The sequence below is a fragment of the Acidithiobacillus sp. YTS05 genome (assembly GCF_024396695.1).
Lineage (GTDB): Bacteria > Pseudomonadota > Gammaproteobacteria > Acidithiobacillales > Acidithiobacillaceae > Igneacidithiobacillus > Igneacidithiobacillus copahuensis.
The window spans coordinates 286082-343752 of sequence record NZ_CP094359.1 but is presented as its reverse complement, the minus strand read 5'-3'; the positions used below and the strand labels follow the sequence as shown (position 1 = coordinate 343752).

Sequence of the window (57671 nt, the reverse complement as noted above, 5' to 3'; positions counted from 1 at the left end):
GGCGATCTCTACGGTGTCTTGCAGTGCCGGAATCATGTTGCGGCGCAGTTGCTGACGCAGCTCTTCGCCGAAACAATCCCAGGCCGCACTGAGCCCCCCGCCCACGCGAATCTGACGAGAGTCCAGCACCTTGACGACATGCGCCAAGGCTTGGCCGAGATGTTCCGCCAAGGTTTGAAACGCCCGCAATGCTCCAGGATTCTGATCCTGTGCAAGCTGGGCGATGATCTTGGGATCGGCTGCCATGCCGGTGTATTCCAGATAACTGGACACCAACCCCTGCGCCGAGGCGTATTGTTCCAGGCAGCCCTGGTTGCCGCAGCCGCAACGTCGTCCACCGGGCACGACGATGAGATGGCCAATCTCCATCGCCGCACCATCTTCGCCGCGCCACGGGCGCCCGGACTGGATCCAGCCCCCCCCTACTCCCGTACCCAGCCCGACATAGATCAAGGACTGCATTTCGGGATGGTCCTGGCGCAAGGCCCAAAATTCGCCAAAGGCTGCCGCATTGGCATCGTTTTCGAGCAATACCGGCACCTGCAACTGCTCGCTGAGCCGTGCTTCCAAAGCAAAACTTTCGAGATGTGGGATATTGGGTGACTGCCGCAAGAGCCCGTCGGCGGTCACGAAACCCGGAAAGGCAACCCCCACTCCGTCGATCTGCGGGCATTGCTCACGCAAGCGGTGATAGCCACTGGCAAGGGCCTCCAATACCAGCTGCTGCGCCGTACCTACCTCTCCGGCCTGGGCGCAACGTTCCCGCAGGTTCATTTCCGTGCGGTAGCTGGCGACACACTGCGCACCGTCAAAAACGCCAAAGCGTACATTGGTACCGCCCACATCTATCCCGAGATACAAAGCACTCATCTGCGTTCCACCTGAATTTGCAAGGAGGCAGAAAACTCCTCGCCAACGACAGGCCAGGTCAGCTCCAGCACCCAAGCCTGCATGATCTTCTCAAAGCCGGCCTCGGACTGCGAGACCGTCCGGTGCGGCCAAGCCTGCCAGGCTGTCTGCTCAGAAAGCTGAATCTCGACACTGCCCCCCAGCACCGCGTCATCGAGACGAAATTCCCGTGCGCTACCGGAGAGCGTCGCGGCGAAGCCCCCGACCACGGCGGCATCCACAGACAGGCAGCCTGCCGGTCCATCACAACTCGGCATGGCCAGATAGATACGCGTAGTGAACGTCGTTGCGGCAGCCTGTATCCCTTTGCCCGCGTAGCGAACGGATAGACAACCGTTTCGCAGATCAAAGGATTTTTCGAGTTCCCAGGCTTCCTGCTGGGCCAGGAAGCGCGGCGTCTTCGCCCCGGCGATGGCTTGATATTGCAGCGCTTCACCACCCAAGCGATCGACGAAGCTTTGACAGGGGAGATCATCGAAAAGCAGATCGTCCGCGTGAATAGCCGTTTTGAAACTGACCCGGTCATGGGCCGAGGCAATGCCGCCAGCATTCTCCGCTTCTGCCGCGCTTTCCCCCTGACGGATCTTGTCGTAGTAGGCCTCGTCGTGGCGTGCCAGGGTATCGGCAAAATCATGCTCGCTCGGGTAGTGATTCCATTCTTGGATGCTGGCGTAGGGCAGATGCAGCACAATCTGCATCTGCGCATCATGATAGAAGCACTCTTCGCGGCCATCGAGGTCGACATCTTCCCAGATCATCGCCGGCCGTTTGCGCACTTGGTCGAGCCCTGCTTCGAGACGCGTCAGGTGATGGTGCACGGCACGCCGCAAATGCGGAAGATAAATACCGCCAAAGAGCCCGTGCCAATACGCATCGTTGGCCTGCGCCGCGTGCAGATCAGCACGCAGGGCCTCGGTCTGGCGTCGCTTGGGCAGGGCATGAAAACGAGCAGACAACTGCAACATGCGCTTGTGCATCCAGTTGGATTCGGGATAGCGATGCAGGAAGCCCTTCCAGATTCCCCCGCGGATGAGGGCCTTGCGCGCATCCAGACGCCCCGCATCACGCTCCTGCTGCAAGAAGTGTTCGTATTCCCGCGCCACATTAGGGCTCAGGGTCCATTCGTTCATTTCGCTGTAGGACACCGTCGGCAGGTAGATCATGCCGCGCGGACGCCGGGCCTTCCGGTAGGCAGCAAAATGCTGCGTTTCGATGCTCTCCGAGGCCAGCACGCCCTCGATGAACTGTGCAAGCCAGCCGCGTTCGTAGACCCAGTTGTAGGTTTCCGGCCAGAGTCCGAATTTTTCGATGTCATCGAAATAGATGGCCGCAGTACCCGGCTGTTGCGCGCCTTGCTCGTGCAGAAAGGCAATGGCATCCGCCACCTCGGAAAAGGGCAACCGGTAGCGTAGCGCCTCGGAGATAGGAAAGACATCGATAACTTGGCCATTCTCCTCGGTACGATAGAAACTGCCGAGATCCTCTCTTTCCAGCCCCGCGCAAAGAAAATGATAGTCATCGACCACCACATAGCGAATGGCGGAGTCGACCAGCGCCGGCACCACCGAGGGATCCCAGACGCGTTCCGTCAGCCAGGCGCCTTCCGGGCGCTGGCCAAATTCTGCCTGCAGCCGGTTACTCATGGATTGCAGCTGTTCGATACGGTCAAGGTAGGGAAGGGCGGCGAGCACCGGCTCGGTGTCGCCGGCTCCTACCAGCTCCACCTGCCCACGCGCCACCATGCTGCGCAGGAGTTCCATGGTCTGGGGATGGCGTTCGGCCAGATAACCCAACAGCCAACCACTGCTGTGAAAGGCAAAGACAAAGTCGGGATAGCGATCGAGCACCTGCAAAAACGGATGATAACAACGTGCTACCGCGTCGTCGACGACCTCGGGAAAATTACCAATGGGTTGGTGGGCATGGACTCCAAACAGCAGGGGCAGGGCATCGGGCATCGTTTGCTTTCCTCAGGTGTGGCCACGGCGCATGGTACCACCAGCCTCGGCGCTGCCGCCGCCCTGACTGATGGCCTGATCGAGTTCCGCTGGCGCTGACTGCTCCAGCAAGTCGTAGAGTTGCCGCAGGTGATCGCGGTACAGGCCATCAAAGTCCCGTACGGCATCACCAGGGTTATAGTCGCCAAACCACCAGAACCAGTCCGATCCCTCACAGCGGGAGAGCTGTTGGCGAATCGCTTCCTGGCGCTCGGCGGAAAAATTGCCGATCTTCTGGTCCACTACCAGCTTGACATGGCAGAGCAGATCCCAGGCACGATTCTTTCCCGGGTCACCAATCCAGGTACTGAAATTTCCATAGACCCAGCTACCCGCGGCGAGCTTGGGCAGGTCTTGGGCGGCATCGCCATGATCGCGCACATAATCACCAAAGGTACAGAGCTGAATATGCGGGTGGTTACTCAAGAGCCGGTAGAGCTCGCTGAGAAAATAATACCCATTGTACGGGTAGTATTCCCAGGCATTCTCGCCATCGAGAATGACGCTAACCACTGGCGCCGGCTGATCTTCGGTATCGCGCCAGATCGCCTCCAGACGTTGTACAAAGTCCGTCGCCGCATCATGTCCGGACCAGGTCTTGTAGTCGAAGCCGATGCGATCCGAGAGCGAATCATCCCGGAAGAATAAATGCGGTCCCTGACCGGCGGAACGATAGGCACGGTACAGGTACTTCGCCCGTCCCCGCGCGGGCGCACGGTCCGTAAAGGACTGATGCAGGCTGCGCCCGAGCACACCTTCCCCCGAAGCCGTCCACTGCACCCCCTCTTCGCCCAGCAACTCCACGAACTCTGCGGAAATCCCGCCTTCGGCCGGCCAGATTCCGCGGGGAGGCTCGGAAAAATGCTGGCGATGACTTGCCAGCGCTCGTCGCAATTGCCGTTGTACTCGCTCTTTGCCACCCGGGTATTCCGTACTCTCCGGCAAAGCGGCATCCGGCAAGCCGTCGCGCGCCGTCTGAAAATCCAGCAGCAGGGGCGCGATCGGATGCTGGTACGGCGTCGTGGAAATCTCGATCCGGCCCGCCTCGGCCAGGGCCTGATAGCGCGGCAACAGGCCAGTAATAGTCTCACCCAGACAGGCGAGCAGCGCTGTGCGGTCGGCGGCCGTGAAGCCGCTGCCCTTGGCCATCAAATCCTGAATCGTTGCACTTTTTCGGCGCAGGGTCTCGCCTGTCCAGGCCAAGTGATACCAAACCAGGAGATCTGCCAGGTATTGCACTGAAAGGTAATCGCCCATCTCCGCGGCGTCTTGCCGGATGAATTGCCAGAGATCGTAGAGACGCCGGTAGGCGGGAAAGGGATTGAGCATGTGCTCGGGGTCCAGGCGAAAGCACTGGTCGAGTATGATGTGCCGGTCTGCCACGCCAAGGGTCTTGAGGTCGGGGGAAGCCAAAGCCCGCAGCAGCGGATCACGAAACTGGCGCGTGCGAAACTGCTCGGCATAGTCGTCGAGTTGCTCGAGGAGCACCGGCACGAAGTTGAATACCACCCGCGCCAGGGGATTCTCCTCCAGGTGCGCGACCATGTCGACGTAGTCCTTACAGGCGTGCAGATAGGTCCAGGGGAAACGATATGTCCCCTGGGCGTCGCGGTAATCCGGCTGATGCATATGCCAGCAGAAGACGACATGCAGGGAGCGCGCTGGCGTCATGCCGTCACCTCACAAAGTGTAGCTGCTGTCCGAGAGATTCGGGGGTGATCAGGGTCACGCCGTTGGGCGTGCGATGAAAGCGCCGCGCATCCTCTTCCGGGTCTTCTCCAACGACAAGGCCAGCCGGAATGACCGTACCCTTGTCCACCACCACCCGGCGCAGCCGCGCGCCCTCACCCAGCCGCACATTGGGGAGAATGACCGAATCCTCGATCAGGGTGTGACCATCATTGACTCGCACGTTGGAGAACAGTAGCGAACGCCGCACCGTCGCACCACTGATGATGCAACCGCCAGAAACGATGCTGTCGAGCGCCACACCGCGACGACCATCATCGTCGAAGACAAACTTGGCCGGCGGCAGCTGTTCCTGGTAGGTCCAGATCGGCCAGCGGCTATCGTAGAGATCGAGATCCGGGGTCACATGCACGAGATCGATATTGGCGGCCCAGTAGGCATCGATGGTACCGACATCGCGCCAGTAGCAGCGATGACTGTCGGAGCCGCCCAAACCGGTGGTCACGCAACTGTGGCGGAAGCGATGCGCCATCACCCGGTAACGGGAAATCATGTAGGGGATCAGATCATTGCCAAAATCGTGGCTGGAGTGTGGGTCGTCGGCATCGCGAATGAGCTGCTCATAGAGGAAGTCGGTGTTGAAGACATAGATACCCATACTGGCCAACGCCTTTTCGGGGTGGCCGGGCAGCGGGGTCGGGTTTTCCGGCTTTTCCGTAAAACCGACGATGCGGTCTTCATGGTTTACCGACATGACGCCGAAGGAGCGGGCCTCCTGCAGCGGCACCTCGATACAGGCCACGCTCATATCCGCCTGACTTTGCACGTGTTCAGCCAGCATCTGACCATAATCCATACGGTAGATGTGGTCACCGGCGAGGACCATCACATAGCGGGGGCGATGCGCCCGCAAGATATCGATATTCTGAAAGATGGCATCGGCGGTGCCCTTGTACCAGCCGGTGTTCATGCGCTGCTGCGCCGGAAGAATCTCGATGAACTCGCTGAATTCGCCGCGCAGGAAGCCCCAGCCGAGCTGCAGATGGCGAATCAGACTGTGGGCCTTGTATTGGGTCAACACCCCTACTCGGCGAATGCCGGAGTTGATGCAGTTGGAGAGGCAGAAATCGATGATGCGAAACTTCCCACCAAACGGTACGGCAGGTTTGGCACGCCAATCCGTCAGCGGTCCCAGGCGGCTGCCACGCCCCCCCGCCAATACCAAGGCCAGGGTATTCTTGGTGAGATTGCTGACGAAACGCGGTGAATTGCTGAGGGCTTCGGACATATTGGCGACTCCGGAGGCAGGTGGCCCAAAAGACTTTCGTTGAAATAAGTATAGTTACTCTGCCGCGCTTCCCTTCTTCCTGCTAGGCTTGTAAGAGAAAATACCGCATACCCAGGCGCCGGAGCAAGGCACCCACCCTCGACAGGAAACGCTATTGGCATGAACACACAGCAGAAAAATACCGGATTCTGGCACTTCACCCGCGAATTTTTTCGTGATCCCCGCGGTATCGGTGCGCTGTTTCCCAGCTCACCTTTTCTCGCCAGACGTATGGCTGGGCTGGTACCGAGCGGCGAGGGAGCAGTAGTCGAGCTTGGACCGGGACTCGGCCCAGTGACCCACGCTCTACTGGAGGGCGGCATCGCCAAAACCGATCTCATACTGATTGAACGCTCCGCCAATATGGTCCAACACCTGCGGCAGGAATTCCCTGGGGTAGAGGTCATTCATGGGGATGCTGCCGAACTGGCCACCCTGATTGGCGATCGTCTGCCGGTACGCGCCATCGTTTCCAGTCTGCCCCTACGCACCATCCCACCGAAGATCGTCGGCCGCATTCTGGGGGAATTTCCCAAGTGCGCCCGGCGTGGTACCGCCTTCATCCAGTTTACCTATCACCCCCTGCACTCCTGTACGGGTCTGAGCGGCAAATTTACCCATCAGCGAGCCAGCTATGTATGGCGAAACCTGCCGCCGGCACGAGTCGATTGCTTTCACTTCGGCGATTGACCACCTTCGGCAAAGGCCGGATCATGGCGGCCCATGATCCCTTCGCGTCGCCACCGTCGTCATGCCGCCTGGGCACTCTGGCCTTGGTTATGCCTTCCCGCCTCTCTCACCGCGGCCTTGCGTCGTGCCTATGGGGCAGCAGATTGGCCGCGCGCGCGCGTGCTCGAGTGTGGTCGTGCCCGCCCCCATCCCGAGGAACGTCGCGCCCTGGGCCTGAATCGAACGGCTTGGGTCTACTGGCGAGAGGTGGAGCTGCATGGCCCCGACCCGCAAAAGCCTGCCATCTGGGCCCGCTCCAGTTTTCCCTTGCGCGCTATTAGCCAGGGGCTGCAACCCCTTACCCGCCATGGTAGCCGTCCCATTGGCAATACCTTGTTCCGCCATCGGCGCTTACGGCGCAGCCCCATCCAGATTGATGCCTATCCGGTCTATGGTCCACGCCGGCGTTGGCGACGCAGCTCGATATTGCAGCGTGGGGCGCGACGGGTTTGGGTGGAAGAGCACCTGCTACCGGACCTGCCGCGCTGGCGTGGACGGGGCCGATGAACGGCCGTTGGCGGAGCCGTTTAGCGGCATACGGGGCGTTGATGCGCATCGATCGCCCCATCGGCACCCTGCTCTTGCTCTGGCCGACCTATTGGGGGCTCTGGCTGGCGACCGGCGGCACGCCCCCCCTGGAATTGTTTCTCATCTTTACCCTGGGAACCTGGCTGATGCGCTCAGCAGGCTGCGTCATCAACGATTATTTCGACCGCGACTTCGATCGCCAGGTCGCCCGTACCTGTAGCCGCCCCCTGGCCAGTGGCAAGATTCGCGCCCGGGAAGCGTTGCTGCTATTTGTTGTGTTGTGCCTCTTGGCGGCTGCGCTTTTGCCGTTGCTGAATCTCCTGGTGTTCTATCTGGCCATCGTTGCCGTTGCCATCAGCGCCGCCTACCCCTTGTTCAAACGCTTCACCCATCTACCCCAAGCCTTTTTGGGCCTGGCTTTTTCCTTTGGTATCCCCATGGCCTTTGCGGCAGTGCAAAACCATATACCAGCCATGGCGTGGTGGCTCATGCTCGCCAACGCCTGTTGGGTAATCGCGTACGATACCGCCTATGCCATGGCCGACCGGCCCGATGACCTGCGCGCCGGGATTCGTTCAACCGCCGTTTTGTTTGGGCGCTTCGACTGGCTTGCCATTGCGGCTTTCGAGCTGGCCATGCTTGCCATTCTGTTGGTCATCGGTCTGGAGCTGCAGCTCCACTGGCCGTACTGGTTCAGCTTGACCGGCGCAGCAGTGCTGTTTCTCTACCAGCAGAGCCTTCTCGACGGCGATCGCGACAAAGCCTTTCGTGCTTTTCTCCACAACAACTGGGTAGGATTATGGATTTTCTGGGGACTGGTGGCCTCTCTCGGCCATTACTGAAGGAAGAATCAAGGATCACTTATACACAGTCTAGCCATGTACTGACGCTGGCAGGAGAAAATCAAGCAGTTAGCACGAAATATGAAAAATAGTTTAGTAAACAATAAGTTATGAATGCCTATTTTTTAGGCATCGGCAAAAAAGGTAGCTGGCTCAAACGCTTTACGCAGTTGGACCCATTTCCTGCACAGACTTATCCACAGAAATTGTGGGAAACTCATGAATCGTGAAACACCCTGTATCGAAGTTGTTATTCTCGGTCCCCTGACGCAAAGCTTCAGCTATCGTTCCGCCCTTCCCTTGCCCGCACCTGGCTGCCGTCTACGCGTGCCCTTTGGGCGTGGGGAACGCATTGCTATCGCGATCGGCCCATGTCCTTGTCCGCAGGACATTCTCGTCAAGGATGTCACCAGCGTCCTGGACTGCGAGCCCCTGCTCCCCCGCTCCCTGCAAGCCTTGCTGGCGTTCGGCAGCCACTATTATCACCACCCGCTTGGGGCGGTATGGGAAACCGCTCTGCCGGCGCGGCTCTGCCAGGGGCACCCCGTCCCCGCGCTGACTCCCACGGTCTGGCGCCTGCGGTCTGATACCAGCCCATCAGAAAAGGGTCTGGGGGCACGGCAAATCGATCTTCTCCAGCGCTTACGCGAAGGCAGGGTAGCCAGCGCAGGACTCGACAGTAGCGATCGTCAGCGCCTGCGTCAGTTTCTCGCGGACGGATGGATAGAAGAGGCCCCGCCCACTTTTCAGACTCGAGAGTCGCCGCTTCACCTCCACTCCGAGCAGGCCGGCGCGGTCGCCGCGATCCGTGCGGCCTCCGCATTTCAACCTTTTTTACTCGACGGGGTCACCGGCAGCGGCAAGACCGAGGTCTATCTGCAGGCCATGGAGCCACTGGTGCTGGCGGGAAAACAGGTGCTGTTTCTGGTACCGGAGATTGGACTCATCACCCAGACCGAGGCGCGCTGCGCTGCCCGCTTCGGGGCGGATCGCGTCGCCGTCTATCATTCGGGCCAGAGCGACGGGGAACGCCTGCGGGTCTGGGCGCAGGCACGCCAGGGTAGCGTTTCCGTCCTCATCGGCACGCGTTCCGCCGTTTTTGTGCCGCTGTTACAACCTGCTCTGTTGATCGTCGACGAAGAACACGATCCCTCCTACAAACAGCACAGCGGTTGGCTCTATTCTGCCCGCGATCTGGCCCTGCGCCGCGCGCAACTCGAAGAACTTCCCATCGTTCTCGGTTCCGCCACACCATCCCTGGAGAGCCTGCACAATCGCCAACGGGGCCGCTATCGCGACCTGCGTTTGCGCGAACGCGCCAGCGCCAAGCAACTTCCGCAAATCGAGATTTTACCCCTGCGCAAAAAGCGCCTGTTGGCGGGGCTGGACCCCATCCTTCTGGGCGCCTGCGCAGAGACCCTCGCCAGCGGTCAGCAGGCGTTGTTTTTTCTCAATCGACGTGGCTTTGCCCCGGCCCTGCTCTGCCGTGCCTGCGGCCATGTACCCCACTGTCGCCGCTGCTCGGCACCCTTGACCTGGCATCGCCGCCAGGCACGTCTACGCTGTCATCATTGCGGGCTGGAGGCCCCCGTACCTAGCCAATGCCCCGATTGCGGTGCCAGCGAAATCACCGGTATTGGCATGGGCACAGAGGGCCTCGAAGATTTTCTGCGCGAGCGCTTTCCCGACGTGCCCCTGCTGCGTATCGACCGCGACGAGGTACATAGCGCCAAACAACTGGCAGAGCGCCTGCAAGAGGTCCTGCACACTCGGCCGGCCATCCTGCTTGGCACGCAACTGCTCAGCAAAGGTCACCATTTCCCCGACGTCAGCCTGGTGGGCATCGTGGATGTAGACCAGGGACTGTACAGCGCCGATTTTCGCGCTCCGGAACGCTTGGCCCAGACGGTGATACAGGTGGCCGGTCGTGCCGGCCGCGGCGACACTCGGGGACGGGTCATCCTGCAAACGCACCTTCCGGAACATCCCTTGCTGCTTGCCCTGCAGGGTGGTGCGTACGCGCCCGCAGCAAGCCAACTCCTCCGTGAACGCCAGCAGGCAGGCCTGCCCCCCTTTCGCGCCCTCGCCCTGCTGCAGGCCGAGGCGCAGCGTGCAGAACCCGTCTATGCCTTTTTACGCGCAGCACACGCCTGCATTGGCCCAGAATTGGAGTGCAGCGGCCCCATTCCAGCTCTGCTCGAACGCCGCGCTGGCTATCACCGTGCCTACCTGTGGCTCGAGGGCAAAAGCCGCTCCGCACTCCATCGTGCCTTGGCTCGGGCCGTAGATCCCCTTGGCAAATTGCCCCAATCGCGGCGGGTACGCTGGAGCCTGGACGTAGACCCGCAGAATTTTTAGGGTCTGTGGAAGGCTCTCTACAGAAAGTTGTATCCGGTGCAAGCTCGGGCTAATCTTGGAAAAACACTCGAACGGGGAATGGCATGGCAGCAGAAGACACAGATGTAGTGCAATCAAGCATTCTTCGTCGAGTCGCTCTGTACCTCGGTCCTGAAGACGTTATTGCGCCGGCACGAGAACTGCTCAGCATCCAGGAATGGACCGTCCTGCCGTTTCGCCATATCGACGAAGTGTCAGCGGCGCTGCGCAAACAGCAACCCTCGGTTGGTATTTTGGTGCTGCAGGATGTCGATGCGGCAAAATGGCAAAAGCATCTACTGCGACTGATTGCGCAAAATGAAAACATCCGCTGGCTGGCCCTGGTAGAGAAAGAGCTACTCAGCCAGTTGTCCATACGGCAACTCATTGGCAGCGCCTTCTATGATTACCACACCACTCCCATCGACCCGCAACGTTTCCTCGTCATGCTAGGACACGCCGCGGGCATGGCAGAGATCTCCCGCGAAGCCCTGTTCACTTCCGACGCCGACCCCACCACCCCGGAAGACCAAATGGTTGGCGCCAGCAAACAGATGCAGAAAATCTATCAAGACATTCGCAAGGTGGCAGCGACTGACGCGCCGGTTCTCATCACCGGGGAGAGCGGCACCGGAAAGGAACTGACGGCAAAGGCCATTCACGAACGTTCTTTTCGTAAGAGCGGACCTTTCATCGCGGTAAACTGTGGAGCACTCCCCGCCAACCTAATCCAGTCGGAACTGTTCGGGCATGAGAAAGGCGCATTTACTGGCGCGACAGAAAGGAAAATTGGTCGCATTGAAGCCGCCAATGGCGGCACCCTGTTTCTTGATGAGATTGGCGATCTGCCCCTTGATCTGCAGGTCAATCTTCTTCGCTTTCTACAGGAGCAGACCATTCACCGGGTAGGCGGCAGGGACGAAATCCGCGTCGATGTCCGTGTGCTTGCGGCCACCCACGTCAACCTGGAGGAAGCAATCAAAGGCGGCGCGTTTCGACAGGACTTGTATTATCGTCTCAATGTCTTGCAGATTCACATGCCGCCACTGCGTGCCCGCGAGGGAGATATCCCCCTCCTGGCCAATTACGTATTTCATCGCTTCGCTGACGAGCGCGGTCAACGGGTCAAGGGTTTCAGCGAAGATGCCCTGCAAATCATGAATGGCTACAGCTGGCCAGGGAACATTCGTGAGCTGATCAACCGCGTACGCCGCGCCATGGTGATGTGTGACAAGATCCTCATCAACGCGGAGGATCTCGGCCTCGAGCGCCGACAGAATCAGCGTGCGCGAATCAGCCTTGCGGAAGCCCGAGACGTTGCCGAGCGCAATGTCATCAAGGCAGCCATCGCCCAAAGCCTCGGCAGCATCACCCGTGCCGCAGAATTGTTACAAATTTCCCGCGTCTCCCTCTATCGATTGATGGAGAAACATGGCATCACCCCGCCTGGGCAGAAGGATCGATGACCCTCGGCAAATACTCCGTTACGCGAACGTACGCTTGAGAATCAATGTAGTACGAAAAAGCTCTAAAGCACTGTTACGAACCCGTAACAAACTCCCCTTCCATCCACTTTCATCCACACAATCAAACAGCTATCAACTTTTTTGACGCCACGGCAGGGCGTAACATCCCCCCACCCTGTAAAGACTGCCATACAAACAGAAGAAAGGTCATTTCCTTCCATAAAACACATCTAATTGTTTTATAAAGACTTTTATTCTGGCACACCAATTGCTTTGAGATCAGCAACGCAGGTTTGAGGAATTGACCATGATCCGGAAAGCACTTGGCGCGAAAGCTCGTAAAACGCAGTCCATGCTCCTGCTGAGTGTGGCGGCCGCCCTCTTAAGTGGCCCAGCCTTTGCCAATCAAGCGCCAGAACTCGGTCGACCGATACAGACCGAGATGCTCGCCAAAGTCTGCGGGAAGGGTGAACCTGTGAATCTTCCCAAGCTGACTTCGGGCAATGCCGGTGTCGTTCTCTGGGATGAGCTCCCTGCCAAGGACGGTAAAGGAAGCAACATTCAGATTGGCAACCTCAATCTGCAGAGCAGCACAATGACGAGCATCCGCTGAGGAACGAGACCATGTCACGCAATCACCTCTTGTGCAGTGGATTTTTCGGGATCAGCGCCCTGCTGACGCTCGGAACTGCCGTAGCATTGCCTCTACCCAATACCGCGCAAAGTATCATTTCCGACAACGCCCTGGGTAACGTGCATGGAGTAATGCAAAGCAATATGGCGGCCGGCAGCAATAATTTACAGGCCAATATCGCCAACATCATCATGAGCCCCAGTGGCCAAGGGGCGGCTACCTCAGCTGGAGTAGAGCAGCAGGCTGGCTCTGCTAACCCATCCAGTTTTACGCAGCAGCAGACGAAAATTCTGGGCAGAGCCTTTCAAGGTGCGAACGGCCTGATGTCCATCAACCAGGCGGCAGGCACCAGTAACGCCGAAGCGAATCGAATCCAGGTCGTCATGGGTGCGGCTCAACCGGTATCCAATCAAATCCTCGCCCAGAGTTTGTCTGGAATCAGCAGTAACTCTAAAAACAAAAGTACCGAAGGAGGACCCAGTAGTCAGGTAGTGGTAGCAGCCACTGCCTTCCACAACGCCGGCGGCATTGCCCAGGTCAATCAGACTTCTGGCTCGGGCAATGCCGCAGCAAACAGTTTCGCTCTCGGGGTGGCTCCCGGAGTGATGCAGTGATTTGTAACAAGCCGTGAAGTAGTCAACTCGTTCGTTTTTCTTCACCATAGGAGAGTACCATGAACACGATCCGTAAAGTAAGCCCCATCGCCATCGCTATCGCTGCCCTGGTGGCCGCCCCTCTGGCTTTCGCCGGTGCCGCTGTCAATAATGATCAATCGTCCGTCATGAATCTGCAGGGCGCCAACTGGAACAGCACGAACAGCGCGGTTCTGACGGACAGTGCCGGCCAGGGTGCCCAGGGCAACATCGGCTTTAATATCGCCTCGGGCTCGCAGAACCAGCAGTCCAACGCTGGCGCTCTCGCGTCCAACACCAACATCGACGTAGGCGACGGATTCGCCTCCAGCGCTACTACCATTGCCAAGCAGGTGGCGGTAATGGACTGGGCCTTCCAGGTGGCCACCGGCGGCAACTTAGTGAGCTTCACTGGTAACGCTTTGCAAGGCGCCGTAGGCAACATTGGCGTCAACATGGCCAGCGGATATTTCAACCAGCAGGGCAACAATCTGTCCGCTTCCAGCGCGCAGAATTCTGACTATGCCCGTGCCAAGTCCAACACCACTCAGGCGTCCGGCTATCTGCTCAACCTGAGCACCGGCAATTACAACAGTGCGATCAGCGCCTCCAACAACACCGGTCTCTATGGCAACGTACTGAGCGGCGCCTCGGGCAACATTGGCGTGAACGAAGCAGCGGGCATCAGCAACCAGCAGAGCAACAGCCTGAGTGTGGCCACTGCCAGCAACAATGACCACGAGGGCTATCCCATTGGCGCGACAGCCACCACCAACACCGATCAGGTCGCAGGCATGCGCGGTGCCCTGCAGGGAACGCCAATGTTTTGGCAGAATGGTGCGACAAATGTTGCTGGAGTCGCCGCCAATGCGTTGCAGAACGCCTCGGGCAACATCAGTGTCAACTTGGCTTCCGGCGTAGACAACCAGCAGAGCAACTCCACGGCTCTCAGCGCCACCAGCAACACGTACAACAAGCAGAGAAGTGTAGATTACGCCGCTGCCAAGGCTGCGACGAATCAGACCTCCGTTCTGAACGGCTCTGTGGACACCAACGTGATCGATTCCACCACGGTGGGAGGCAATGCCGGCCAGGGGGCCTCCGGCAACATTGGAATCAATGTTGCGTCCGGTGCGCAGAATCAACAGCAGAATGGTCTGGCCATGGCCGCCATTGCTTCCAGCAAGGCTTTGGGAACGGCCAGCGCCCCGGTGCTACAGAATGCCGCATTTAACGGCAGCATGAGCATGTGTTCCGACTATAGCGCCACCGTATCCGGCAACGCTCTGCAGAACGCTACTGGCAACATCGGCCTCAACATTGCCTCCGGCAACAACAATCAGCAGTCCAACACCCTGGCCATTGCCAGCGTAACCAAGTAAGTTCCTTGGTCTCTGCCACCCCTGCGGGGGTGGCGGTTTTCTCCCCTGATCGTCCGGAGTCTGTCATGGTATACCGGTCTACCGTTTATAAGCGCCTGTTCCTTCCTGTCTTGTTGGCAACGGCTCTGGCCTTACAGAACTCCCCCCTATTCGCGGCACCCTTCGGCAATGTCATTCCCGGAGCGGGCGTCATACAGGTACCCATACGCAGCATGGTCGGCATGCACTTCATCCATGTGGTGCGGCAGCACACGGATTTTTCCTGTGGTGCGGCCTCGCTTGCCACCATCCTCAAATACGGCTTTGATCAAGATGTGACCGAAGAATCGGTCATGAAAGGATTGTTTACTGTCAGCAATCCGAAGGAAGTCCAAAAAGTCGGTTTTTCCATGCTCGACCTGAAAAATTATGCGGACAAGATCGGCCTGCATGCCCAAGGCTATGTAGTTACGCCAGAGCAACTCGAAAAGATCCATATTCCGGTCATCGTCCTTCTGGATCTGGGCGGATACAAACATTTTGTTGTTCTGGAAAAGACTACCGCGGACAATGTGTACCTAGCGGATCCTGCATTAGGCAATCGCATCATGCCAAAAAAAGTATTCTTGCAGGACTGGAACAAGATTGTTTTTGCAGTATTTGGCGATGGCTTCAATCCACATTCTGTATTGTTGTCCCCCCCAGAAGCACCCAGTGCTCTGCGAATATTACACGGCATATTGCCCAAGGTACCCCTCGATCCGGCACATTTTGGGTACGATACAGTTAACTATTTTTGACGGAGAATGGCCATGAAGACCCATACGCTTCGCTTGACGATGATTGCGACACTAGTAGGTTGCGCCACAATTTCTGGCTTCACAGAAGCCGCGCCATTTCAACTTTCCGCACCCGTAGTATCAGACTCTGTCCTCGCCAAGATGATTGGCAAAGGGGTAATCGGAGGTCGCATCGTCTATTTTGGGGTTCAGATGCAGACCAACTGGACAGCGCCAGGAGACCAGGGGACGCTGCAAGGCAATTTGAATGTCGCGTTAAATAGCAACAACAATATGTTCGTCCCCACGATTACCTATTCTATCCGCAATGGCCGACTTCCTCAAAACAGTGGCAATCCTGGTTCGATGGTTGATGGTGCGGGCCTTTCCAACATCAAGGGCGTCTCTCAAGGCATCCAGATCGCTGGCCAAGGGAATGGTGTACAAAACGGCATGACTCTAAATATCGTCAAAGGTACGCCCGCCTCCCCTAACGTCGGCAACTCCTGGGCGCCAGGCGCCACTACGCAGCAGCAGGGCGATGTCACCATGGCCGTCCAACCCGGACAGCTCTCCATGCTCATCAGTAATGGCGCCAATACCGTTCAGCAGGGCATCGGCGCCGCGGGCGCCTACCAACTTGCCCAGATTGCAAGCAACGGAAACATCGTGAGCAATGAGATGCACATGACCCTCGGCATGGACACGGCGGCGACACGCAACATCTCTCAGCAGCAGCTTCAGTCTATTTTACAGAGCGCCATGCCAACGCCCCTGCAGTAAGCGGGGGTTCTCAAGCCTTAACGTTAACCCTGCCATATCCGCTACAGCCAATCCGAAGCGGATCTCGCTTAAGCTTGCAGCACGAAAGCAGGATTGACGCAATTCATCCCATTCCGCAGTTATTCACTGCCATGGATTGAAACAATTGGCATCCCAAGCCACCATCCATTTACGTACGGGCAGGAGGCAGTAAGCCTGTTGCCAAGGGCGCCTCCCAGGCAAACAGTGGATTCCCCGAAAGCCGGCGATTGCAGAGCTGGGTAGCAATGGCAAATCTGACCACGCAATGTTTTTACCACTATTTTACCGTATTACCCAGGCGCTTTGGATTTTCTTTCACTTGCGTTTCATCATCTTGCAGCATAATGCTTCTCCTGGGATGTCCCCAGGACTTCCGCCATGCCAGCAGACTCCCAACTGCACGTTCGAAATCAACAACCTGCCGGTAGCCAAGAAACTCCAAGGCACTCGTCAGCGCTATTTCCAGGATATCCCGAAGGTTTTCGTACCTACGAACAATCAGACTATCAAAAATGACCGCCGTCATATTTAGCACCCCACCCCATACTATCGCCAGCACGAGAAAGAGCAGAAAAAATGGCATGCTCACCATGCCAAGGATAAAAAATATCACCATACTGACATAACCCGTCAATTCGACGAATGGTGCAATCATTTCGATTACCACAAAATAGGGAAAGGCAATCAACCCGACGGATCCATAGCGAGGATTCAGCATCATTCCACGGCTGTGCCATAGCGCGCTAATCAATCCCCTCTGCCACCGGTTACGTTGCGTCAGCAGCGATCGAAAATCGCTGGGGGCCTGTGTCCAGCATACGGGTTCTGGATCAAAAGCAACGTGGTATCGCATTTTATTCCGCACGCAGTACCGGTGCAGCCTGATCACCAGATCCATGTCCTCGCCGACAGTCTGGCGATATCCCCCTATCGCATGGAGCAGATCTTTCCGAAAAATCCCAAATGCGCCAGAGATAATCAACAGGCTCTTCATTCTGTTCCATACGACGCGCCCAGCGAGAAACCCGCGTAAGTACTCCGCAATCTGTATGGATTCAATCAGTCTGTAGGGCGCCTTGATGCGCACAACTTCACCATCCTTCACCGTGCATCCATTGAGAATCCGAACCGAGCCCCCCGAGGCAACGATCTCACGATCGAAGAGGAAGCGATTCGCCATTCGCATCAACGCTGTAGGCTCCAATAATGAATCCGCGTCTATGGAACAAAATAATGGATAACTCGAGACATCCAGCCCCGCGTTCAGGGCATCGGCCTTGCCGCCGTTTTCTTTATCAACCACAATAACGTTCTGATGGGATCGCGATGCATATATTGCATTAATTTTTTTATATGTAAGTCTCCTCTGCACAGGCCGAGTAATTTGCACCAAGTCCAACAGTGCCGCCAGAATCTCCATGGTATTGTCTGTCGACCCATCATTCACGATGACCACTTCGAATTCTGGATAGATCACCTTCGACGTTGAAAGGATAGTCTGCGTAATAGTCAGTGCCTCATTAAATGCAGGTATGACAATCGATACCGGTCGAGCGTTAACGGTATTCAAGAGATTTTCCAGATCTGCTGCCGCCAACCTGGCATTTTTTTGCTTTACCAGCTCGCGAAAGGCATATAGTAGGGTAACCGCATATACCACCGCCAGTGCAAGGAAATACGCCAAAATCACATACTGATAATCAATAAGAAATTGAACGACGGACAGAGTCATTGGGTGTCATCCTATTCAATACATACAAACACACCGATGTGCGATACGAGTCGGAAGGTGTATCTCCCGCTGCACCGGGGTAGGCGTACGTCTCCAACACTTGAGACGCGCCCAATGTCGAAAGCGCCCGCGCTGCATTCAAGCGCACATAATATGCCTCGTCCGAGAGCGCCTTTTCCAATAGGTGAACAGATCCGCGCAGCGCAAGCGTGGCTGCTGTTGTACAGGCGGTTGCACGCACCCGCCAATCAGCGTGCAGAATATCGCCTTGTATGACTTCGTCTAGTCCGGGCCCTTGCGCGCGCATGGCAGCCAGACTTCGCAGGCAACTTATTTTGAGTATATTGTCATTTTTCTCTTGCACATCCAGCTCAGCAATTGGGCCCGCCAGTCGAGTTAGCGCCAGACGGCCCGCAGTGGCAATGACTGCGTACTGCAGGGCTTTTGCTGTAGCCAGTGACGGTAACAACGATAGACAAACACTCTCCGTCGCCTCTCTACCGATATGCTTTGTAACGGTGTCGATAGCTCGGTACGTCAGCCCTTCAACGAATCCCGCGGCAAACAACTCCCCCTCTGCCAATCGCTCCATAAAGTGATGGAGGTCCGTTGCGGTTGTACACAATTGCGACGCCACCAGCAGACCCACTGCTTTAGCGACATTCGCACCCTCCTGAGATGATTCCCGCGCGAGTTCCCGATCAATCGCCGCCGCCAGTTGTGGTTTGAGCGTGACAACGGGTAAACGACTGAGATGGAGATAACCGTGCGCGCGCTGGTACGGACGTGATGATGCGTCGGATATCTGTTTCAAATAGTGAGACACAATTCCAGAACCAGTGATTACAGGCTGCAATCTCTCTATATTGCCCGCGCCTTCTAAACAGACTACGTGTATCGCTTCCGTGAGGGCATCATAAGAAATGCTATCAAGATTCTGAAACATACTGATCGAGGAATTACTCAAAGAATCCCGAAGTACCTGAATGAAAGTATCCCTTTCTAATAAATAATTTGAGCTTATCTTTTCAGCACGATTTTTGGAGTAAACAAGAATAATGACATCCATAACAAACAGCAAAACGACGCTAAGTACGGCAATTTCCAGTACTTCGATACTGACCCCACCATTCGCCAGGAGGTCCATATTCACCACCAATACCTAACATAACCAAGACCACCAGCTCGATTATACAGTGCTTTTCGATATTCCATGAATATACCGGCGCCAATGCTGACATGTTGAGTAATGCGCCAGGTATCCCCAATTTCGACTGAAGCGCTAGGCGTATTTATGATGCCAAGCCTGGTACCCAAATTTTCGCCAGCCATTCCCCAGGCAAGGTTGGCATAGATTTCATCGTTGTCTGTCGGATTCCAACGGGGAGAAAGCATGAGCGAATACCCGTCGGTCTGGGGTACATAATACCCAGTGAGAGCCAACGATGCTGGATAGGTGAAGTAATAACGTGCCCCTACAGACAACATCGTAGCCGCCAGTCCTGGGTACTGAATTTGCCGTACTTCTCCGAAAATTTCCGTACGATCAATGGTGCGGGACAATCCAGCAAGAAATGAATAATGCGCCAGGAAGTTATTTTGCGGGCTGTATGTCGCGCCGATTTGCCCGGCATACCCATCCCTCAGTCTAAAATAGTAGATCGCACTGATATTTGTAGCCACCTCGTTGAATCGGTTCCAGCGGCTGAATGACAGAAAGAGGTTGCTGTTTCGGAAAGACTTGTTAATCGCCACACCAACGTGGTTATCTACAGGGTAATTACGCGTGCTCTCCGCGCCTCCCCCATACAGCATGATGTAGTTTGTATAGTAAGGCGCCAAGCTACCTCCAACACCGTGCAGTACAACGGGTTGCTGACCCAATGGCAGAGAGCGATAAAAGGCTAGCGCCTCGTCATCGTGATAGGCGTTGAGCAAGCTCGACATTTGTAGTGCGGAATAAGAGGAGTTATCCGGATCTTCTTCATGCAGGGCATTGAAGACCGCGAGAGCATGACCAAATTCGTGCATTTTGAGGTAAATCGTACCCATCAGCGCCCGAGCATTACGCGCGACCTCAGATCCTCCGGCAGCATAGGGCCGCAGCACAGTCAAAGCCGCTGTGAACTGCTTCCTTTCCACCATCCGGTGGGCCTCGGTCAGTGCCGCAATTGCCCGGACATGGGCCAGTTGCTCCGCAATATCTGCGTCATGCGGATATCGCTTCGCCAGGATTTCATACGTAGTTATGGACTTGCCTACTTCTCCCAGGTAAAACTCTGAGCGAGCCTGAATCAAACCACTACGATACGGATATACCCCCTCGCGAAAGAGCCTCTCACCCACAGTAGCCGAGCGGTGATACTGATGCTCTTTGAACAACTGCTCCAATTCCTCTATGCGTTGAATTTTCATGTAGTTAGCAAGTAGAGCATTCACTTCAGAGTTACCCGGATAGCGCACCGCCAGCGTTCGTAGCGTGCTTACTGCGGCCTCATAGTGTCCAGCTGCCAACTGAACTCTCGCCAAGAGTATGCCGGAGGGATATCGGCCAAAGTCTTGCCGATAGAGTCGCTCTGCGAGGGGTAGAGCTTGATCCAGATGGTGTTCGGCAAGAAGATGTTCTATCGCCGCAGGCGTCGTCAGACTTCCGCCATCTACCTTGGCGGTACCCGCACAGGCTGTAGAGCAGGACAAAACGCACAAGATGGAGCCTCCAGTCGCTGCCAGCCAAGGTGAAAGCCGGACCATTTTTCGGCCAGACCGGAATAGGGGCATAACGAGCATGGATCCGACCTGCTGAATAATAGGGCGCATGTTTACCCACCTACCTGATCAAAGAACTCAGCCTACAGAAACCACGCAACTGGATCCCAATCACCACTTTGTTAGGGTGATTGCACATCGACCACGTCGTTCCTCCTAACTTATTGGCGCATTTTCCGAATCGGACCAAAACAGCTTACAGTTTAAGCAATCTCTATGCCATACATATAAGCGAGCAATTCTTAAAGGAAACACCAAAAACATTTACGTTAGCAGCCAAACGAGCCTGATAAGGATTTGTTACAGCCCCCGAGACACCCCCTCCACAGAACAAACACTATCTGAAGAAACAAGCACATAAACTATGCCGGACTGTTTGTAACCTCTATGATACAGCTATGCCATTCGCTCTATGGCTCCTCCATCATCGCCCCCTTACCGGCGATTTCAGGCGACGGCCTCGGATATCGTCGCGATTACCCAGGTGGCGAGAAGATCGCTGTCCCGAGCGGATGGAGGGGGATCGCGCACATATAAACCACCATCCCGGCATCAGTTACAGGTTATATGGAACGGTCGCCGTCAGCTGGAAGTTCGGTGCGCTGGACGTCAGGCCGATCCCCAGATTCATGATCAAGGAACTGGTCGGAGTAAACGCATAGGTCAACCCAAGGTTCGCTACACCAACATTGGCACCGCTACCGACGATGGGTGTCCAGGCACTGCCAAGACTGCGCACGCTGGTTTGTTGCTGCAAGCGGTCAGCAAAGGAGGTGCTGACACTCAGGCGGTCGTTGAGGGCATAAGCGACGCCCAGACTGAACTGGAAGGCGTTACCCAGGCGCACCTGGCCGGGCTGAACCACATCTGCAGTCGTGCTGATATCCGAAAAACTGCGCTGCAAATTGTAGTAATAATTGGCACTACCGAAGAAGATGGCAGGATCCGAGGTGGACACAAAAGAGATGCCCGGCGTAATGGTCCAGACGCCGTTACCGGTCGGCAGCTTGGTCGGCACTTGCAGATTGGTATTGTTGGCATCTGGCTGATATACCTTGATACCGTAAGGATTGATGCCCGTGGGCGCGGTAAGCAGAAGGCTGGCCGTCAGAGTCGGCCAGCTCTTGGATTCCTGCACCAATTGGTAGTAAGCACCAAAGCTGATATCTCCCAGCCGCGGCCCACCGGAGGTCACCGTCGCTTCACTGTACTGATTGCTGGCATAACCTGCGCCGCCAATCTCATAGGTGCTTTGCCGATAGACCATCGGGACATTCAGAACCAACTGTAAACGCCGCCCGAGTGGAACATAAGCAGATTCTGTAAAGGTATAGATGCTCGACTTGACCTTGCTCACGTTGATATTACCGAGAAAGATTGCGCCCAGTGCCAGGAAGCCATTCAAATTGATGGTATTCTGGTCGGAGTACGCGTAGGACATACTCGATTGCAGGGTGATATGGTCGTAAAAGAAATCCGTGTTTTGCTGCAAGATTGCCTTTTTACTCGCCGACTCCGGGGGAGCCTTGAGATTGCTTTGCTGGGCGCCATCTTGTGCAAAGGCCTCACTTGAGGTCGCGAGCACAGAAAAAATCATCATGAATAATGCAGCCGACTTTACGCGTCGTTTCATCCGTAGTACTCCGAGCATGGTCTTTCCTGCGCAGAGCGTAGCACAAGTGCGGCGCCAGCTACTAACGTTCCTTTGCTTTTGCCATGGAATGGCCTATACTGCCTTTGGCCAGTTCGGCTGTTTTTATTTATTTGGGGTGTAACATGGCGGTTGGTACGGTAAAGTGGTTCAACGACAGCAAGGGGTTTGGTTTCATCACGCCGGAAGATGGCAAGGAAGATGTGTTCGTGCATCACTCCGCCATTGAAGGCTCTGGCTTCAAGACCTTGGCGGAAGGTGAGCGCGTCAACTTTGAAGTGACTCGCGGCCCGAAGGGTCTGCAGGCCGAGAAGGTCCGTCGGGCCTAATTAGCCCGCGCAGGGCAGTGTCAACTGCCCTCCCCCTTGCGGGGAAAACACTTACCGGCCCGGGTTACTGAGCCGGTATTTTTACGTCCGCCGCTCGCGCTTACGGGTGCTCGGCCGGGCCACGCGACGCTCTTTTTCAGCAGGTTCAGTGGTCGTTTTCCGCCGCACTGCCGGACGCCGGGGATAGCTCTCCCGCCCGGCGTCGCCAGACGATAGTGGGCGGATCTGCAGGGGCCGGCCGCAGACCCGGGTCTTCTTCAAGTGCTCCATCACAGAGTCGTGGAGATCGGCGGGCAACTCCACCATGCTGTGGTCATGGGCAATCTGTACCTTGCGAATCAGACGGCTTGGCAAGCCCGATTCATTGGCAATGGCGCCCACGATATTTTTTACCTGCGCTCCGTGCTCCTCACCCACGTCCAGGCGATACATGCGCATATTGGGCTCCCCCTCAGCGGCAGAGGATTCGCGGCGCGCCTGCGGCCTCTGCCGCTTGCCCTCGCCATCGCTGTCACGCCGTTCGCGACGTGGACGTGCAGACGGCACCGCCGTGTCCAGCGCTGCGGAGGGTCGGGTCTCCGGCGCCGGCAAGAGCGGCTTGTCTTTTTGCACTAAAAAAGCCAAAGCCGCGGCAATCTCTCCCAAGCCAATATCGTGCTCCTCCTGATATTGGGCGATCAAGGATTCGAAGGGCGCCAGATCCTCCCCCTCGATCACCGCGAGGAGCTGCTCCTTGAACTGCGCCACCCGACGATCGGCAACATCGGCGAGACTGGGCAAGTGCATAGCCTCGATACTCTGCCCGGTGGCCCGCTCGATGGCCTTGAGCAGATAACGCTCGCGCGGGGCAACAAAAAGAATGGCCTCCCCTTTGCGTCCGGCCCGCCCGGTGCGACCGATCCGATGCACATAAGCCTCGGTATCGTTGGGAATATCATAGTTGATGACGTGGGTGATGCGCTCGACATCCAGCCCGCGGGCGGCAACGTCCGTAGCAATGACGATATCGAGTGTCCCCGATTTGAGACGTTCTACGGTCTGCTCGCGCAACGCCTGACTCATATCGCCATTGAGGGCACCGCAGGCGTAACCACGTGCCTCCAGGCGCTCCGCCAGTTCGACGGTAGCCGTCTTGGTGCGCACGAAGATGATCCAGGCATTGCTGTCTTCCACTTCCAGAATACGGGTCAGGGCATCAAGCTTGTGGGTACCACTCACCTGCCAGTAGCGCTGGCGGATGGCAGACACGGTTTTCGTGGCACTTTTGATCTTGATTTCCACAGGCTCGCGCAGGTACGTGCGCGCAATCCGGTGAATGGCCTCGGGCATGGTCGCGGAAAACAGCGCCACCTGGCGCTCCTCCGGGGTGTGCTGGAGAATATCTTCGACAGCATCGATGAAACCCATGCGCAGCATCTCATCGGCCTCATCCAGTACCACCGCCTGCAGTCGGTCGAGCTGCAAGGTACGACGACGCAGATGGTCCTGAATGCGCCCCGGCGTGCCCACCACCACCTGCACTCCACGCGCCAGCTGTTTCAACTGCAGGCCCATGGACTGACCACCGTAGATCGGGAGGACGTGAAATCCGGGCAAGTATTTGGCGTAGCTCTGCATCGCCTCGGCTACCTGGATAGCCAGCTCGCGCGTCGGCGCCAGCACCAGGATCTGCGGGAAACGCTGCGAACAGTCAACGCGGCTGAGCAACGGCAAGGCAAAGGCCGCAGTCTTGCCGGTGCCGGTCTGCGCCAGACCGATGACATCCTTGCCGGCAAGCAGCGGGGGAATGCTCTGGGCCTGAATGGGCGATGGCTGCTCATAGCCAATCTCGGCTACGGCGCGCTGGAGCGGTTCGGCAAGCGCGAAATCGCCGAAACGCTGTGTGTTTTCCTGTCCCATTCCTACCCCCTACGCAATCGATTGCGCACTATACGCCAAATCTGGCGCCGGTGCATGACTCAGTCGGCAGCCAGCAATTCCTGCAATGCCGCCGCGATGCCCGCGTCGGCCCCGGGGCCATACGGCGTTTGTCCGGGCGTGAAGCGATCGCAAAAGGCGTAGTCGAAGCTTACGTCCTGCAAGCCCAGACTGCCAAAGAGGCGGTTTTCCCAAGACTGATCATCGGAGTGGGAGACCAGCGTCGGCCAGGCGGACGCCGCAGCAGGTTCGAGAATGGGTCCAAAAAAGATTGCGCCGGGCTTGTTGCGCAAGCGCAGGGCACAGGAGCCAGCGGTGCGACCCGACATCGGCAGGAAGTCGATGGTACGGGTGAGGCGCAGCTTGCTGTCCAGAGCAACATCGAGCGCAACGCCCATGGCCCTTCCCTCTATGGGTTGCGCCACCAAACGCAGACCTTTGTCCTGCCAGCTGGAGAGATCCTGGGCACCAAAACGACTCGGCAGAAACAGTACGGTTGGCGGCGCCAGCCTCTCCAGCTCTTGCCAGAGCGCGGCGTCATAGCGTGGGGCATTGACCAGAATGCCACCGGCATCCTTGTCGGCGATGTAATACACCGCCGGGGTGTCCTCTCCACCCTCCACATGATGTATACTGCGGTCAAAGAAACGACAGAGTTCCTGCATAACACCTCTCCAGTCTGGAGGGATTTACCTTGGCGCAAAAAATCTTTGCGCGCAAGGACTGGGCGCCGCAAAACGCAACGCTTATTCTGCCACTTTATCCTCCACCGAGATCTTGACCCATGGATATCGCCCAGCTTCTTCTCGCCCTCGTTCTCATTCTCCTCGCCGCCGAGCTGTTCACCAACTCCCTGGAGCATCTGGGCGACCGACTCGGACTTTCGGAGGGAGTCACCGGCTCCATCTTTGCCGCCATTGGTACTGCGCTGCCGGAGACCATGGTACCACTGGTGGCGGTCTTTGCGTCGAGCAGTCTGGCCACACCGAAACTTGGCGAGGAGGTTGGCGTCGGTGCCATTCTTGGCGCACCGATGATGTTGTCCACCCTCACCCTGTTTCTAATGGCGCTTTTCGCTGCCGGACAGCGCGGCTGGCGCGGCGAGCTCCTGCCCGAGCGCAGCGGTCTGCGTCGCGATCTATCTTGGTTTCTGGCCGCTTTCGCCCTGGCGACGATTGCGCTGTTCATTCCCCACCACGTCGCCATCGTGCGTAGTGCCATCGCCACCATCCTCGTCTTGTTCTATTTCTTTTATATTTTGCTGACGATTCGTGCCTCGGCAGCCCTGGTCGCCGATGGTCACGCCACCGAGGCAGGAGCACCACTCTATCTTTCTCGGCTAGGGCTTCCCAATGCCTTGCCGGTCATCTTCCTGCAACTGGCGCTGGGATTGGCCGGCATCATCTTTGGGGCCGAGCTTTTTGTGCATGGAGTGGAGCATCTCTCCATCTGGCTGGGGGTTTCTGCGCTCATCCTCTCCTTGCTGATCGTGCCCGTAGCCACCGAACTGCCGGAAAAAATCAACAGCATTCTGTGGATACGACGCAAGAAGGACACCCTCGCTTTTGGTAACATCACCGGTGCACTGGTCTTTCAGGGGTCGTTGTTGCCCGCCATTGGCGTCTCTCTGACCCCCTGGTCACCTACCCCACCGGTACTGCTCGGGGCCGTGCTGACTTTGTGTGCAGCGTGTTACACTTTTTTGCTTGTCTGGCGTGGCGTGCGCCTACGGCCCCTACATTTCCTCTTCAATGGGGTCCTCTATTTGGCGTATTTTGCGGTGTTGAGCTAGGCGCAGAGCGCCCCAAGCTGCTACCATTGGCGACACGCCCCAGTAGCTCAGTGGATAGAGCAACCGCCTCCTAAGCGGTAGGTCGACCGTTCGATTCGGTTCTGGGGCGCCAATCCCCATCTGATATTCCTACGCTTCGGCGCGTAGCATCCAGCGCAGGGTTTCGCGTAGCGGAATTTGCGGTGCGAGTCCGGTGCGATCGCGCAGCAAGTCATTCGATCCCCGCAGGAGGGTAATTTCATTGGCGCGCATCAGGTCGGGGTTGACCCGTAGTTCCATAGAGAATTCGCTGATATTGCTGACTATTTGCAGGATTTCGCGCAAAGAATAGGCTCGCCCGGAGCAGACATTATAGGTCTCTCCTTCGCCACCTACCACATCCAGGAGCAATGCGGCGTAGATGCCCGCTACGTCACGCACATCCGAAAAATCCCGACTCACGTCCAGATTGCCCAGCTCGATGAAGGGAGCACGTCGGCGAAAATGACTGACGATTTTCGGAATGAGAAACTTTTCGTCTTGTCCCACACCGGTGTAATTGAACGGTCGCACCATTACGATGGGCAAGCGGTCGAACCAGGTATGCACCATGTGCTCCATGGCAAGCTTGCTGCAGGCGTAGTGGTTGACCGGTGCGGGGCAGACCGACTCATCGATGACCTCGACAGACGGCGAACCATAAATGTTGGCCGAGCTGGTAATCAGGATCTTGCGTGGTGGCTTGGGTAAGGCCGCCAGGGCTTCGAGCAGGTTCAAGGTACCGAACAGGTTGACGTCGTAAAATGCACGCGGATTGCCATGCCCAACAAAGGAGATCGCCACCAGATGCGCGACATGCGTGGGCCGCAGTTCGGCGATGACGTTTCGGACTGCGACGGCATCGGTGAGATCACAGGCAATCTCACCCTCTCCCTGCCCGCTATTCGACAGCCCGACAACGCGCGCGCCCCGCGCGCGCAATCTCTCAGCCAGATGGCGTCCGGTAAAGCCGCTCAGGCCGGTGACAAGTATCATGGAGTCATCTTGATCCCTTGTGTTAAGGATCAAAAAGATACTCCATTCAGATTGCGCTGCAAATCCGTGTGCACCATCATCGCACAAAGCTCTTCCAGCGTGGTCTTCGCCTCCCAGCCCAGTTTGACCTTGGCCTTGGCCGGGTTGCCGATCAGCAAATCTACTTCGGCGGGGCGATAGAACTTGGGGTTGACGCGCACGATGGTCTTTCCCGAAGCCGCATCAATGCCAATTTCTTCCTCACCCTTGCCGCGCCACTCGATCTCCATATCCGCCGCCTTCGCGGCCATGGTCACGAAATCGCGTACGGTTTCGGTGCGGTTGGTGGCGAGCACGAAGGTATCGGGCTCATCGGCCTGTAGCATGCGCCACATGCCCTCCACATACTCCTTGGCGTAGCCCCAGTCGCGTTTGGCATTCAGATTGCCCAGCTCCAGCATCTCCAGCTTGCCGAGCTTGATTTTGGCGATGCCATCAGTGATTTTGCGGGTGACAAACTCCAGACCCCGCAACGGGCTTTCATGATTGAACAGAATGCCGCTGGCACCAAAAATGCCGTAGCTCTCGCGGTAGTTGACGGTCATCCAGTGTGCATACAACTTGGCCATCCCGTAGGGGCTGCGCGGATGGAAAAAAGTTTCTTCATCCTGGGGGATGGCATGGACCTTGCCAAACATCTCTGAGGTGCTCGCCTGGTAGAAGCGAGTCCTGGGATTCACGACCCGAACAGCTTCAAGTAAATTCAGAGCGCCGATGGCAGTAATCTGCCCCGTTGTTTGTGGCTGGTCAAAGCTCACCCCGACAAAACTCTGTGCGGCAAGGTTATAGACCTCTGTGGCCTGGCTATTTTCGAGCAAGCGGATGGCCGAACCCATATCAGTCAGGTCGAATTCCACCAGATGCAGATTGGGATGTTCTTCCAATCCCAGGTCCGCGAGACGCCAGAAATTGACCGAACTCGTACGGCGATAGGTTGCGTGTACCGTGTAGCCCTTTTCGAGCAGGAGATGCGCGAGATAGGCACCATCTTGACCGGTGATGCCGGTGATCAGTGCAATTTTATCGTTTCTGCCAGGTAAAGAGGAAGAACTCACGATCGACAGCACCCTGACCGACACGCAATGAGTCCCTGTAACCATTCCTTTTCAGTCGAAAACATTGCTCAAACCTCGCCTGGTCGCCCAACACCGAGGGCGGCGAAAGGGCGGCTTGCCTCACTGTTCTTGAGGCAGTCCGCCTTATCCATCTTGCTAACAGGTAGACGACAGGCCCCACCGAACTCAGATTTGGCTAGCGTGATGCACTGTCTTGTGGATACCTGCACTCCATACCCCCCGGGACACTCCCTGCGATTCAAGTTGGCTAACATACCATCGATAGGTCTCAACTACGCCCTCACGCAGGGAAATCCTGGCTCGCCAACCGACGGAATGGAGGCGGGTCACATCTAGCAATTTGCGTGGGGTGCCATCAGGCTTACTGGTATCGAAGACTATCTCGCCATCGAAGCCAACCACGTCGGCCACCAGCCTGGCGAGGTCGCCAATGCTAATATCCTCGCCAACACCGACATTGATGATATCCTCGTCATCATAGTGCTGCAAGAGAAATACCGCCGCGTCTGCTAGGTCATCGACATGCAAAAACTCCCGCCGCGGCGTTCCCGTACCCCAGACCACCACGTGATTCGCTCCCGAGACCTTGGCTTCATGAAATTTTCGGATCATAGCTGGCAACACGTGGGAATTTTTCAGGTCGAAATTATCATTGGGTCCGTAGAGATTGGTCGGCATCAAGCTGATGGCATTGAAACCATACTGCCGGCGATATGCTTGGCACATCTTGATCCCAGCAATCTTGGCCACCGCGTACCATTCATTAGTGGGCTCCAGCGGCCCACTGAGCAGATACTCTTCCTTGATGGGCTGGGGGGCCAATCTAGGATAAATGCAAGAAGATCCCAAAAACGCCAGCTTCCGTACCTCGTGCTGCTGAGAAACTTCGATCACGTTGTTTTGAATTACCAAATTACCGTGAATAAATTCTGCCGGGAAGGTGTCATTGGCAAAAATACCGCCCACCTTCGCCGCCGCCAGAAAGACGTAGCTCGGCCGATGCGCCTTGAAATAGCTGTCCACTGCGGCTTTATCCGCCAAATCCAGCTCACTGCGTTCCGGGACGAGCAGATTCTGAAATCCATCCGCCCGTAGGCGCCGCACTATCGCCGAACCTACCAGTCCGCGGGCACCAGCCACCAAAATTGGCTCACTGGCTTTTAGTGCGCGGCTCATGACTTTTCAGGCCGAACGGCCTGCCTCACGCTTTGCGACACCCACGCGGAACGAACGCAGTTCATCGCGCATTTTTGGAAACCCAGATCCAGACCCAACTGGGGAGACGGAAGGTTACGGCTGAGCCTCCCAACGTGGCGAGCCCAACTGCCACCGTGAGGGCGAGTATGCGGCGTATGTAACATGTCTCTATCTCCCTTAGCGAGTACTCATCATCCGGTTACCCTGCAAATTCACACCGTTCATTTGCAGGTTTTCATTCTGGTCGGTCTTCGGCGGTAACTCATCCCACAACACCACGCCTGGGTGCTGATTTTGAAGGGATGGCAAGTTCAGCTGCTCACCTTTTCCCACCACTCGCGCCAGCACTTCGGTCTGAACGCGGACCCCGGGAATCGGTGGCGCCACTGCAGCCAAGGCCGATGCGCTGAAAGAGACGGAAATCATGAACATCGCCAAACAAAAAATGTTCGGGATTTGTTTTCTGAAGGAACCTCTGGCTTGCTTCATCGCACCGACTCCAGTGAACTGTGTCAGGCAGGATAAAGCAACAGCCATGCCAATGGATTTACTTATTGAAAAATAAACAGAAAATGTCTTACTCAGGTCTTTCTGAGGGCAGCCATTGTTACAACGATGGTACTCCGCCGACGCCCTACTCCATCAGAAGACGCAAGAAGCATCTCAACTTACTGATAAATAATCGTATTAGAAACGGACATTGTATTTGTACAAGAATTGAAACAAATTGATATAAGTTCTTGATTTCCTCTAAAAAGGGATCCGACACCTTGCAATAACCCTTTGAATGAAAATATATTTATTGGATACGCGGAGTCTTCATGATGGGCGGTTTTGGTGCGGCAGCCAATCGTCCCCTCAGCGGTGGCAGAGCCAAGTTCTCTGCTGGTCTCAGCCGATCCGGGAAAACTTGGTGTTCAGGCTGCGGATTCAAGCACCTCCGCACAACAAATGCAGTTGGCTCGTAAATCTCGTCAAAATACGATGTTGATCCAACGACTGTTCGGCATAGGCCCGCGCATTATCCCCGCAGATCTTCCGTAGCTCTGGATCCGAGGCCAGGGTTCGGATGGCACCGGCGAGCGCCGCGGGGTCTTCGGGGGTCGTGGCCAAGCCTGTGTGAGCACCGGTGACCACGTCATACAGAGCGGTACCCGGATCTACGGTCGCCACGCAAGGCCTCCCGGCGGCCAGGATATTGGTCAGTTTGGACGGCATCACCAAATCCGCCGCATCCCGCCGTTGTACCACCAGATGGATATCTCCGGCGGCGAGCATCTCGGGAAGTCGTTGCACCGGCTGCACCGGCAAAAAGCGCAGATTCTGCAATCCCATGGCGGCCGCCTGCCGTTCCAGCCGAGACTGGGCTCCGCCAGCGCCGACCATCAGAAATTGTAATCGTGGTTCGTCGGCGCACAAGCGCGCCGCCTCCAGCACCACTTCCAGCCCCTGCTTTTCTCCCATATTTCCTGCATAGAGGACCAGCACGCTTTCCGGTCCCGCGCCGAGTTCTCGACGAAAGTCGTTGTCCCGTGGGCCCGGCTGCAACGCCTCGATATTCGCCCAGTTTGGAAACAGCCAAGCGCGCTCTGGCGGCACGCCCTTTTCCATCACCCGCTGACGCATGGCCTCGGTAATGGTGGACACCCGAGTGGCCCCGCGGAGCAGAAACGCTTCTACACGATACAATACCTTCCCAAACCCGCCGCCAGGCAACATTCCCAGACGCAAGGCGGCATCGAGCTGTAAGTCTTGAACGTGCAGCACCCACGGTACCCTTCTGACCCAGCCATAGAGAAGGGGCCACACCCCGATTTGCATGGGCGGCATCACCGCGATCAGCACATCGGGCTTTTGCCGAAGAAAAAAACGCGGTAGCCAGAAGCGCATCGCATTCAGGGTGAAGGTCGTTTCCAACTGGATGCGCGTTCGCGCCCCCAGCCGATTCGCCGCTGGCACGAAATGCCGCACCCGATGTACCTGTACGCCAGCCATCGCTTCAGTTCGGTAGCGGAAACCTGCATACCCCTCCGCCACCTGCCACTGCGGGTAATGCGGCAGTCCGCAGATTACCTCCACCGCATGTCCGTGCGCCGCCAGCCACTCCGCCATCTCCCCGGTGTACTTGCCAATCCCGGTGGGCTCGGGTGCGTAGTTCAGTCCGTAAATGAGGATCTTCACGGCTACCTCCCAGACGTATCGCCGTCGTCATTGCTGAGCATCCGCCTCTTTACCGCCTTCGCCGGGGTACCCAGTGCCATCATGCAATCGGGGATGTCTTCGAATACCGAACTGCGGGCGCCGACTACTGCGCCCCGCCCGATGCGAACCCCAGGCGCCACGAAAACATCGGTCGCCAACCAGGCCTCAGCACCTATCGCAATCGGCTTGGCATAGATGTCAAACGTTGGCCGGGTATAGTCATGGCTGCCCGTACAGAGATAAGAACGCTGCGAAATCACCGCATTCGCCCCGATCTCGATTTCCCCCAGGGTATACAACACCACATCGTCACCGACCCAGGAAAAATCGCCTATGGAAAGTTTCCAGGGGTAAGTGATGCGCGCCGAGGGTCGGATGATCACACCTTTGCCAACTTTCGCACCAAAGAGTCGCAGCAGAAACCGGCGCCAGCCATACAAAACCTGTGGCGACCCGGCAAACAGACTGGACTGCACCAGCCACCAGAGCTGAACATACCAGCCGGGCTTGCCGCGAAAGCCAGGCGGCATCGTAAAACGATCCAGTCGCTGCCACTCACCAGGTTTCACGATGCCCTCCGCCGCGAATGGCGAGCGATTATCTGCTCATACTCCGCCGAAAGGTCCTGTGCCACCACGTCCCAGGTCCACTTGCGCTGCACCAGATCACGCCCTGCGCGGCCCATGGCCTGGCGCCGGGGGGCATCGGGCAACAGGGTACAAAGGGCGTCGGCCACTTCCGCAACGTCGCAACGCGTCACCAGCCCCGCACCCGCTTTGCTCACCTCCCGATGGATATTCACTTGGTCCGAGATCACCACCGGCGTACCACAAGCCAGCGATTCGGCCACCACCATGCCAAAGTTCTCGGTGTAGGATGGCAAAGCGAACACATCGGCGTCCACATACGCCTGCAGAACCGCCTCGCCATCCAGGTGGTCAACAAACTGTGCGGAATCCTGCAGCGCATGTTCTGCCACCCAGCTCCGCACTTGGGAGCCATAACCTTCGTTGTCCGGCCCCACCATCGCCAGCACAGCATCCGGAAACCGTGCGCGCACCTGGGAGAAGGCTGGCACCAACAAATCGAGGCCCTTTTTGAAATTGATACGACTAAGAAACAGCACCAGGGGCGCATCTCCGATGCCGAGCCGGGCACGGAACTCCCCGCGCGCGGGGAGTTGCGCAAAACGCGGCCAGTCCAGACCATTGGGAACTACGAACGATGGCGCGCGCAGCTTCAAAAATCCCGCCCGATCCCGCTCCTCTTCGGTTGTGTAGTGAATGGCCGATGCACCGTTGAGATTGGGCACATCGAACCAGCGCTCCCAAAGGCGTTTGAGCAAAACACTCTGGCGACTTTGCCGATACAGAAAGGGATCGAGATTACCGTGCGGCATGGCGATGTACGGAAATTTGCGCCGGTGCGCGAGCCAGGCAGCATAGCTCGGCGGAAAGCGATACAGGCCGTGCACATGCAACAAGTCGAAGTCATTCAGGTGCTCGCGGAGCCAGCGCCGCATAGCCAGGGAAACCATCGGGGCACGCAGTTCCCAGGGAAACGCCTCGTAGCGCACGCCGGGGCTCGCGGCACGGAGCGCATCCACGTCGAGCAGCTCTCCATCGCGATTGCCGATTGCGGTAGTACATACCGCAACCTGTTGCCCAGCTTTGACTTGAGACGACGCCAGGGACTGCACCACTTGGGTCGTTCCACCTGACACTGATGCCATCATGGAGATTACATGCAAGATGCGCATTGAGCCCTCACTTTCATGCTGCTCTGGTACTGCCCTGTCGCAAGGCCAACCGCAACTCTCACGAAACGGAAACCGGTTTGTCGATCAAAGTACGAAAGTCTTCCAGGAACAATTGCGCGATACGCTCGGGTGCGTGGGAATTGCGAACCTCCAGCGCCGCCTGGGCGAGCCGATTCAAATCAGATGGATTGCTGATCAGTTCCAGTAGAGCACTCGCCAGTTGCTCTACCGCATCACTCGCTCGATGATCGAATGACATGCCATTCATTCCGTGAAAGATGAAGTCCTTGAAGCACTGAAGGTTCGAAACCACCGGCACACAGCCCCACGCCATGGCCTCCAGCGGCGCCAGTCCAAACGTCTCGCCTCTCTCAGCAACCGAGGGATACACAAATAGGCTGGCGCGCTGGTAAAAGTCGAAAAGCCTCTCTTTCTCGTAGACGGGTCCATGAAACCTGACATTATCACGCACACCAAGGGTTTCTTGGAGCGTTTTCAGATATTCCTCTCCGCCGCCTCCCTCATGGAATTGCCAGGGACCCACAATGTCCAGTCGCCAATCGCTCGGCAGCCGGGAGGCGAGCATATTCAGTAGATGCAGGCCTTTCTCCGGATGCAACCGTCCACAATAGAGAATAGATTTCTCCTTGCGCAGCCAATCCACCGGCCCGAGGTCACGCACCTCAAACGGCAAAGGAAGCGGAACCACCTTGATCCGATCTGCCTGATTAGCGGGCAATTCCTTCGCTATCGCCTGCGCCACTGCGCTGGAGGGCGCTTGCAATCTGGCAGCACGCCAATACAGGCGCATTTGGCCCTTGGGCATTCGCCCTACCAGGACATAGATGGCAGCGCGGCTACGCCAAGGCAAAACGATTGGCGCCGAAAAGGTATTGGTGACCACGACATCACTGTCTCGAGGAATGACGCTCGCGGCCCGCAGCGCATAGCGAAAATCCAGCACCCGGTTGACGTACTGCTTGGGGCCCGCATCAAAGCCAGGAATTCGGATATGCCGAACCCCTTCCTGCAGTTCGCGATCAGGCAGCCCTGTCCACGTCCGCGAGACATGCGTCACCTCATGGCCCGCTTCGGCAAACTTCTGACCAAGTATGTGCCAGAGTTTCTCAGTCGCTCCACCTTGCAATGGAGGCACCGGCAGGCATGGCCCTGAAAGAATCGTGATTTTCATCCGAGCCCCCCCCCGATACTAATGACCTGTCTAATGCGCCCCATCAATGCTCCTCTCTTGTCTCCTGCCGACGGCCGGTGGAAAGTTCGATGCCTAGCCGTAATCGGATAGCGGTAGCCAGGTCAACGCCCGGCTGGCGCATGGCATGTTCGACTTCCATCACTTTTGCGTCTACCAATAGCCGATACCACAGCCCTTGTAGCGTGTGGAACATCAGACCACGCAAACCATCCAGAAAACCGAGTTGAAAAATCACGCGGTAGATCCAGAACAGAAAGGGTCGAACACCAAGCGGCAGCCGAGCGTACAACCGCGTCTTGAGCCAGCGCTTGAGCCGCGCCTGACGACTCAAACCGATAGAGGACGATTCGCGCGACTCGCGCATCAGCAACAAATCCACCGCTTCACGGTTGGCGTAGCGGTTGTGCTTGTCTGCCCACCAAGTCAGGGTGTTGAGATTGTGGTCCACGACAAAGCCGGGCAAGCGGCGCACGCGACCACCGGCAAGGACCAGATGCTCGTCCATCCAGCGCTCTTCACAGCGCGCCATGCCGGCTCGCCAGATGCGCAGCAGCCACGGCGTCATGCCGCCATGTCGGATGCGCCGACCGAGAAAAGTGGTGGGCCGCCGCAGCTCAAAACCCGTCACCTCGACCGGTGTGGCGCGCATCGCATCCCGCACTGACGCCAGCGCCACAGCGTCCAGATATTCATCGGCGTCCAGACGCATCACCCAATCGCCATCAATCGGCGCGTGATCCAGCGCCCAGTTGAACTGCGTTGCATAATTCACCCACGGATGGATCAGGACCGTCGCCCCCAACGACTCGGCGATGGCTACCGTGTCATCGGTCGAACCAGAGTCGATGATCAGAATTTGGCTGGCAACGGCGCGGATGCTCTCGATGCAGCGGCGGATATGGAGCCGCTCGTTGAAGGCCAGGATGATGACCGTCAGTGGGGAGGAATCCGCACCTCCAGGCATCTTTTGTTGAGAAACCGCGGAGCTCACCGTGCCGCCCTCTGTCGATCGATTCCAGCCTGCCTCCCCGCAGCTGGAACAGCCAGCCCGGAACAGGAAGGGATGTACGCCAGATGCCGAAAGCCAGCCAGTCTCATAGTGCCTTCCCAGGAGAGCGGTCCTCGCGATCGATTGACTCCTGCAATCCCAGCAACTCTTGGATTACCTGCAAATAGCCTGCACGCATGGAGGAATCGTTGAACTTTGCGGCCTGACGCAGGCCCTTTCCACGCAAGCGCAACGTCTCTCCAGACTCTAGAAACGCTGCAATTTCCTTGGCGGCATCCGCGCCTTCGGGATCGATGAACAAGGCCGCATCGCCGCCAACCTCGGTCATTGGTGCCCGGTTACTGGTTACCACTGGGCAACCACTGGCCATCGCTTCGGCAATGGGCCAGCCAAAACCCTCCGCCAAGGAGGGAAAGAGCAGAAATTCTGCCAGCGAGTACAGCGCCCGCAGGTCCTCGTTGTCGGCGCCGGTGACCGCATGGACACGGTCCGCGAGCTCGCTTTGCTGCACCGCTGTAGTCAGATCCTGCGGCCAAGGTTTGCCGGCCAGCACCAAACGACAAGCAGCGAAGGCCGGATCTCGGGTCAGTTGGGAAAAGATGCGTACGACGCCGACGCGATTTTTGTACCATTGGTTGCCACCGACGTGCAGTACAAAAGGCTGGTCAACATCGAGACCAAGTGCCGACAAACGCGCACGCGCCTGCTCTGGCGGCATGGGCGAATAGGGATAGTTCAGACCATTGTAAACGACCGATACGCGATCATCAGATAAACACAGTACCGCTTGCAACTCACGCCGGGTTTGTTCAGAAACACAGACCACCCGTTGCGCGCGCCGAAGTCCGCTGGCGATCCAACGCTGCAGCATTCTGCCTGTCCGGCTTACGTGATAGTTGGCGATGACCCCCTGTGCCCCCCGTATCGCCAGGAGGTCGTGGCACGTTACCAAGTGCGGCTTGTGGCGGAGCCAGGGTACCATCATCGCGTTACCTTGGTCGCATAGATGTACGACATCGGCCCAGGCAAGTGCCTTACGCAACGACCAGCGAAACAGCACGAAGCGGTCCAGGTAGCCCAGCCATTTACCCAAACCCTGCTCAGCGTTAGGGACGAGGCGCCCGAGCAGCACCGGCTGCTGCAGGAGCCGCACCTCGTGCCCCGCCTCGGCGTAGAGCCCGCAGATTAAGTCGCCAAAGCGTAGCATGCTTTGCTGAGTCATGGGCGGATAATTGCCAATAACGAGAATCTTCAGGACCGGCGCCATACGCTCAAAACCCTAGTCAACCAAAAAGCGACGGCATACAGAACCGCAATCTGAATCCAGCCCCGCATCAGCACCCCCATGATGCCTGAGATGCTCTCGGTACCCGTAGCCGCACTGGTAAAGAAAAAGGACTCGGAAAACAACATACCGATCACCAGCGGATTGAAGCGCGCTGTCCATTCCCCCGTGCTCTCCGCCGGACCGGCCCAGCACCACGCATCCACCACCGCAAAGATCAGGGCGCTGAGCAGCAGGAGCAGCAACGGCCACAGGTAGCCGAACACGATATCGAGATTGACCAGCAACGAACCGGAGCGGAAACCGCCAATGGCGTAGGGGTCGCCGCTTACGGCGTACAACAGGAAATCTCCTGACGAGCCGCTAGTCACCAACCGCTTGTTGGCATCCAGCCCCAACAGGCTGATCATGGGCGATGGCAGGATGGAGATCACCTTCTGTTTCTCGATCTGCGCAAAGTAGCTCGCAGCGCCGGGGCCCAACGCCTGCTGATTGTCGACAGCATTGTCGACGAACTTGAGGTTGGCCAGGCGATTGAGATAGAGGTTGTCGAAATAGTCCTCATTGATTCCACGGCCGCCGGCCATGGCAGCCGAGATTCGCGCAAAACGTTGCGCGATGTGCCCACTGCGAAATGTCTCCCAGGTCTTGAGCACGAGCTGCGAAGGCGTCATATCCGTCCGCTCCCCCCGCACCAGCACCATGGCCATGGCCATTTCTGACACCGGCCCAGCGATGAGGAGTATTGCAAAAGCCGCCAAAGCGATTTTTCGCGGACTTACGTTGGGTAGCGGCATCTGGCCGGTCGCCAGCAAAAAGAAATAGACAATCAGCAGGGATGCAAAGCCCATCAGCAGATACGCACGACTGTTGACAATCATCGCCAGCACCAGCAGGGCACCGGTATAGAAAACCAGCGCTAGGCCGTTCACCCGAGGTATCCGGCGCGGCGGCGACCAGGCGGGCAGAAGCAGGGTGATGTACGGTACGTAAACAAAGGGATGCAAACCCTGCATCACGGCCTGTAGAATGCCCGACCCACGAACATCAAAATGGTCGCCAAACAATACGGCGATCACGCCAATCGCCCCCATCAGCCAGAGCTGGGAGAAGTGGGGCACACGATAAAAACCCAATCGGCCGTAGAACTGTTTTCGTAAGATCCCGCGCAGGGCGATGAGAAGTGACCCATTACTGTATAACTGGTGCCCGCCGATCAGTGCCAGCAGTCCAATTACCGCATAGGCCAGGTCGATAACTGGGAAGTACAGGTGGTGCGTTACCGGCTGCAGCCCTAGCAACTGGCCGAGGGGTGGCAGGGTAAAATAGGAAAAGGTATAGCCCAGCAACATGAGAGTGGAGATCGGATAGCGCTGCAATGTCGATTGGCGGAGCGCGTAGCCATAACCCAAGGCGTTGCCTGCCACTATGAGCGCAGAGGTGGCTAGGTTAGCAGTGGTAAAGAGGAGCGTGAGCTGCAGGACGGTGGCGGTGAACGCTGCTATGAATACTGTCCAGCGCAGGGTCCGCAAGGTCGCTGGGGTTGCCCAGCGCCTAGGCTGTTCAGGCCGTCCGGAGGCTGCGGGCATGGGTTGCTGCACCGGGTCACGCAGAGCCGCCGCCGGGAGCGTCATATCTTATCGCCTTCATCAGTAGGGCACAGGGTATCCCCTTGTCCAACGGCTGCATCGATTACCTGCGCCAGCACCCGTTCATTGTAGTGGCCGTTACGCAAGGCTCGGGCATGGCCCGCCGCAGCGATGATTTTGCGCCGTGGCTCGTCGGCCAGCAGGGCCATGCACTGCTCGGCACACTCGGCGGCGTTACTCCAGAACACCGCCTCCCGACCGTCCTCGTAAAGCTCCAGATGCTCACTTGTGCGTTCGGCGCAGAACAATCCACCCAAGGCGGTAATCTCCAGGCTGCGCGTAGTGTGCAGATCACGGTTGCCCTTGGACAGCAGACCTAGGCTGATCTTGCCAGCAAGGATGGCGGCGGCATAATCGTCGTTGGAATAAAGCCCAGAACCGCGCCAGTACGGCGCAAGTTGCGGCCATTCTGGCGCCTTCTGCCAGCGATCACCCCAGATCGACATCGGCACGCCATGCCGCACTAGTTCGGCCATGAACGGCCCGCGCTCCGGCATCCAGGTACCGACAAATACCACCTCGCTGGCAAAACGCCGATACTGCTCTGCGCTCAGCTCACGCGGCCTATGCGCTATTTCATCTGCACTGAACCAGACTCGCATGACCTCTCGCGCACCACGGGCGCGTGCCTCCGCGACATTCTCGGCACGCATTACCGCCAACAGGTCGTACTCGGGTACTGCTGAAAGAAAACCAGAGAAACGTCGGGCATCCCGGCCCCCGAACGGATCGTCGACCGTGTAGTTGACGACCGGTACGGATGGACCGCAGCGTTTGTGGATCCCATCTACGATGCGCGGACCAAACCACTCGCCCTGATCGATCCACACCAGATCGGGGCGCGATAGGCTGACCGTCTCGACTAGGCGTCGACCCAGCATTAGGTTTGAACCGATGCCACCTCCCCGGTACAACCAAGGACCCACCCACCGGCCCTCGGGCAGCCACGCCCAAGGATCAACGATCGTGACATCGTGGCCCAGGCGTTCCAGTGCCAGACCACGATGAAAGGAAGTGCCACTATGCTGGCCGACGTAAGCAATACGCATCACACGCCCTTCCACGACATTGCCCACAGGCTCTGCGAGAACACTGCACGGCGGTCAATGCTGCCTGTCCCTCCTGCCTGGCCAAAATCGATCTCCGTGATCGTTACATTGCGATGCGCTGGCTCGCAACGCTCTATCAGCCAAAGCAGATATAACACGCGCGGCGCCGGTACCTCGCCACACGCAATCACGCAGGCGCCGAAGATACGTTGCCGATAAATGGCAAATTCGTCCTTATGCATATAGTAGTAGGTTCCTCAGCATCGCGAAGATGTCATCCCAAAATTTTTACCCGGCCACCAATGCCCGGCACTCTAAGCAGAGCTGCCTTGCCCATCCGGCGTTGCCGGTCAAGAACGCCTACCATTCTCTGCAAGCGCTCAGCTAGAATTTCGGGAGCACGGATGGAAGCGACATAGCCCCCTACTCCCTCCGCAAGTAGGTTTCTCTGCAATAATCATGATGCATAACTCCGGTGCAACCCGGAGAGGCGGTTCGCCAGCAACAACGCATAGACCCCAACCCCGATGTCGACCGCGACCAAGGCCATGCCGACTCCCGCCAAATCGTGAGTCCAGCGCAGCAGAAGATATGCGAGCAGCAAGCCTGCTCCAGATGCGATCACGAACCACATGGCTACGCGTACCTGTCGGTTAAGAGCTTTCAAAAAGCTAACGGCGGACTGCCAGAGCACAGTCGTGAAGGCAGCTAGGAGGAGCCAGTGAAAGAGCCCGGCATTCATGACCACCTTGCCGTGGGTCCAAAAGGCCACCACCAAACCGCCCAAGAAATACAGGGCGATCCCGACACCAAGCGCAAGCGCCAGGCTGATCCCCATTCCACGAAGATACAGGATCCTGACAAGATTGGAATTGCCCTGCCCCCAGGCACGCGCCACCTCGGGCTCCATCGCATGGGTGATGGCGGCGATCCCCTGCACCACGAGACGAGTGAGGGTGCGCAGCACACTATAGGTGACGACCGCTACTGGCCCCATCACTGCAGCCACCACTAGCAACATACCCTGGATACTAAGGGCATTCGCGAGCGTAAGGGATAGATTGGCCAGCGCCGGACGTAATAACCCCTGCAGGTGCGCCAGTCGCGCGTTTACAAAACCCGGTCGCAGCACTGGATGTCGCCGAAAGAGCAGCAAGGCGACCGCCGGCGTCGCCACAAGCCACACGCCTACGAACCACGCCGCCGCCACCAAAAGCCCACAGCCAGAAAGGGCCAGTCCCCACATTCCGACCTGCTGCACGAGCAAGGTATTGGCGTTGATTTGGACATGCAGGGCATAATCACCATTCGCACGAAAACCTGCATGGTTGACCCCATCAGCGAGCTTTACCAGTACTTGGGCTACCAATAACCAAAGGATCCAACGCACCTCGCTGGTGGAAAGGGAGGTGAGATGCAGCCAGTGACCCAGCGGTAGCAACGCCACCAGCAATATGACCAGCGCCAATCCCGCCACCGCAAGTCCATAGACCAGCGCCGCTAAACTCTGGAAGACGGCGAGGGCGCCCTGGGTGTCGCCACGCCCCATACGGGCAGTCATGTCGTTGCCAGCCGACTGCGAAAAACCGAGATCCGCCATGGACAGATAGGTCGGGATGGCAGCGAGGATCAGCCATTCGCCGTACAGCTGCTCTCCCCACGCATGCAGCAAGATTGGCACCCCAGCCAATTGGATGACGATCGTTACTATCTGGCTATAAGCATTGGCGCCAAAGCCATGGAGAATCCGCCGCAAGACGCCGCTGTCTATCCTAGACGAAGACACACTGCCAGTCGGCGTTTCCCCGTTCACCCGTCTTTCTCCAGATCCTGTTTCATCCGGCCACCGAATCTATCAACATCGGATTGATTCTAAACCTGTTTCTTTGCAGTACGGCAAGACCCGGCGCTACATAACGCTGCAATTGCTCAACCCGATGTAGATCCGTACCCCACAGGGCGACTAGATCACGCTCCATGAGCCACCGGGCCAGCTGCTGCGGGCCTCGGCCATACTGGCCCACCAGGCTACCGATGTCGCACTGAAGCCACACATCCAATTGTTGCAAGCGAGCGAGCTGGCTATCACGATCCCAGCGCAGATATCGGTAGCGTTCCACGTGGGCCAGGACGGGCTGGTATCCGGCCTGCTTCAAGGTCAACATCACATCGTCGGCACAAGACGAAGGCTGGAGCATCGGGTATTCGACGAGGACCAATTTGTGGCCCAACACCGGCAGATGCAGCAAATCATCCCGCTCGATCGCCTCGAACAAACTTTCGTCCACGAAATACTCGGCAGCGAGGCGAAGAGTAAAGTCGTCGCCAACACGTTGCTGCAGATCGTGGACGGCTTCCTGCAGCTGACCTGGCAGATTGTCATATACCCCCGGATAAATGTGGGGAGTCAGCACAGCTCCACGATACCCCAGGGCCTGCATCCCCTCGATGGCCGCTCGAGCCTCTTGGAGACTGCGAAGACCATCATCCACTCCTGGGAGCAGATGGCAATGGAAATCCCAAGCAGGGCCCAGAACGCTATGTCCAAGCACCCGCTTCGATACGGCAAGCACACGCTCGCGCAGCTCCTGCATCATTTCCGATTTCTCAGGCTTACCAGAAACCGCCGCCAGCTTTCGGCAGACGCCCACGACCCACCTTTGGCATGGATCCCATAACCGTAACGATAGCTCCCAAGGATATGGATACCGAAGATGATCAAACCAGACGGACGATGCAGGCCGAGGATGCCCTGCAAATGTTCCTGGTAGGCGCGACGCGGGGTGTGCTCAATCTTTGCGACCGTCAGCAAGCGATCCACCAGTGGGCCGATGGTCAACATATCGCCCACCATTGGGAACGGCGGCGTATCCATCACGATGTAGTCGTAATGGGAACGCAAGGCAACCAGCAACTCCGCCAGTTTGCCTGACCCAAGGTGTTCGCTCGGGTTGGGTGGGGTATTCCCCGCAGTGATCAGATCAATACCGGTATCCTCGATATGATGCAGAGCTTCCTCCCAGCTGGAGCGGCCGGCGAGAACTGCTGCCAGGCCGGGTTCTTGAGCGACCCGGAACGCGAGATGAGCATGGGGCTTGCGCAGATCCGCATCGAGCAGGAGGACCTTTTTGCCGTCCTGGGCCAAGGCCACGGCGAGCTGAAAGGCGAGCGTGCTTTTGCCATCCCCAGGGATAGCCGAGCTCAGGGCCAGCACCTGCCCACGCCCTTCTCCCGCAGCGAGATAGAGGTTGCCGCGCAGCAGGCGCAGGGCCTCACCATAGCTGGAGCGCGGATCCGGCATCTTGAACGAGGTCGCCTGGGTCTTGGGAGGGATCTGTTCTGCCGGCAGAAGCCCGTAGACCGGCAGGAAGGGATAGCGGCGGCGCACTTCTTCCTCGCTGCGAAAACCAGGATGCAACCAATAACGGCCAAGGACGATACCCAGGCCCAAGAGTACCCCCAGCAGACCATCCAGCAGAATTTCCCGCTTGGCATCCGGCGCTACCGGCTTGTCTCGCACCAAGGCGGTATCCAGTACGCGATTCTTGGTCAAGGTACTGGCCTTATTGACGGCGGCCTCCTCCTGCTTTTGCAGGAGGAACATGTAGAGCTTGCCCAGGACCTCGGTGGAACGGGTGAGGGAGATGATCTCCAGTTCGGATCGAGGATAACTGCCCATCTGTGCCCGGGTCTGGCCAATAATGGAGTCGATGGATTGGAGCTGTTGGTTGGCTATCCTCTCCTGATTATTAACGAGGTTGCCGATAGCCGAGCGGATGGAGGCGATCTCAGACTTCACCTGCACTACCTGCGGGGCGGCGCTGGTGTAGAGCTTTTGCAGAGAGTCGAGTTTGGTCTGGGCCTCGGCCAGACGAGTACTGAGCCCATTCAGGACGGGATCCTGAACATTGCTGAACAGGTAGGGGTTCAGCTTGCTATCGGGCTGAGCCAGGGCCTTCTGGATCTGCTGCAAGCCATAGAGGGTGATCTTGGTCTGGGAACGCTGGGTTTCGTACGTGGCAAGCTGCTGGATCAGCTCCTTGGCTGCCTCGGGAACAGAGATCACGCCGCTTTTGCTCTGAAAATTAGCCAGCCGGGTATCGGCAGCACTGAGAGCAGTGCGGATTTTTTTCAGTTGCCCACTGAGGTAATCGTAGGTGGCACCGGCTTGGTCGGTACTCCAGGATCCAGTTTCGGTCAGGTAGGTCTGCATGAGGGTTTGGACGAAGCGCCGGGCGGCGTACGGATCGGCACTCTGATAGTGAATGCCAACTAGGTAGCTAGTCCTGCCGGCTCCCGCCGCGTCTGCCAGCCCTCCCACTTGGGATACGGAGAGCGCTCCGGAGCTCATCATGGCATCGTAGGAGGCAAGAGGACTGTTTATGCGGATCTGGTATTCCGCATGGGCCGCAGGAACATATTGAGGCTGCACAGGATCCAGCGTCAAACGTAGGTCCGGCCCGACTGCAGGCTGCCCGAGCAGACCCGTCAACAACACCTTCCCGTGATGAAGAATCTGGTATTTGTCGGCTTGCGCAAAGCGTATGGTTAGTACCTGCCCGGCCAAACTAGCATTGGTTACCTCAGCATATAACGCACGCAGGGCATGTGGGGGTGGGGCATAGAGAGACAGCTCCCGGCCGCCGAAGACCCATCCCGCATACGACAGGCCCGGTCGGTGCCCGGCGTTCCATACCTGCGCGTTGATCCCAGAGGCAAGGATAGCCCGCTGAACCATGTCGCGGCTCCGGATGATCTCGATCTGGGTGTCCATGTTGGAACCCTGTACCAGGCCAGTGAGCAGAGAGATGCCGCTGAGCGCATCGGAGGAAAGCGGCTGGTTTTTTTCCGCGCTGGCGAGGTATAGGGATCCACCGGCTTCGAACTTCGGAGAAGTGATGAGGACCATGATCAAGGCCAGCAGGGCAGCGACACCACCCAACAGTACCGGCCATTTCCAACCGGCTCTGATTGTTTGGATGATGGGTCCGAGTTGGAACTCGTCTCCGCCCTCCGAATCGCCAGATCCGATCATCCCCATAGGGCTGGCCACAGGAGCCCCTATGGGCGGCATGCTCTGTGCTGGTTGCTTATCGGACACAAAGTCTCCTATTGGCTCAAGAACTTGATGGATACGAAAGGCTGAAGTAGCGTGGAGATGGCTTGCAGCGACGGCAGCAGGAGCTGTATGGCCTGATTCCAACTACTGATGGTGGTTTGCGGCACGAAGACGATATCACCGGACTTCAGGTAAAAGGGCGCAGCTTGACCTTCCAGGATCTTTCGGGCGTTGACGACATAAAACTGGCCTGTGGTACCTTCCGAGCGGATAACGCGAATGTCACTAAGCCGGGCGAGGGTAAGCTGGGTGGTGTCCATACCCGCATCGGAAAGTGCCTGCAGCAGGCTGAGCCGCCCATCCACGAAGGGGACCGGACCGGGCGTTTTTACCGCACCAAAAACAAAGGCCTTCATGCTGCTGACGCTGGGCACGACGACGGTATCGCCGCTGCGCAGTGGGATATTCTGCTGTAGGTCGCCAGCAATGACCAAGGCGTGGAAATTAACTGGGAGTTTGCGGCCGTTCTGTACCACGTACGCCCCTCGCAGATCGGCATTGGCAAGGTCTACCGAGCCGCCCAGGGCCATGGCTTCCAGTAACCTTACGGGCCTGTCGGAGTAGACCAGGCCGGGTTTGGTGAATTCGCCGAGGAGGTAGTAGCGGATGCTATGGGCCACCTGAAGCTGGACGGTCACCTTGGGATCAATGACATACTGTGCGTAGAGCTTGGTCAGGTGGGCCCGCAACTGGTCCGTGGTCATGCCTTCTACATGAACCACGCCGAGCAGCGGCAGCTGGATGTTTCCATCGTTGCTGACTAGAGCGCCCTCCAACCCCGAAGAGGTTACCCCCGGCGCAGGCGCGGAGAGATCCGGATGGAGGTAGACCGATACCGACACCACATCCCCCGGCCCCAAGTGATAGGTAATGCTTTGATTCAACAGCCGATGAACCGTAGCGGGGGACAACTGCTCATCACTTTGGGCCACCACTGCTGACGGGAGAGGCTTGTTGACGCCCGGCCGCAGATCATCGGGATAAGAAGCACAACCTGCGAGCCCAGCGCCAATCAGACCAGCCAGCAGCGCGGTGCGGATGAGTTTCATTGCCGACGACCTCCCCGTGGGGCCTAAAATTTTTGCTGCGTTTAACGCGGGCTTCACGCGAACTCCTGTCAAAACTTGCGGTGGACGCCGATACTGCCTTCCAAGAACATCAATCCGCTACATAGTCGCCATTGGGACAGATTTCCACACCGTGGATCCGATGGGCAAGACCATGATGCCAACCGGTACCACAATGCAAAGCCCGTGGATCCCCCAGCAGTTGCCGTTGAAGGCATCCAGACGGATTTGGTTGCTGGCGCATTCTCTTGGTTGCTTCATGACATCAATATCCATGACAAGTGGTCCAGAAACACAAAGCAACAACTATGCCAAATCGGTAACCTGTTCTCCATCAGATAGTAACGAGATCACTCCATCGTTTCGGCGGGTATTCTTTGTCTCAGCAATGTTACTCGGATGCCTCCTGGGTTTGGCAGAAAGGACAAGAAATATCTTTACCATACTGATAAATCATCCCATTAGAAAGAAAACTGCGCATCTGTACCAGATTTGATACGACCTCAGAAAAACCTCCACATATCGGTGCATCTTCCCCGGCCGCGCGTTCCAGACACGCCAACTGGTCTAACACCAAAATCTTTTGGGGCCTTGACAGGACGCTATTTTCTCTGTTTCCATTTTCATATTATCTTGATCGGAGATTGCATTCTGGGCCATGCATTACCAGCACTCCGATTCTCTGCCCTCGCTGCCTCCCCGACGGGCTCGTCTGTAGTTTTCGATCCGGGGTACGTGCTTGGTAAAGGAACCGTATGCCACTCGCGCAATGCCATGCTTATGATGCGGGCCGGTCAGAGACATATCCGAGCGAGGCGCAGCTCTCCATGCTTCCCTCGCCACCTCTAACGATGGAGAGTTGCCAGTGACAACCGTGAAATCCACCGTCAGAACCGAACGCAGCCTCCCCTGGCAGCGTCTGGTGCCCTACTTCCTCGGCATGGCGGACGCGCTGGCTCTCTTCGCCGCCTTCTACTTCGCGCGCATTTCGCATGCGCTGTACTACGGTATTGATCCCCTGCAGGTACTCCTGCACTGGTGGGGCGAGATCGTTCAGGTAAACATCCTGTTGTTCTTTTTGCTGGCGGCCACGGCCATTCTGGCTTTTGCCTACAAAGGCCATTACGCCCGGCGCAAGGCCTTCTGGGACGAAATGGGGGAAATGGTCGGGGTGCTGACGGTACTCGTCGTCCTCAACGCCTCCCTGGCATTTTTTGGCCAGTGGCCGATGTCGCGCCTGTGGCTCTTCTCCACCTGGGGATTGGCTTTCCTGTTCTTGCCGGCCAGTCGGCTGGCAATGCGGCGCATCCTGTATCATCTCAGGGCATGGAATCGCCCCGTGGTGATCGTCGGTTGCGGGCAGAACGCCGCAGAGGCCATTCGCGCCCTGGACAGCGAGCCACTTCTCGGCTACGAGGTGCAACGGATACTGGTGCCGGAAGGCGCAACGCCACCCGGCGATGGTTTTCCAGCCTGCGCTCCAACCCAAACCTTGGGCAATGATCCACTGGAGACCCTGGCCCGGCTGGGCAACCCCCATTTGATTCTAGCCTTGGACATGGATCAGTGGGAGGCGCAGGAGCGGCTGATCCGCACCCTCAGCTTCAGTTACCGTGACCTGACCATTGCCCCGCCCCTGCGCGGCCTGCCTCTTTTCGGGCTGGAAACCATGCATTTTTTCAGCCATGAAGTGCTCATGCTGCGGGTACGCGACAACTTGGCGCGGCCGGCATCGCAAGGGATCAAGCAGCTTTTCGATCTGTTGGCTACCAGCCTGATTGTGCTGATGCTGGCGGTACCAATGCTGGTGATCGTCTTGCGCATTCGCCGCGAAGATGGAGGCCCTGCCTTTTTCGCTCAAGAACGCATAGGCAAAGACGGCAGACCTTTCCCGTGCCTGAAGTTTCGCAGCATGGTGGTGGACGCTGAACAAAAGCTGAATCTCTATCTGGATGAGCACCCCGAAGCGCGGGCCGAATATGAGCGCAACTACAAGCTGCGGAATGACCCCCGAGTCACGTCCATTGGGCGCTTCCTGCGCCGGACCAGCCTGGACGAGCTACCGCAGATCTTCAATGTCTTGCGCGGCGAGATGAGTCTGGTTGGTCCGCGCCCCCTCCTCGAAAAGGAACGTTCCCGCTATGGCGAGGGCATCCACCTCTACACCCAGGTTCGCCCCGGCATCACCGGGCTCTGGCAGATCAGCGGTCGCAGTAACACCACCTTTGCCGAGCGGGTGCACCTCGACGCTTGGTATGTGAAGAATTGGTCCCTTTGGTACGACATCGTCATCTTACTGCGCACCGTCAAGGTCGTGTTCCGACGGGAAGGTGCGTATTGAGAGGGTTGCGGCGCAGCCACCGCTAGTTTGCACTATCCTATAGGCGTATCCGGTTATCGAAGATACGTACTCACGAGCCGCGGGAGGGGATGCAAAATGGCAGCGGAACACGACCCAAAAGAATGGGAACAAATGGCGCCCGAAGCTGCTTTTCAGTCGCTCGACAGCAACGAAAAGGGGCTCAGTACCGCAGAGGCGACACAACGACTGCAGCAGTATGGCGAAAACGCCTTGCATGAAAAGGAAATTCCCCTGTGGCACCGGCTGCTCTCCTACTTTTGGGGCCCTATCCCGTGGATGATCGAAGTCGCTGCAGTGTTATCCGCCATCAATGACGACTGGAAGAGCTTTTTTGTGATCTTCGCCATGCTGCTGATCAACGGTGGTATTGGCTTCTGGGAGGAAAAAGGCGCTGCCGACGCCCTCAAGGCCCTGAAAAACCAACTGGCGCTCAAAGCGCGTGCTCTGCGCGATGGCCAGTGGCAGGAAATCGATGCCGGCACCCTGGTACCGGGGGATGTCATTCGCGTGCGTCTGGGAGATGTGCTGCCCGCCGATGTCAAACTCTTTTCCGGCGACTATCTTGCCGTCGATCAATCGGCGCTGACCGGCGAATCGCTGCCCGTCAACAAAAAGCCCGGGGCGGTGGCCTACTCCGGAACCATCGCCAAGCAGGGGGAGATGCTCGCCCTGGTCTATGCCACCGGCAGCAAGACCCTCTTTGGCCGCACGGCAAGTCTGGTGCAGAAGGCGGCCCCCGTTTCCCACTTTCAGAAGGCCGTGCTTGGCATCGGCAATTTCCTCATCATCCTCGCCCTGGTCCTATCGACGATCCTGATTGTCGTCGAGCTGGTGCGAGGGCTGCCGTTCTTGGAGCTGCTGGCCTTCATTCTGGTCGTCGTCGTGGCGTCCATCCCTGTCGCCATGCCTGCCGTGCTGTCCGTGACCATGGCGTTGGGGGCCTTAGCCTTGTCGCGCATGAAAGCGATCGTGTCCCGCCTGACCTCCATTGAGGAAATGGCCGGGGTCGACATTCTCTGCTCGGACAAGACCGGCACCCTGACGCAAAACAAGATCACTCTGGGAGATACCGTGCTCTTTCAGGCCAAGGAGGAGCAGGAGGTGATTGTTGCCGCTGCTCTCGCCTCCCGCGCCGAAGATGCCGATGCCATCGATCTGGCCGTGCTCGCTGGCCTGCAGGATAAGGCCAAGCAACTGCAAGGTTTTCAGCAGGACAAGTTCATCCCCTTCGATCCCGTTTCCAAGCGCACGGAAGGACAAATCCAGGGTCCAGACGGCAAGCACTTCCGTACCTCCAAGGGCGCTCCCCAAGTTCTCATGGATATGGCCAAACTGGACGGTGATGCGCGCAGCAAGGCAGAAAAGGCGGTAGAGGACTTTGCCGCCAAAGGCTTCCGCACCCTAGGGGTCACCCGCTCTGATGACGACGGTGCCAGTTGGCAGTTTCTCGGTATTCTCTCGCTCTTCGATCCACCACGGGTTGATTCCAAGGACACCATCATTGAGGCGCAGCAGCATGGCATCGAAGTCAAGATGGTGACCGGTGACCATCAGGCCATCGCCAGCGAAATTGCTGGACAATTGCATCTCGGCACCCACATCCTGACCGTCGACGAACGCCTATCGAAGTACGCCGAAACCGGGCAGCTCGCAGATGGCTTGGGTGCGGAAATCGAAAAGGCCGATGGCTTTGCGCAGGTATTCCCCGAGCACAAATATGCCATCGTCAAGGTCTTGCAGCAGCGCGGACATATCGTCGCCATGACCGGCGATGGCGTGAATGACGCTCCCGCACTCAAACAGGCGGATGTCGGCATTGCCGTGTCCGGCGCGACCGACGCTGCCCGTGCGGCCGCGGCGCTGATCCTCACGGCTCCGGGCCTGAATGTCATCGTCAAGGCGGTAGAGGAAGCCCGGCGCATTTTCGAGCGGATGATGAGCTACACCGTGTATCGCATCGCCATGACCCTCGATATCCTCTTTTTTGTCGTCATCACCATGCTGATCTTCAATTCCTACCCGCTCACGGCAATCATGGTAGTGCTTCTTTCCTTGCTCGATGACATCCCCATCATGAGCATTGCCTGGGACCGTACTGCGGTGCAGGAAAATCCGGTGCATTGGGAGATGACGCGGGTGCTCAGTCTGGCCTCGATGATGGGCCTGCTGGCTTTGGGCGGCACCTTGATGCTGTATCTGCTGGGCCGTTTTGCCTTTCAGCTGCCCAACTGGGAACTGCAAACCCTGATGTTTTTACAACTTATCGCCGGCGGGCATTTGATGCTCTTTCTGACGCGCACCCGTGGCCCTTTCTGGAAGCCACCGTATCCAGCCCCCATCCTGCTGCTTGCCATCCTCGGTACGCAGATCGTTGGCATTGCCATCGTCGCCTTCGGCTGGTTGATGCCGGCCATTCCCTGGGTGGCGATTGGCCTGGTCTGGGCCTACAACATTGTGTGGATGCTTGTCGCAGACTTCGCCAAGCTCGCCATCCATCGTGCCATGGATCATCGGCAAGGGCATCAGCTGCGTTTTCTCAACACCCTCAATCGCTCTCTGCATCCCATGATTGCCGAGATCGAGGCGGGAGATGCCGCGCTGCGACGCCAGGTACAGGGCCTCTTGCACGCGAAAAAAGATCAGGAAAAGTAAAGAGTTCGAAATCCACGGGAGGAAAGACAGATGGCGGAACAAACTACGGATGTCTTGATCATTGGTGGCGGCCCCGCGGGCATGATGTGCGGGATCACCGCAGCGCAGTTTTCACCGCATAAAAAAGTACTGGTGGTACGTCCAGAGAGTGACGCAGTCATCCCCTGTGGCATTCCCTACATCTTCGGTACCCTGGGCGGCACCGACGAGGATATGGCAGGGCGCGCGCCGCTACTGGCGGCAGGTGGCCAGTTGCAGATCGGCCAGGTCAAGCAGGTGGATCGGCAGCAGCGGACAGCCAGCCTGGACAATGGCGATGTCATCCACTGGGAGCGCCTGGTTCTCGCCACCGGTGCCGACAATTTCATTCCCCCCATCTCCGGCCTTGATCTCGCGGGAGTATTCAGTATCCAGAAGGACTACAACTACCTCGATCAACTCTTCAGCACCCTGATCCCCAAGGTCAAGCGCCTGGCGATCATTGGCGGGGGCTTCATTGGTGTGGAATTTGCCGATGAGATCCGCAAACGGGGGATCGAAGTGCACATCATCGAGATGATGCCGCATCTGATGCAGGCCGCCTTCGATCTCTATGCCTGTACCGCAGTGGAAAAACAGTTGCAAAAACATGGGGTACAGATCCATACCGGCTGCAAGGTAGAGGCAGTAATCGCCGACGCCTCGGGCAAACAGGTCGCCGGGGTGCAGATCGCCGGGCAGGATCTTCTGCCCGTCGATGCGGTATTGGTCGCTATCGGCACCCGTCCTCGCACCCAGCTGGCGCAGGACATGGGCCTTACCCTGAGTCGCTCGGGGGGAGTCTGGGTAGACGCCTTCCAGCGCAGTCGCGAAGACCCACACATTTTTGCCGTGGGTGATTGTGCACACAAACAGGATTTTTTTACCCGCAAGGCCAGTCACGCCATGATCGCTTCGCAGGCCGCCGCCGAAGGACGCATTGCCGGGATGAATCTCTATGGATTGCGGGAGTTGCGTTTCAATGCCGGATCGGTCAGCGTCTATGCCAGTGAAATCGATGGTTTGGCCTTTGGTGTTGCCGGCATGACCGAGCACCAGGCAGAACAGGAAGGCTTTCCCATCCTCGTCGGCGAGGCCCGCTTGCCTGATCATCATCCGGCGGCCATGCCCAATACCACGGAAATCTACTGCCGCGTCATCTTCGCCCGCGATTCCCTACAGCTATTGGGAGGACAAATACTGGGTGGTACCACGACCGGCGAGCTCGTCAATACCATTGGCCTTGCCGTACAGATGCGCGCCACCGCACCCGATCTGGCGAGCATGCAATTCGGCAGCCAACCGCGCCTGACACCGTCCCTGCATCCCCTGGTTGCCGCTACCGGCGATGCCCTGCACAAACATTTTCAAGGGCAGCACCCCTGTGTGGAATCGCCTGCCTGAATCCGGGATGAGCCCCGCTCAGGCCTGCGCAGCGGCCGCCTTGCGCAGCAGATCCAGGCCGTCTGCCAAGAGCTTCCGCGGCGTTCCAAAGTTGAGGCGAACAAAACCAGACCCACCCTCACCAAAGGACGGGCCCCAATTCAGGCCCAAGCCGGCATCGAGGATCCTCGCCTCGATTTCTGCGTCGCTCAACCCCCAGGCACGGAGATCCAGCCACGCCAAATAGCCAAAATCCGGCTTCCGAAAGCCAATCTCTGGCAGGTGCCTCTGCAAAAAGGACTCCAGGAACTGGGCATTATCACCAAGGTAGCTCTGCAAGGCCTGCAACCACGGCCCCCCTTCCTGCCAGGCCGCACGCAGGGCGGCCTTGGCGAAGGTGTGGGTACCGAGGATACCGCTACGCCGTAGTTCTTCCACAAACTGAGCTTTGGCTTCGTCACCCCGGAGCCATGCTACCGCCCCCCCAAGTCCTGCAATATTGAAGCTCTTGCTTGCCGAGGCGAGGACGATGGCGCGGGGATCCAGCTTTCCCATGGGGGTGTGGACCTGGTCGGGACGGCTGAGGTCGGCATGAATTTCGTCACTGATAATTCGTACCCCATGACGCTGGCAGAGGGAGACCAACTGCTGTAACTCCTCTGGGGTCCACACCCGCCCCACCGGATTGTGCGGGGAACAGAGCAGCAAGAGCCGCGCCTGCGGCAGTTGTGCTGCCAGGGACGCAAAGTCGATTTCGTAGCGAAGGCCCGCATCCTTGCGCAAGGGTACAGAGATCAAGCGCCTGCCCTGCCCCGTTACGGCAGCAAAAAATGGGGGATAGATCGGTGGCATGACGATGATTCCATCGTCCGGCTGGGAAAATGCGCGAAGCGCGGCATTCAGTGCCGGCACCACCCCCTGGACCAGGATGATCTCGTCTGTACTGACCGTCCAGGAATAGCGTTTGCGCCACCAGTCAGCCGCCGCTTCGTGCACTATTTCATCATGATCCGGGTACCCTAACACCGGCTCTGCCAGACGCTCTTCCAAAGCGCGCAAAATATTGGGCGCGACCGGGAAATCCATGTCGGCAACCCACATCGGAAACACCGGCCTGCCGAATTTCTGTCGCGCTCCCGCCCATTTCACGCTATCCGAATCCCAGCGATCTACCACGCCATCAAAGTCGAACCGGGCTTCCATCATGCGGCATTTCCTGAGCTGATCGAGATGTCCATATCTATCTTTGGGCCCAGCTGGGATGGACATTTCCGTGCTGGAGCAATTCTACCAGCATGATCATACCAGCCGGGGGCCAAACAAGCCCAGTTCGCAATCTTTCAGCAAGCCTAATCAAGACAGGAGTAATCCGACCATAGGGGTTGCGTGCGGAGCCAGCTGCGGAGCATCCGCAAGAGCCTAGGAGGCATGACGCAACTTTTCCCAGTGGTCTGCATACCAGTCCAGGGTTGCACGTAGACCATCGGCCAACGACGTCTCCGGCACCCACCCTAGATCTAGACGGGCGCGCTCGATTTCTAGGTATTTTATCGCTGGTTTGCTGCGTGGATCCCCGCGAAAAATAGGTGTACGCCGCTCTCCGTCGTATAGCCAACTTAATTCCGTAGCGACATCAGTGATGGAAGTCGCCGTACCGGTACCGAAATTGAAGGCCTTACCACCGTGGTTCCCCAAAGATTCGCCCAGTTTCAGGTAGGCATCCGCCATATCGGCGATATATAGAAAATCCAGCCTGGAACTTCCGTCATCCCGGGCGCCAAAATCGTAGTCCTGGCCTTCGAGTAGATTGTAGATGGCCCTCGGAACCAAGCGGCTAAAATTGATATCGCCTGGGCCGTAGGTATTCATAAAACGACAGACACCAATTTGCAGGTCATAGATCCTGGCATAACTGCGCGCAACACAATCACCTGCGACCTTTGACGAGGCATAGATATTGTTAGCGTCTAAGGGCGGGTCGGACTCTCGCAAGGCCCTTTCATCGGTGGTCATTCCGTAATAGGCACCACTGGAGGCAAAAACCATGCGTTCCACTGTGTCGACATTCCGCATTGCCTCAAGCAACGTGTAGGTCCCCATGGCATTGACACTGAGCGTCTCCCAGGGCAGGACGTTGCTGGTGGGGACGATCGGCTGGGCAGCCAGATGGAATATCGTGTCGATGGCAAAGCGGGAGAGGTTCAGGCGGACGAAGTCACCATCACGGATATCACCGAGCCAGACCTGGGCATGCCGATCAAGACCCTGGATCTGAAAATAAGACCAGGGAGAGACCAATCGATCCAGGACGAAGACTCGGGCACCCAGGGCGAGCAACCGCTCACACAGATGTCCACCTCCAAAGCCCGCCCCACCGGTTACCAGACAGTTTTTACCCTGCCAAAAGCTGGCCATGCTGCACGTCCTCACTGGCAGAACGATAGTGCTCACGATAAAAACGAATGGTCTGTTTCAAGGTATCGAGGAACTCGGTCGTTGGCTGAAAGCCAGTATCGTTCTTAAGCTTTTCACCATTCAGGTGTTGCTTCGTTATGGCATGCACGGTCGAGGCAGTGGCATGCACCTTGACAGCAATGCCATTGGTGAGAATGGTACGCGCACGCTTCGGATCCACCTCCGCCTCCACTTCCGCCGCCATCTCGACAATGGTGCGAAGCATGGCAGGTGTTCCCAGATACGTGCCTCCAGCCAGATTATACACCTCCCCCCGACAGGCGGCGCAGTACGCCAGCAGAATGATGGCATTGATCAACTCGTCCACAAAGAGGTAGTCCCGCTGGTGTTCAATGGCGTCGAAATATAACTCCGGAGCGACCGGTTCAGCCTCAGCAAACATGCTTTGCATGGCTTTTGGCAGAAGACGGTAGCCAGTATTGAAATCATAGGGACCATAGATATTACACATCCGCAGGGTCACTGTAGGCAACTGAAAGGCTTCATGATACGTTCGTGAAAACACGTCGGCAGCAAGCTTGGCCGAATCATATACCCCAATGCCTCGCAACGGGGTCTGATGCTCAAAATACGAGTCACCCTCCATCTCGCCATAGACTTTATCCGTGGACGCGAGGAAAATCATGCGAGGTTTGTGGGCTGACAAGCGACATGCCTCCAACACGTTGATCCAACCCATGGTATTCGCCATGATCGTGTCGTATGGTGCTGTCAGTGCCTTTTCGATCACCGACGCATAGGCAGCAAAATGGAAAATATAGTGGAAGCGGTTTTGATCAATAATTTCCTGCATGGCTGCCTTATCGGTCACATCGGCTTCCACGATATTCAGCTTGTCGCGGAGACGCAGTCGGGAGCAATTGATCATCGACAGGCGTTCGCTAGAAGTATCGATGTCCAATACCGTCACCTCTGCGCCACACTGCAGCATTCGGTGCGCCATATGCCCGCCGACGAAGCCAAATCCGCCAGTAATCAGAACCCTTTTGGCATGAAAATTCTCTCGTAATTGCTCTAGTTTTGCAGCTCCCGACCCACCGCTGATTTCCTTCAACATTCCGACCCCCTGCTGTGCAGCGCCACGTTCTATCCCCTGGCATGACTCGCTGTCATCGCACAAAACCAGACTCACCGCCAGACCTAGGAGAATTTAAGCAGAAAGTATGCCAGACCGTATGTTGCTGTATTCATATTATATTAGAAAACGCTTATACTGCTATCTGTATCAGAAACGATACGCGCTCGTTGTCGAATTCACCAATCCTTTTTTAATCATATGGTTGTATTTGTTACAGCAATCATACAAAAACATCTGCGATAGGTAGATTACAAAGCCAAGCCCACAATTACGCTGCAGAACAGCGCTCCAAAAGGGTGCGCAGGCCGCGGTTCAGAGGAATATTTGCTTGTCCAAGGACCTGCTGCATACGACTCACATCCGCCTGGGAATGACGGATGTCACCGGACTGCCGGGGCACCCATTGCATCTCTCCCTCACCAAGATTCAGCTCGATCAGAAGTTCGGCTAGCTCCCCAATAGTCGTTGCCGTACCACTAGCAACATTGACGACACCGTTGACAGTCCCCCTCAACGCCGCCAGATTCGCGCGCGCGACATCGGCGACATGAATAAAATCACGCTCCTGAAGCCCATCCCCGCGCACCGTCAGCGGCTGCCGGGAATGAAGCTGCTCGACGAAGCGAGAAATCACGCCACTGTAAGGCGAGTGAGGATCCTGTCGTGGCCCATACACGTTGAAGTAACGCAGACCAAGCTGAGACAGACCATACAAGCGCCCAAACAACTCCGCATAGAGCTCATTACTGTATTTTTCCAGGCCATAGGGCGAGATGGGGCGTAGCGGAGCCGTTTCTTGCACGGGCAACACCTCTGGATCACCGTAGACTGCCGCCGAAGAAGCGTATACCACCCGCAGCGAATGGCGACGCGCCCGCTCCAACACCCGCACGAATCCGACGATATTCTGCTCAGCGGACCGCACAGGATCTTCCAGACTACGCTGTACGGAAACCTGGGCAGCCAGATACAGGACCGCACTCACCCCTGCAACAGCCGTCTGCAAGATCGTTGCATCCTCGACACTGCCAACGATGATTTCCAGCTGCGGATGGCTATTCGGTAGATTTTCACGATGGCCCGTAGAAAAATCGTCGAGAACTCGCACCGCGTAGCCCTCTGCCAGCAAGTGGTCGACTGTATGGGAACCAATAAAGCCCGCACCGCCAATAACCAGTATCCGCTCCCTCATTATTTTCATCTCCTATGAACAAGTACCACCGGAAACCTAAATGGCACGTATCACTCCCTATATACTCCATACATGGCCGAACTTCTGATTAATGGACCGGCCCTCTTGCACTACTCACTATCCGCTGCTTTTGCGATTTTCCCGATACTCAAAACGACAGAACTTCTCCTTTCTTACTCATCACCAACGCTCAACGTGCGCGGATAAAAGTCAGGTAGTCAATCCGCTCAAGATCGCGGGCGAGAAGATAAATTCCCAGCGTGTCCACCAAAAACAGTGCGATGACGAATCCCATACCATAGAAAAACGGTCCCGCACGCAGTGTCAACCAAGTAAAAAACAGGTTCCCGATAAAAAACAAAACACTCAACACCATCGCCCGAACACGCAAATCAAGATAAAAATAGACGTTCAACAGGCTCATAAGCAAGAGCTGCAAGCTTACGCCGACAACGTCAAACTCAAAAATTCTGGCATAGTTCTGTGAGTAACCCAAAACGTGCAGCAGTTGCGGCGTGAAGGCAAAAGCGAGGAGAACCGTCGCCCCTTGGATTTTGGCGATGTCCCATAGTC

The 57671-nt window shown here is 57.3% G+C and carries 48 protein-coding genes and 1 tRNA gene (2 of these 49 running past the window's edge); 17 read left to right on the top strand and 32 right to left on the bottom strand.

Going from position 1 to position 57671, the window contains the following annotated elements:
* The 4 genes in view from MQE22_RS01550 to glgC are tightly spaced (at most 12 nt apart) and all read right to left on the bottom strand, a layout consistent with a single transcriptional unit that may run on beyond the window.
* Positions 1-870, bottom strand: the 5' portion of a protein-coding gene (locus MQE22_RS01550; RefSeq protein ID WP_215871199.1) for an ROK family protein. Its footprint begins 72 nt before the window's first position; 870 of the gene's 942 nt are visible here — the first part of the coding sequence; it begins with the start codon at positions 868-870; its stop codon lies off the left edge, out of view.
* Entirely contained in the window at positions 867-2867 is a 2001-nt protein-coding gene (locus tag MQE22_RS01545) for an alpha-amylase/4-alpha-glucanotransferase domain-containing protein (protein ID WP_215871200.1), read from the bottom strand. The genes MQE22_RS01550 and MQE22_RS01545 overlap by 4 nt, the downstream gene beginning before the upstream one ends.
* A gap of 12 nt (positions 2868-2879) precedes the next feature.
* The gene (locus MQE22_RS01540) at positions 2880-4577 is read right to left on the bottom strand and encodes a glycoside hydrolase family 57 protein (protein WP_215871201.1); all 1698 of its coding nucleotides are present in this window, start codon (positions 4575-4577) and stop codon (positions 2880-2882) included.
* Between the two features lie 4 nt (positions 4578-4581).
* Positions 4582-5883, bottom strand: coding sequence for a glucose-1-phosphate adenylyltransferase (gene glgC, locus MQE22_RS01535; protein ID WP_215871202.1), 1302 nt, complete (start codon positions 5881-5883; stop codon positions 4582-4584).
* Between the two features lie 159 nt (positions 5884-6042).
* Between glgC and MQE22_RS01530 the strand changes: the two genes are divergently transcribed.
* From MQE22_RS01530 to MQE22_RS01485, 10 genes are all read left to right on the top strand, one after another.
* Positions 6043-6612 (top strand): class I SAM-dependent methyltransferase, encoded by a 570-nt coding sequence (locus tag MQE22_RS01530; protein ID WP_215871203.1) that lies wholly within the window; start codon positions 6043-6045, stop codon positions 6610-6612.
* A gap of 33 nt (positions 6613-6645) precedes the next feature.
* On the top strand, positions 6646-7158 hold the full coding sequence (locus tag MQE22_RS01525; RefSeq protein WP_215871204.1) for a chorismate--pyruvate lyase family protein: 513 nt from the start codon (positions 6646-6648) through the stop codon (positions 7156-7158).
* Positions 7155-8021 carry a 4-hydroxybenzoate octaprenyltransferase gene (gene ubiA / locus MQE22_RS01520; protein ID WP_215871205.1) on the top strand — a complete coding sequence of 289 codons (867 nt, stop codon included), beginning with the start codon at positions 7155-7157 and terminating at the stop codon, positions 8019-8021. The genes MQE22_RS01525 and ubiA overlap by 4 nt, the downstream gene beginning before the upstream one ends.
* Before the next feature lie 219 nt (positions 8022-8240).
* Positions 8241-10379 (top strand): primosomal protein N', encoded by a 2139-nt coding sequence (locus tag MQE22_RS01515; protein ID WP_215871206.1) that lies wholly within the window; start codon positions 8241-8243, stop codon positions 10377-10379.
* 83 nt (positions 10380-10462) lie between these two features.
* On the top strand, positions 10463-11863 hold the full coding sequence (locus tag MQE22_RS01510) for a sigma-54 dependent transcriptional regulator (protein WP_215871207.1): 1401 nt from the start codon (positions 10463-10465) through the stop codon (positions 11861-11863).
* A 307-nt stretch (positions 11864-12170) separates the two neighbouring features.
* Positions 12171-12476 (top strand): hypothetical protein, encoded by a 306-nt coding sequence (locus tag MQE22_RS01505; RefSeq protein WP_215871208.1) that lies wholly within the window; start codon positions 12171-12173, stop codon positions 12474-12476.
* A gap of 11 nt (positions 12477-12487) precedes the next feature.
* Entirely contained in the window at positions 12488-13111 is a 624-nt protein-coding gene (locus MQE22_RS01500; protein WP_215871209.1) for a hypothetical protein, read from the top strand.
* A gap of 59 nt (positions 13112-13170) precedes the next feature.
* Positions 13171-14511, top strand: a complete 1341-nt coding sequence (locus MQE22_RS01495; protein WP_215871210.1) for a hypothetical protein — start codon at positions 13171-13173, stop codon at positions 14509-14511.
* 212 nt (positions 14512-14723) lie between these two features.
* Complete coding sequence (locus MQE22_RS01490; RefSeq protein ID WP_226826846.1) at positions 14724-15290, top strand: C39 family peptidase; 567 nt, start codon at positions 14724-14726, stop codon at positions 15288-15290.
* A gap of 12 nt (positions 15291-15302) precedes the next feature.
* The gene (locus tag MQE22_RS01485; RefSeq protein WP_226826848.1) at positions 15303-16052 is read left to right on the top strand and encodes a hypothetical protein; all 750 of its coding nucleotides are present in this window, start codon (positions 15303-15305) and stop codon (positions 16050-16052) included.
* A 298-nt stretch (positions 16053-16350) separates the two neighbouring features.
* On the opposite strand, the gene MQE22_RS01480 is transcribed toward MQE22_RS01485, so the two are convergent.
* From MQE22_RS01480 to MQE22_RS01465, 4 genes are all read right to left on the bottom strand, one after another.
* Complete coding sequence (locus MQE22_RS01480; RefSeq protein ID WP_215871212.1) at positions 16351-17805, bottom strand: glycosyltransferase family 2 protein; 1455 nt, start codon at positions 17803-17805, stop codon at positions 16351-16353.
* Entirely contained in the window at positions 17774-18952 is a 1179-nt protein-coding gene (locus tag MQE22_RS01475; RefSeq protein WP_215871213.1) for a HEAT repeat domain-containing protein, read from the bottom strand. The genes MQE22_RS01480 and MQE22_RS01475 overlap by 32 nt, the downstream gene beginning before the upstream one ends.
* A gap of 2 nt (positions 18953-18954) precedes the next feature.
* A complete protein-coding gene (locus tag MQE22_RS01470) occupies positions 18955-20622 on the bottom strand; it encodes a tetratricopeptide repeat protein (protein WP_215871214.1) in 1668 nt (555 codons plus the stop codon).
* Between the two features lie 505 nt (positions 20623-21127).
* Entirely contained in the window at positions 21128-22204 is a 1077-nt protein-coding gene (locus tag MQE22_RS01465; protein ID WP_226826850.1) for a transporter, read from the bottom strand.
* 143 nt (positions 22205-22347) lie between these two features.
* Between MQE22_RS01465 and MQE22_RS01460 the strand changes: the two genes are divergently transcribed.
* Complete coding sequence (locus MQE22_RS01460) at positions 22348-22551, top strand: cold-shock protein (RefSeq protein WP_163098445.1); 204 nt, start codon at positions 22348-22350, stop codon at positions 22549-22551.
* A gap of 81 nt (positions 22552-22632) precedes the next feature.
* Here the strand turns inward: MQE22_RS01460 and MQE22_RS01455 are convergent, their stop codons facing one another.
* Together MQE22_RS01455 and MQE22_RS01450 are read right to left on the bottom strand one after the other, a co-directional pair.
* Entirely contained in the window at positions 22633-24450 is a 1818-nt protein-coding gene (locus MQE22_RS01455) for a DEAD/DEAH box helicase (protein WP_215872865.1), read from the bottom strand.
* A 59-nt stretch (positions 24451-24509) separates the two neighbouring features.
* Positions 24510-25133, bottom strand: coding sequence for a hypothetical protein (locus MQE22_RS01450; RefSeq protein WP_215872866.1), 624 nt, complete (start codon positions 25131-25133; stop codon positions 24510-24512).
* 119 nt (positions 25134-25252) lie between these two features.
* Between MQE22_RS01450 and MQE22_RS01445 the strand changes: the two genes are divergently transcribed.
* On the top strand, positions 25253-26260 hold the full coding sequence (locus tag MQE22_RS01445) for a sodium:calcium antiporter (RefSeq protein WP_215872867.1): 1008 nt from the start codon (positions 25253-25255) through the stop codon (positions 26258-26260).
* A gap of 36 nt (positions 26261-26296) precedes the next feature.
* A tRNA-Arg gene (locus tag MQE22_RS01440) sits at positions 26297-26372 on the top strand.
* A gap of 17 nt (positions 26373-26389) precedes the next feature.
* Here MQE22_RS01440 and MQE22_RS01435 read toward each other — a convergent pair.
* The 17 genes from MQE22_RS01435 to MQE22_RS01355 all read right to left on the bottom strand — a co-directional run bounded on the left by MQE22_RS01435 (position 26390) and on the right by MQE22_RS01355 (position 45920).
* Positions 26390-27274, bottom strand: coding sequence for an NAD-dependent epimerase/dehydratase family protein (locus MQE22_RS01435; protein WP_255790009.1), 885 nt, complete (start codon positions 27272-27274; stop codon positions 26390-26392).
* 29 nt (positions 27275-27303) lie between these two features.
* On the bottom strand, positions 27304-28368 hold the full coding sequence (gmd, locus tag MQE22_RS01430) for a GDP-mannose 4,6-dehydratase (RefSeq protein ID WP_255790006.1): 1065 nt from the start codon (positions 28366-28368) through the stop codon (positions 27304-27306).
* A 186-nt stretch (positions 28369-28554) separates the two neighbouring features.
* Positions 28555-29565, bottom strand: coding sequence for a GDP-L-fucose synthase (gene fcl / locus MQE22_RS01425; protein WP_215885437.1), 1011 nt, complete (start codon positions 29563-29565; stop codon positions 28555-28557).
* Between the two features lie 198 nt (positions 29566-29763).
* Positions 29764-30075, bottom strand: coding sequence for a hypothetical protein (locus MQE22_RS01420; RefSeq protein ID WP_215885438.1), 312 nt, complete (start codon positions 30073-30075; stop codon positions 29764-29766).
* Between the two features lie 441 nt (positions 30076-30516).
* On the bottom strand, positions 30517-31767 hold the full coding sequence (locus MQE22_RS01415) for a WcaI family glycosyltransferase (RefSeq protein WP_215885439.1): 1251 nt from the start codon (positions 31765-31767) through the stop codon (positions 30517-30519).
* 2 nt (positions 31768-31769) lie between these two features.
* Positions 31770-32357: a putative colanic acid biosynthesis acetyltransferase gene (locus MQE22_RS01410; RefSeq protein WP_304665206.1), complete on the bottom strand. Its 588-nt coding sequence runs from the start codon at positions 32355-32357 to the stop codon at positions 31770-31772.
* Entirely contained in the window at positions 32354-33547 is a 1194-nt protein-coding gene (locus MQE22_RS01405; RefSeq protein WP_215885440.1) for a glycosyltransferase, read from the bottom strand. Before MQE22_RS01405 ends, MQE22_RS01410 begins: the two co-directional genes overlap by 4 nt.
* Before the next feature lie 58 nt (positions 33548-33605).
* Positions 33606-34739 (bottom strand): glycosyltransferase family 4 protein, encoded by a 1134-nt coding sequence (locus tag MQE22_RS01400; RefSeq protein ID WP_215885441.1) that lies wholly within the window; start codon positions 34737-34739, stop codon positions 33606-33608.
* A 43-nt stretch (positions 34740-34782) separates the two neighbouring features.
* Positions 34783-35751 carry a glycosyltransferase family 2 protein gene (locus MQE22_RS01395; RefSeq protein WP_255790000.1) on the bottom strand — a complete coding sequence of 323 codons (969 nt, stop codon included), beginning with the start codon at positions 35749-35751 and terminating at the stop codon, positions 34783-34785.
* A 103-nt stretch (positions 35752-35854) separates the two neighbouring features.
* Positions 35855-37036 (bottom strand): glycosyltransferase family 4 protein, encoded by a 1182-nt coding sequence (locus tag MQE22_RS01390; protein ID WP_215885498.1) that lies wholly within the window; start codon positions 37034-37036, stop codon positions 35855-35857.
* Complete coding sequence (locus MQE22_RS01385) at positions 37021-38688, bottom strand: hypothetical protein (protein WP_215885497.1); 1668 nt, start codon at positions 38686-38688, stop codon at positions 37021-37023. Before MQE22_RS01385 ends, MQE22_RS01390 begins: the two co-directional genes overlap by 16 nt.
* Positions 38685-39752 carry a CgeB family protein gene (locus tag MQE22_RS01380; protein WP_215885496.1) on the bottom strand — a complete coding sequence of 356 codons (1068 nt, stop codon included), beginning with the start codon at positions 39750-39752 and terminating at the stop codon, positions 38685-38687. The genes MQE22_RS01385 and MQE22_RS01380 overlap by 4 nt, the downstream gene beginning before the upstream one ends.
* Entirely contained in the window at positions 39752-39994 is a 243-nt protein-coding gene (locus MQE22_RS01375) for a hypothetical protein (RefSeq protein WP_215885495.1), read from the bottom strand. Before MQE22_RS01375 ends, MQE22_RS01380 begins: the two co-directional genes overlap by 1 nt.
* Positions 39995-40209: 215 nt before the next feature.
* Positions 40210-41565 (bottom strand): lipopolysaccharide biosynthesis protein, encoded by a 1356-nt coding sequence (locus MQE22_RS01370; RefSeq protein ID WP_215885494.1) that lies wholly within the window; start codon positions 41563-41565, stop codon positions 40210-40212.
* Positions 41566-41587: 22 nt separating this feature from the next.
* Positions 41588-42349, bottom strand: coding sequence for a tyrosine-protein phosphatase (locus tag MQE22_RS01365; RefSeq protein ID WP_215885493.1), 762 nt, complete (start codon positions 42347-42349; stop codon positions 41588-41590).
* On the bottom strand, positions 42346-44853 hold the full coding sequence (locus MQE22_RS01360) for a GumC family protein (protein WP_255789993.1): 2508 nt from the start codon (positions 44851-44853) through the stop codon (positions 42346-42348). The genes MQE22_RS01365 and MQE22_RS01360 overlap by 4 nt, the downstream gene beginning before the upstream one ends.
* An 8-nt stretch (positions 44854-44861) precedes the next feature.
* Positions 44862-45920, bottom strand: a complete 1059-nt coding sequence (locus tag MQE22_RS01355) for a polysaccharide biosynthesis/export family protein (RefSeq protein WP_215885492.1) — start codon at positions 45918-45920, stop codon at positions 44862-44864.
* On the opposite strand from MQE22_RS01355, the gene MQE22_RS01350 reads away from it, so the two are divergent.
* From MQE22_RS01350 to MQE22_RS01335, 4 genes are all read left to right on the top strand, one after another.
* Positions 45910-46434 (top strand): hypothetical protein, encoded by a 525-nt coding sequence (locus tag MQE22_RS01350; protein WP_215890315.1) that lies wholly within the window; start codon positions 45910-45912, stop codon positions 46432-46434. The two genes, MQE22_RS01355 and MQE22_RS01350, sit on opposite strands and share 11 nt — an antisense overlap.
* A 369-nt stretch (positions 46435-46803) precedes the next feature.
* A complete protein-coding gene (gene wbaP / locus MQE22_RS01345) occupies positions 46804-48279 on the top strand; it encodes an undecaprenyl-phosphate galactose phosphotransferase WbaP (protein WP_319643743.1) in 1476 nt (491 codons plus the stop codon).
* A gap of 96 nt (positions 48280-48375) precedes the next feature.
* Entirely contained in the window at positions 48376-50952 is a 2577-nt protein-coding gene (locus MQE22_RS01340) for a plasma-membrane proton-efflux P-type ATPase (protein ID WP_215872862.1), read from the top strand.
* A 30-nt stretch (positions 50953-50982) separates the two neighbouring features.
* Positions 50983-52374 carry an NAD(P)/FAD-dependent oxidoreductase gene (locus MQE22_RS01335; RefSeq protein ID WP_215872861.1) on the top strand — a complete coding sequence of 464 codons (1392 nt, stop codon included), beginning with the start codon at positions 50983-50985 and terminating at the stop codon, positions 52372-52374.
* Positions 52375-52392: 18 nt separating this feature from the next.
* Here the strand turns inward: MQE22_RS01335 and MQE22_RS01330 are convergent, their stop codons facing one another.
* The 5 genes from MQE22_RS01330 to pelG all read right to left on the bottom strand — a co-directional run.
* Positions 52393-53559, bottom strand: coding sequence for a MalY/PatB family protein (locus tag MQE22_RS01330; protein WP_215872860.1), 1167 nt, complete (start codon positions 53557-53559; stop codon positions 52393-52395).
* 213 nt (positions 53560-53772) lie between these two features.
* The gene (locus tag MQE22_RS01325) at positions 53773-54768 is read right to left on the bottom strand and encodes an NAD-dependent epimerase/dehydratase family protein (RefSeq protein ID WP_215872859.1); all 996 of its coding nucleotides are present in this window, start codon (positions 54766-54768) and stop codon (positions 53773-53775) included.
* On the bottom strand, positions 54746-55885 hold the full coding sequence (locus tag MQE22_RS01320) for an NAD-dependent epimerase/dehydratase family protein (RefSeq protein ID WP_215872858.1): 1140 nt from the start codon (positions 55883-55885) through the stop codon (positions 54746-54748). The genes MQE22_RS01325 and MQE22_RS01320 overlap by 23 nt, the downstream gene beginning before the upstream one ends.
* Positions 55886-56174: 289 nt before the next feature.
* Complete coding sequence (locus MQE22_RS01315) at positions 56175-57098, bottom strand: NAD-dependent epimerase/dehydratase family protein (RefSeq protein ID WP_226827354.1); 924 nt, start codon at positions 57096-57098, stop codon at positions 56175-56177.
* Between the two features lie 190 nt (positions 57099-57288).
* Positions 57289-57671 carry the 3' portion of an exopolysaccharide Pel transporter PelG gene (gene pelG, locus MQE22_RS01310; protein ID WP_215872856.1) on the bottom strand. Its footprint extends 988 nt past the window's final position, so the window shows 383 of its 1371 coding nt (coding positions 989-1371); its start codon lies off the right edge, out of view — the gene reads right to left on this strand; the stop codon is at positions 57289-57291.

What these genes read in the sequence shown, in the direction of transcription:
- MQE22_RS01545 (WP_215871200.1), bottom strand. Translation starts at nt 2,867, where the DNA reads ATGCCCGATGCCCTGCCCCTGCTGTTTGGAGTCCATGCCCACCAACCC.
- MQE22_RS01540 (WP_215871201.1), bottom strand. Translation starts at nt 4,577, where the DNA reads ATGACGCCAGCGCGCTCCCTGCATGTCGTCTTCTGCTGGCATATGCAT.
- glgC (WP_215871202.1), bottom strand. Translation starts at nt 5,883, where the DNA reads ATGTCCGAAGCCCTCAGCAATTCACCGCGTTTCGTCAGCAATCTCACC.
- MQE22_RS01530 (WP_215871203.1), top strand. Translation starts at nt 6,043, where the DNA reads ATGAACACACAGCAGAAAAATACCGGATTCTGGCACTTCACCCGCGAA.
- MQE22_RS01525 (WP_215871204.1), top strand. Translation starts at nt 6,646, where the DNA reads ATGATCCCTTCGCGTCGCCACCGTCGTCATGCCGCCTGGGCACTCTGG.
- ubiA (WP_215871205.1), top strand. Translation starts at nt 7,155, where the DNA reads ATGAACGGCCGTTGGCGGAGCCGTTTAGCGGCATACGGGGCGTTGATG.
- MQE22_RS01515 (WP_215871206.1), top strand. Translation starts at nt 8,241, where the DNA reads ATGAATCGTGAAACACCCTGTATCGAAGTTGTTATTCTCGGTCCCCTG.
- MQE22_RS01510 (WP_215871207.1), top strand. Translation starts at nt 10,463, where the DNA reads ATGGCAGCAGAAGACACAGATGTAGTGCAATCAAGCATTCTTCGTCGA.
- MQE22_RS01505 (WP_215871208.1), top strand. Translation starts at nt 12,171, where the DNA reads ATGATCCGGAAAGCACTTGGCGCGAAAGCTCGTAAAACGCAGTCCATG.
- MQE22_RS01500 (WP_215871209.1), top strand. Translation starts at nt 12,488, where the DNA reads ATGTCACGCAATCACCTCTTGTGCAGTGGATTTTTCGGGATCAGCGCC.
- MQE22_RS01495 (WP_215871210.1), top strand. Translation starts at nt 13,171, where the DNA reads ATGAACACGATCCGTAAAGTAAGCCCCATCGCCATCGCTATCGCTGCC.
- MQE22_RS01490 (WP_226826846.1), top strand. Translation starts at nt 14,724, where the DNA reads ATGGTCGGCATGCACTTCATCCATGTGGTGCGGCAGCACACGGATTTT.
- MQE22_RS01485 (WP_226826848.1), top strand. Translation starts at nt 15,303, where the DNA reads ATGAAGACCCATACGCTTCGCTTGACGATGATTGCGACACTAGTAGGT.
- MQE22_RS01480 (WP_215871212.1), bottom strand. Translation starts at nt 17,805, where the DNA reads ATGACTCTGTCCGTCGTTCAATTTCTTATTGATTATCAGTATGTGATT.
- MQE22_RS01475 (WP_215871213.1), bottom strand. Translation starts at nt 18,952, where the DNA reads ATGGACCTCCTGGCGAATGGTGGGGTCAGTATCGAAGTACTGGAAATT.
- MQE22_RS01470 (WP_215871214.1), bottom strand. Translation starts at nt 20,622, where the DNA reads ATGCGCCCTATTATTCAGCAGGTCGGATCCATGCTCGTTATGCCCCTA.
- MQE22_RS01465 (WP_226826850.1), bottom strand. Translation starts at nt 22,204, where the DNA reads ATGAAACGACGCGTAAAGTCGGCTGCATTATTCATGATGATTTTTTCT.
- MQE22_RS01460 (WP_163098445.1), top strand. Translation starts at nt 22,348, where the DNA reads ATGGCGGTTGGTACGGTAAAGTGGTTCAACGACAGCAAGGGGTTTGGT.
- MQE22_RS01455 (WP_215872865.1), bottom strand. Translation starts at nt 24,450, where the DNA reads ATGGGACAGGAAAACACACAGCGTTTCGGCGATTTCGCGCTTGCCGAA.
- MQE22_RS01450 (WP_215872866.1), bottom strand. Translation starts at nt 25,133, where the DNA reads ATGCAGGAACTCTGTCGTTTCTTTGACCGCAGTATACATCATGTGGAG.
- MQE22_RS01445 (WP_215872867.1), top strand. Translation starts at nt 25,253, where the DNA reads ATGGATATCGCCCAGCTTCTTCTCGCCCTCGTTCTCATTCTCCTCGCC.
- MQE22_RS01435 (WP_255790009.1), bottom strand. Translation starts at nt 27,274, where the DNA reads ATGATACTTGTCACCGGCCTGAGCGGCTTTACCGGACGCCATCTGGCT.
- fcl (WP_215885437.1), bottom strand. Translation starts at nt 29,565, where the DNA reads ATGAGCCGCGCACTAAAAGCCAGTGAGCCAATTTTGGTGGCTGGTGCC.
- MQE22_RS01420 (WP_215885438.1), bottom strand. Translation starts at nt 30,075, where the DNA reads ATGAAGCAAGCCAGAGGTTCCTTCAGAAAACAAATCCCGAACATTTTT.
- MQE22_RS01405 (WP_215885440.1), bottom strand. Translation starts at nt 33,547, where the DNA reads ATGCGCATCTTGCATGTAATCTCCATGATGGCATCAGTGTCAGGTGGA.
- MQE22_RS01400 (WP_215885441.1), bottom strand. Translation starts at nt 34,739, where the DNA reads ATGAAAATCACGATTCTTTCAGGGCCATGCCTGCCGGTGCCTCCATTG.
- MQE22_RS01390 (WP_215885498.1), bottom strand. Translation starts at nt 37,036, where the DNA reads ATGGCGCCGGTCCTGAAGATTCTCGTTATTGGCAATTATCCGCCCATG.
- MQE22_RS01385 (WP_215885497.1), bottom strand. Translation starts at nt 38,688, where the DNA reads ATGACGCTCCCGGCGGCGGCTCTGCGTGACCCGGTGCAGCAACCCATG.
- MQE22_RS01380 (WP_215885496.1), bottom strand. Translation starts at nt 39,752, where the DNA reads ATGCGTATTGCTTACGTCGGCCAGCATAGTGGCACTTCCTTTCATCGT.
- MQE22_RS01375 (WP_215885495.1), bottom strand. Translation starts at nt 39,994, where the DNA reads ATGCATAAGGACGAATTTGCCATTTATCGGCAACGTATCTTCGGCGCC.
- MQE22_RS01365 (WP_215885493.1), bottom strand. Translation starts at nt 42,349, where the DNA reads ATGATGCAGGAGCTGCGCGAGCGTGTGCTTGCCGTATCGAAGCGGGTG.
- MQE22_RS01350 (WP_215890315.1), top strand. Translation starts at nt 45,910, where the DNA reads ATGAGTTTCATTGCCGACGACCTCCCCGTGGGGCCTAAAATTTTTGCT.
- MQE22_RS01355 (WP_215885492.1), bottom strand. Translation starts at nt 45,920, where the DNA reads ATGAAACTCATCCGCACCGCGCTGCTGGCTGGTCTGATTGGCGCTGGG.
- MQE22_RS01340 (WP_215872862.1), top strand. Translation starts at nt 48,376, where the DNA reads ATGGCAGCGGAACACGACCCAAAAGAATGGGAACAAATGGCGCCCGAA.
- MQE22_RS01335 (WP_215872861.1), top strand. Translation starts at nt 50,983, where the DNA reads ATGGCGGAACAAACTACGGATGTCTTGATCATTGGTGGCGGCCCCGCG.
- MQE22_RS01330 (WP_215872860.1), bottom strand. Translation starts at nt 53,559, where the DNA reads ATGATGGAAGCCCGGTTCGACTTTGATGGCGTGGTAGATCGCTGGGAT.
- MQE22_RS01325 (WP_215872859.1), bottom strand. Translation starts at nt 54,768, where the DNA reads ATGGCCAGCTTTTGGCAGGGTAAAAACTGTCTGGTAACCGGTGGGGCG.
- MQE22_RS01320 (WP_215872858.1), bottom strand. Translation starts at nt 55,885, where the DNA reads ATGTTGAAGGAAATCAGCGGTGGGTCGGGAGCTGCAAAACTAGAGCAA.
- MQE22_RS01315 (WP_226827354.1), bottom strand. Translation starts at nt 57,098, where the DNA reads ATGAGGGAGCGGATACTGGTTATTGGCGGTGCGGGCTTTATTGGTTCC.